This window comes from Streptomyces sp. 6N223 (assembly GCF_052246635.1).
Classification (GTDB): domain Bacteria; phylum Actinomycetota; class Actinomycetes; order Streptomycetales; family Streptomycetaceae; genus Streptomyces.
On record NZ_JBQQCA010000028.1, the window covers coordinates 1 to 55913 of the forward strand.

51 protein-coding genes (1 of these 51 running past the window's edge) are annotated in these 55913 nt (G+C 73.6%); 29 read left to right on the forward strand and 22 right to left on the reverse strand.

Annotated elements, in window-relative coordinates:
* Positions 1-127: 127 nt before the first annotated feature.
* The 3 genes from ACTWQH_RS18335 to ACTWQH_RS18345 all read right to left on the reverse strand — a co-directional run bounded on the left by ACTWQH_RS18335 (position 128) and on the right by ACTWQH_RS18345 (position 3125).
* On the reverse strand, positions 128-1243 hold the full coding sequence (locus ACTWQH_RS18335) for a hypothetical protein (RefSeq protein ID WP_443287681.1): 1116 nt from the start codon (positions 1241-1243) through the stop codon (positions 128-130).
* Between the two features lie 82 nt (positions 1244-1325).
* Complete coding sequence (locus ACTWQH_RS18340) at positions 1326-1868, reverse strand: hypothetical protein (RefSeq protein WP_443287682.1); 543 nt, start codon at positions 1866-1868, stop codon at positions 1326-1328.
* Positions 1869-1952: 84 nt separating this feature from the next.
* Positions 1953-3125, reverse strand: a complete 1173-nt coding sequence (locus tag ACTWQH_RS18345; RefSeq protein WP_443287683.1) for an aminotransferase class I/II-fold pyridoxal phosphate-dependent enzyme — start codon at positions 3123-3125, stop codon at positions 1953-1955.
* 91 nt (positions 3126-3216) lie between these two features.
* Here ACTWQH_RS18345 and ACTWQH_RS18350 point away from each other — a divergent pair, with 91 nt between their 5' ends.
* The 5 genes from ACTWQH_RS18350 (at position 3217) to ACTWQH_RS18370 (ending at position 8237) form a co-directional block, all read left to right on the forward strand.
* On the forward strand, positions 3217-3987 hold the full coding sequence (locus ACTWQH_RS18350) for a DUF5819 family protein (protein ID WP_443287684.1): 771 nt from the start codon (positions 3217-3219) through the stop codon (positions 3985-3987).
* 4 nt (positions 3988-3991) lie between these two features.
* The gene (locus ACTWQH_RS18355) at positions 3992-5317 is read left to right on the forward strand and encodes an HTTM domain-containing protein (protein WP_443287685.1); all 1326 of its coding nucleotides are present in this window, start codon (positions 3992-3994) and stop codon (positions 5315-5317) included.
* A gap of 184 nt (positions 5318-5501) precedes the next feature.
* Positions 5502-6296, forward strand: coding sequence for a TrmH family RNA methyltransferase (locus ACTWQH_RS18360; protein WP_443287686.1), 795 nt, complete (start codon positions 5502-5504; stop codon positions 6294-6296).
* A 403-nt stretch (positions 6297-6699) separates the two neighbouring features.
* Positions 6700-6924, forward strand: a complete 225-nt coding sequence (locus ACTWQH_RS18365) for a hypothetical protein (RefSeq protein WP_443287687.1) — start codon at positions 6700-6702, stop codon at positions 6922-6924.
* A gap of 149 nt (positions 6925-7073) precedes the next feature.
* Positions 7074-8237 (forward strand): nitric oxide synthase oxygenase, encoded by a 1164-nt coding sequence (locus tag ACTWQH_RS18370; protein WP_443287688.1) that lies wholly within the window; start codon positions 7074-7076, stop codon positions 8235-8237.
* A 19-nt stretch (positions 8238-8256) separates the two neighbouring features.
* Here the strand turns inward: ACTWQH_RS18370 and ACTWQH_RS18375 are convergent, their stop codons facing one another.
* Positions 8257-8724 carry an Lrp/AsnC family transcriptional regulator gene (locus ACTWQH_RS18375; RefSeq protein ID WP_443287689.1) on the reverse strand — a complete coding sequence of 156 codons (468 nt, stop codon included), beginning with the start codon at positions 8722-8724 and terminating at the stop codon, positions 8257-8259.
* Between the two features lie 193 nt (positions 8725-8917).
* On the opposite strand from ACTWQH_RS18375, the gene ACTWQH_RS18380 reads away from it, so the two are divergent.
* From ACTWQH_RS18380 to ACTWQH_RS18395, 4 genes are all read left to right on the forward strand, one after another.
* Positions 8918-9847, forward strand: coding sequence for an NTP transferase domain-containing protein (locus ACTWQH_RS18380; protein ID WP_443287690.1), 930 nt, complete (start codon positions 8918-8920; stop codon positions 9845-9847).
* Between the two features lie 7 nt (positions 9848-9854).
* Positions 9855-11123: a molybdopterin molybdotransferase MoeA gene (locus ACTWQH_RS18385; protein WP_443287691.1), complete on the forward strand. Its 1269-nt coding sequence runs from the start codon at positions 9855-9857 to the stop codon at positions 11121-11123.
* A gap of 16 nt (positions 11124-11139) precedes the next feature.
* Positions 11140-12123 (forward strand): phosphotransferase, encoded by a 984-nt coding sequence (locus ACTWQH_RS18390; protein WP_443287692.1) that lies wholly within the window; start codon positions 11140-11142, stop codon positions 12121-12123.
* 68 nt (positions 12124-12191) lie between these two features.
* The gene (locus ACTWQH_RS18395) at positions 12192-12494 is read left to right on the forward strand and encodes a TFIIB-type zinc ribbon-containing protein (protein ID WP_443287693.1); all 303 of its coding nucleotides are present in this window, start codon (positions 12192-12194) and stop codon (positions 12492-12494) included.
* Here the strand turns inward: ACTWQH_RS18395 and ACTWQH_RS18400 are convergent.
* The gene (locus ACTWQH_RS18400) at positions 12449-13321 is read right to left on the reverse strand and encodes a class I SAM-dependent methyltransferase (RefSeq protein WP_443287694.1); all 873 of its coding nucleotides are present in this window, start codon (positions 13319-13321) and stop codon (positions 12449-12451) included. The genes ACTWQH_RS18395 and ACTWQH_RS18400 overlap by 46 nt on opposite strands.
* Before the next feature lie 159 nt (positions 13322-13480).
* Here ACTWQH_RS18400 and ACTWQH_RS18405 point away from each other — a divergent pair, with 159 nt between their 5' ends.
* Entirely contained in the window at positions 13481-13936 is a 456-nt protein-coding gene (locus ACTWQH_RS18405) for a tellurite resistance TerB family protein (protein ID WP_443287695.1), read from the forward strand.
* A 114-nt stretch (positions 13937-14050) separates the two neighbouring features.
* Here the strand turns inward: ACTWQH_RS18405 and aspS are convergent, their stop codons facing one another.
* Positions 14051-15820 (reverse strand): aspartate--tRNA ligase, encoded by a 1770-nt coding sequence (gene aspS / locus ACTWQH_RS18410; RefSeq protein WP_443287754.1) that lies wholly within the window; start codon positions 15818-15820, stop codon positions 14051-14053.
* Positions 15821-15971: 151 nt separating this feature from the next.
* Here aspS and ACTWQH_RS18415 point away from each other — a divergent pair, with 151 nt between their 5' ends.
* A complete protein-coding gene (locus ACTWQH_RS18415) occupies positions 15972-18167 on the forward strand; it encodes a SpoIIE family protein phosphatase (protein ID WP_443287696.1) in 2196 nt (731 codons plus the stop codon).
* 46 nt (positions 18168-18213) lie between these two features.
* Here ACTWQH_RS18415 and ACTWQH_RS18420 read toward each other — a convergent pair whose 3' ends face one another.
* Positions 18214-19395: a tetratricopeptide repeat protein gene (locus ACTWQH_RS18420; protein WP_443287697.1), complete on the reverse strand. Its 1182-nt coding sequence runs from the start codon at positions 19393-19395 to the stop codon at positions 18214-18216.
* Complete coding sequence (locus ACTWQH_RS18425; RefSeq protein ID WP_443287698.1) at positions 19392-20684, reverse strand: tetratricopeptide repeat protein; 1293 nt, start codon at positions 20682-20684, stop codon at positions 19392-19394. Before ACTWQH_RS18425 ends, ACTWQH_RS18420 begins: the two co-directional genes overlap by 4 nt.
* A gap of 192 nt (positions 20685-20876) precedes the next feature.
* Here ACTWQH_RS18425 and ACTWQH_RS18430 point away from each other — a divergent pair, with 192 nt between their 5' ends.
* Entirely contained in the window at positions 20877-21530 is a 654-nt protein-coding gene (locus ACTWQH_RS18430) for a LysE family translocator (protein ID WP_443287700.1), read from the forward strand.
* On the opposite strand, the gene ACTWQH_RS18435 is transcribed toward ACTWQH_RS18430, so the two are convergent.
* The 3 genes from ACTWQH_RS18435 to ACTWQH_RS18445 form a co-directional block, all read right to left on the reverse strand.
* Positions 21531-24722, reverse strand: coding sequence for an AfsR/SARP family transcriptional regulator (locus ACTWQH_RS18435; RefSeq protein WP_443287701.1), 3192 nt, complete (start codon positions 24720-24722; stop codon positions 21531-21533). It lies immediately after the preceding gene.
* 296 nt (positions 24723-25018) lie between these two features.
* Positions 25019-25987, reverse strand: coding sequence for a pirin family protein (locus tag ACTWQH_RS18440; RefSeq protein WP_443287702.1), 969 nt, complete (start codon positions 25985-25987; stop codon positions 25019-25021).
* A gap of 61 nt (positions 25988-26048) precedes the next feature.
* On the reverse strand, positions 26049-26579 hold the full coding sequence (locus ACTWQH_RS18445; RefSeq protein WP_443287703.1) for an SseB family protein: 531 nt from the start codon (positions 26577-26579) through the stop codon (positions 26049-26051).
* 157 nt (positions 26580-26736) lie between these two features.
* Here ACTWQH_RS18445 and ACTWQH_RS18450 point away from each other — a divergent pair, with 157 nt between their 5' ends.
* Positions 26737-28575, forward strand: a complete 1839-nt coding sequence (locus ACTWQH_RS18450) for an acyl-CoA dehydrogenase (protein ID WP_443287704.1) — start codon at positions 26737-26739, stop codon at positions 28573-28575.
* A gap of 31 nt (positions 28576-28606) precedes the next feature.
* Here ACTWQH_RS18450 and ACTWQH_RS18455 read toward each other — a convergent pair whose 3' ends face one another.
* Entirely contained in the window at positions 28607-29776 is a 1170-nt protein-coding gene (locus ACTWQH_RS18455; protein WP_443287705.1) for a S8 family peptidase, read from the reverse strand.
* Positions 29777-30014: 238 nt separating this feature from the next.
* Between ACTWQH_RS18455 and ACTWQH_RS18460 the strand changes: the two genes are divergently transcribed.
* The 6 genes from ACTWQH_RS18460 (at position 30015) to ACTWQH_RS18485 (ending at position 37354) form a co-directional block, all read left to right on the forward strand.
* Entirely contained in the window at positions 30015-30887 is an 873-nt protein-coding gene (locus ACTWQH_RS18460) for a hypothetical protein (protein ID WP_443287706.1), read from the forward strand.
* A gap of 66 nt (positions 30888-30953) precedes the next feature.
* The gene (locus ACTWQH_RS18465; protein ID WP_443287707.1) at positions 30954-32117 is read left to right on the forward strand and encodes an IS21 family transposase; all 1164 of its coding nucleotides are present in this window, start codon (positions 30954-30956) and stop codon (positions 32115-32117) included.
* 268 nt (positions 32118-32385) lie between these two features.
* A complete protein-coding gene (locus ACTWQH_RS18470; protein ID WP_443287708.1) occupies positions 32386-32826 on the forward strand; it encodes a hypothetical protein in 441 nt (146 codons plus the stop codon).
* A gap of 147 nt (positions 32827-32973) precedes the next feature.
* Positions 32974-34281, forward strand: coding sequence for a M18 family aminopeptidase (locus tag ACTWQH_RS18475; RefSeq protein WP_443287709.1), 1308 nt, complete (start codon positions 32974-32976; stop codon positions 34279-34281).
* Positions 34282-34380: 99 nt separating this feature from the next.
* The gene (locus ACTWQH_RS18480) at positions 34381-36222 is read left to right on the forward strand and encodes an RNA polymerase sigma factor (RefSeq protein WP_443287710.1); all 1842 of its coding nucleotides are present in this window, start codon (positions 34381-34383) and stop codon (positions 36220-36222) included.
* Between the two features lie 301 nt (positions 36223-36523).
* Entirely contained in the window at positions 36524-37354 is an 831-nt protein-coding gene (locus ACTWQH_RS18485; protein WP_443287711.1) for a maleylpyruvate isomerase family mycothiol-dependent enzyme, read from the forward strand.
* Between the two features lie 6 nt (positions 37355-37360).
* Here ACTWQH_RS18485 and ACTWQH_RS18490 read toward each other — a convergent pair whose 3' ends face one another.
* Positions 37361-39076 carry a protein kinase domain-containing protein gene (locus ACTWQH_RS18490; protein ID WP_443287712.1) on the reverse strand — a complete coding sequence of 572 codons (1716 nt, stop codon included), beginning with the start codon at positions 39074-39076 and terminating at the stop codon, positions 37361-37363.
* A 239-nt stretch (positions 39077-39315) separates the two neighbouring features.
* On the opposite strand from ACTWQH_RS18490, the gene ACTWQH_RS18495 reads away from it, so the two are divergent.
* Together ACTWQH_RS18495 and ACTWQH_RS18500 are read left to right on the forward strand one after the other, a co-directional pair.
* A complete protein-coding gene (locus ACTWQH_RS18495) occupies positions 39316-41034 on the forward strand; it encodes a protein kinase domain-containing protein (RefSeq protein ID WP_443287713.1) in 1719 nt (572 codons plus the stop codon).
* Between the two features lie 68 nt (positions 41035-41102).
* On the forward strand, positions 41103-42197 hold the full coding sequence (locus ACTWQH_RS18500; RefSeq protein WP_443287714.1) for a phosphotransferase: 1095 nt from the start codon (positions 41103-41105) through the stop codon (positions 42195-42197).
* A gap of 74 nt (positions 42198-42271) precedes the next feature.
* Here ACTWQH_RS18500 and ACTWQH_RS18505 read toward each other — a convergent pair whose 3' ends face one another.
* Together ACTWQH_RS18505 and ACTWQH_RS18510 are read right to left on the reverse strand one after the other, a co-directional pair.
* The gene (locus ACTWQH_RS18505) at positions 42272-42568 is read right to left on the reverse strand and encodes a putative quinol monooxygenase (protein WP_443287715.1); all 297 of its coding nucleotides are present in this window, start codon (positions 42566-42568) and stop codon (positions 42272-42274) included.
* 42 nt (positions 42569-42610) lie between these two features.
* Positions 42611-42772 carry a hypothetical protein gene (locus ACTWQH_RS18510; protein WP_443287716.1) on the reverse strand — a complete coding sequence of 54 codons (162 nt, stop codon included), beginning with the start codon at positions 42770-42772 and terminating at the stop codon, positions 42611-42613.
* 180 nt (positions 42773-42952) lie between these two features.
* Here ACTWQH_RS18510 and ACTWQH_RS18515 point away from each other — a divergent pair, with 180 nt between their 5' ends.
* The gene (locus tag ACTWQH_RS18515) at positions 42953-43834 is read left to right on the forward strand and encodes a helix-turn-helix transcriptional regulator (RefSeq protein ID WP_443287717.1); all 882 of its coding nucleotides are present in this window, start codon (positions 42953-42955) and stop codon (positions 43832-43834) included.
* A 15-nt stretch (positions 43835-43849) separates the two neighbouring features.
* Here ACTWQH_RS18515 and ACTWQH_RS18520 read toward each other — a convergent pair whose 3' ends face one another.
* Complete coding sequence (locus tag ACTWQH_RS18520; protein ID WP_443287718.1) at positions 43850-44506, reverse strand: response regulator; 657 nt, start codon at positions 44504-44506, stop codon at positions 43850-43852.
* A gap of 197 nt (positions 44507-44703) precedes the next feature.
* Here ACTWQH_RS18520 and pdhA point away from each other — a divergent pair, with 197 nt between their 5' ends.
* The 4 genes from pdhA (at position 44704) to ACTWQH_RS18540 (ending at position 49362) form a co-directional block, all read left to right on the forward strand.
* Entirely contained in the window at positions 44704-45936 is a 1233-nt protein-coding gene (pdhA, locus tag ACTWQH_RS18525; protein WP_443287719.1) for a pyruvate dehydrogenase (acetyl-transferring) E1 component subunit alpha, read from the forward strand.
* Positions 45937-46015: 79 nt separating this feature from the next.
* On the forward strand, positions 46016-46981 hold the full coding sequence (locus tag ACTWQH_RS18530; RefSeq protein ID WP_443287755.1) for an alpha-ketoacid dehydrogenase subunit beta: 966 nt from the start codon (positions 46016-46018) through the stop codon (positions 46979-46981).
* Between the two features lie 18 nt (positions 46982-46999).
* A complete protein-coding gene (locus tag ACTWQH_RS18535; RefSeq protein WP_443287720.1) occupies positions 47000-48502 on the forward strand; it encodes a dihydrolipoamide acetyltransferase family protein in 1503 nt (500 codons plus the stop codon).
* 242 nt (positions 48503-48744) lie between these two features.
* Positions 48745-49362: a hypothetical protein gene (locus tag ACTWQH_RS18540; protein ID WP_443287721.1), complete on the forward strand. Its 618-nt coding sequence runs from the start codon at positions 48745-48747 to the stop codon at positions 49360-49362.
* A 119-nt stretch (positions 49363-49481) separates the two neighbouring features.
* On the opposite strand, the gene ACTWQH_RS18545 is transcribed toward ACTWQH_RS18540, so the two are convergent.
* The 6 genes from ACTWQH_RS18545 to ACTWQH_RS18570 all read right to left on the reverse strand — a co-directional run bounded on the left by ACTWQH_RS18545 (position 49482) and on the right by ACTWQH_RS18570 (position 53475).
* Complete coding sequence (locus ACTWQH_RS18545) at positions 49482-49913, reverse strand: effector-associated constant component EACC1 (protein WP_443287722.1); 432 nt, start codon at positions 49911-49913, stop codon at positions 49482-49484.
* A gap of 98 nt (positions 49914-50011) precedes the next feature.
* On the reverse strand, positions 50012-50596 hold the full coding sequence (locus tag ACTWQH_RS18550) for a bacterial proteasome activator family protein (RefSeq protein ID WP_443287723.1): 585 nt from the start codon (positions 50594-50596) through the stop codon (positions 50012-50014).
* A gap of 32 nt (positions 50597-50628) precedes the next feature.
* Positions 50629-51309, reverse strand: coding sequence for an ATP-binding cassette domain-containing protein (locus ACTWQH_RS18555; protein WP_443287724.1), 681 nt, complete (start codon positions 51307-51309; stop codon positions 50629-50631).
* 127 nt (positions 51310-51436) lie between these two features.
* Positions 51437-51964: a PadR family transcriptional regulator gene (locus tag ACTWQH_RS18560; RefSeq protein WP_443287725.1), complete on the reverse strand. Its 528-nt coding sequence runs from the start codon at positions 51962-51964 to the stop codon at positions 51437-51439.
* Between the two features lie 58 nt (positions 51965-52022).
* The gene (locus tag ACTWQH_RS18565; protein ID WP_443287726.1) at positions 52023-52358 is read right to left on the reverse strand and encodes a hypothetical protein; all 336 of its coding nucleotides are present in this window, start codon (positions 52356-52358) and stop codon (positions 52023-52025) included.
* Positions 52359-52491: 133 nt separating this feature from the next.
* On the reverse strand, positions 52492-53475 hold the full coding sequence (locus tag ACTWQH_RS18570; RefSeq protein WP_443287727.1) for an NAD(P)H-quinone oxidoreductase: 984 nt from the start codon (positions 53473-53475) through the stop codon (positions 52492-52494).
* Between the two features lie 195 nt (positions 53476-53670).
* Between ACTWQH_RS18570 and ACTWQH_RS18575 the strand changes: the two genes are divergently transcribed.
* From ACTWQH_RS18575 to ACTWQH_RS18585, 3 genes are all read left to right on the forward strand, one after another.
* Positions 53671-54255, forward strand: a complete 585-nt coding sequence (locus ACTWQH_RS18575; RefSeq protein WP_443287756.1) for an NADPH-dependent FMN reductase — start codon at positions 53671-53673, stop codon at positions 54253-54255.
* Positions 54256-54327: 72 nt separating this feature from the next.
* A complete protein-coding gene (locus tag ACTWQH_RS18580) occupies positions 54328-55359 on the forward strand; it encodes an ATP-binding cassette domain-containing protein (RefSeq protein ID WP_443287728.1) in 1032 nt (343 codons plus the stop codon).
* On the forward strand, positions 55356-55913 hold the 5' portion of the coding sequence (locus tag ACTWQH_RS18585; RefSeq protein WP_443287729.1) for an ABC transporter permease. The gene runs 333 nt beyond the window's last position; the window shows 558 of its 891 coding nt (coding positions 1-558); the start codon lies at positions 55356-55358; its stop codon lies off the right edge, out of view. Before ACTWQH_RS18580 ends, ACTWQH_RS18585 begins: the two co-directional genes overlap by 4 nt.

A 55913-nucleotide genomic window follows, 5' to 3' on the forward strand; every position in this document is an offset into this window, starting at 1 on the left:
CGCCCGGCGCTGTCACTACCACCGCCGCACCCAAGGTCACGAACTCGGCCTCACTGACGGCCCATCAACCGAGTACACTCAGAAACCCACCTCTGACCAGCGCAGATAGCAATCTGCAACTGGAGTACTAGGGCGTAGCGGCGACGGGCCGCGGCGCGACGGGTGACCGCGACGCGCGGTGGTCGGAGAGGCGGTCGGTGAGGTGGACGGAGAGCACCCACATCACGCCCAGGTCGATGGCGAGCTCGCTGACCGCCGCGAACTGGTTCACCGTGAACTTGAACACCTGACCCACGAGGACGTCGACGAGCAGGGCGTACCGGAACAGCCGGAACGCCGTCGCCTGGTCGCGGCGCAGCCTCGCCAGCCCGGCCACGCCGAGGACGGTGGAGACCGCGGCGCACAGCAGGATGCCGACGGCGGCGCCGCGCTGCGGGTCGGCGGCCAGCTCCCCGCTGACGATGTCCACGGGGATCCACACCGTGAGCATCAGCGCCTCCGTCAGCACGCACACCACGGCGAGGGCGGCGGCCACGCGCGTCCGGGCCAGCCGCCGCAGGGCGGCCACGCACCGCGGCCCCCAGGACAGGGCCAGGGAACGCCAGCGCCCGGCGGGGGCGCGCTCGGGCACCGCGGCGAGCAGCCGGACCAGGGCCCGGTCGACGTCGCGCCCGGACGCCTCGACCAGCCGGAGGGCCGCCTGCCGCTGCTCGGCGGTGAGCCCGGACGTGACGCCGGTCAGGGCGAGGTCGGCGGCGTTCGCGGTGCGCTGCTCGGCCGTCAGGCGGGCGGGGTCGGCGGTCCGCCGGCGTATCAGGCGGGACAGGACGAGGAGGAGGGCGAAGGTCGCGTAGATGATGCCGGCGGCCGGCTGGTAGAAGTAGCCCGGCTCGTCCGTGATCTGCTTGCCGATCTCGTCGATGAAGAGCCCGAAGCCGACGCCGCCGACGAGCGCGGCCAGGCCCCGGGCCGCGCGCCCGAGGAGGCAGAGCGCGAGGAGCACGGCCGCCGCCATCAGCAGCCCGCCCCACAGCATGTGGGCGATGTGCAGATTGCTGCCGCCGCCGCCCAGCTTGGGGTATCCGGCCTGGGCCAGGTAGGCGCGGGTGGCCAGGACCGTGGCGATCCCGGACAGCGTGAAGAGGCTGACGTACGCCGCGGCGCCGCCCGTGCCGGGCCGCCTGGATGACGCGGATAGGGCGGACGCGGATAAGGCGGATGCGGATGCGGAGAAGGCCAGCATGGCTTCAGCATCGCGGGGGCGGGCGCCGCACCGCGATCCGGGGGCTCCCGGACCGTACCCCCAACTCTCCCCTTAGGGGGATCTAGTAGCGGCCGGGGCCGTAGTAGGTGTAGGTCTCCGTCTCGTCGCCCCAGTCGACGGCGAGGGTCGAGCCGTTCAGCGTCAGCGTGGCGTCCAGGTGGTAGGGCAGCTGAGACGGATCGAGCGCGTCCGGGCAGTCGAGGGAGATCGTGTCGCCGTCGAGTTCGCCGATGCAGAGCAGGTAGTCCGTCGTGTCCTGGGGGATGTAGGTGACCTCGGCGGACCCGTCGAAGGTGAGCTGGCCGCCCTCACCGGGAACGGGGGCGGTCTGCCACACGCCGTCCAGCTCGTCCATGAGGGAGTGGTCGCGGGTCGGCTCCTCCGTCGGGGCGGCGGTGGTGGGGTCGGGCGGGGGCGGCGTCGTCGGCTCGGCGGTCGTGGGCGTGGGGCTCGAAGCGGGGCTCGAAGCGGTCGAAGTGGGGCCCGGCGTACCGGCGTTGAGGTCGGACAGGCGGCTGGGCAGCTCCGACGGGTCGCCGCCGGCCTCGTCGTCGCCCCCTCCGCCGCCGCACGCGGTGAGCAGCAGCGCCGCTCCCGCCGACAACGCGACCAACGTCGCGGCAGATCTTCGGTAGTTGGCCATCGGGGTCCCCCCATCCGGTCGGCTCTGGGAACGGGTGAGCGAACCCTACCGGTCGGACGGCGCGGCCGCGGCCGCCCCCGCGGCCAGCCGCTTCGCCGCCTCGCGCAGCGACTCCGCGCGGCGGCAGAAGGTGAAGCGGACCAGCCACGGGACCGGGTCGGGCCCGGCATGGCGGAACGCCGAGGTGGGGATGGCGACGACGCCCGCGCGGGCGGGCAGGTCGCGGCAGAAGGCGTGGCCGTCGGCGTAGCCCCAGGGGCGGACGTCGGCCTGGATGAAGTACCCGGACTCGGCGCGGTACGGGCGCAGCCCGGCTCCGGCCAGGCCCTCGGCGAGCAGGTCGCGGTTGGCCCGGAGGGTCGCGCGCAGCGAGGCGGCCCACGGCTCGACGGCGTTCAGCGCGCCGGCGATGGCCGCCTGGTACGGGGTGCCCGAGGCGTAGGTGAGGAACTGCTTGACCGCGGTGACGGCGGCGACGAGCCGCGCCGGGCCGCTGACCCAGCCGACCTTCCACCCGGTGGCGTTGAAGGTCTTCCCGGCCGAGGAGATGGTCAGGGTGCGCTCCCACATGCCGGGCAGGGCGGCGATGGGGGTGTGGGCCAGGCCGTCCTCGTAGGTCAGGTGCTCGTAGACCTCGTCGGTGACGACGGTCAGGTCCCGCTCCCGGCACAGCTCGGCGATGGCCGCCAGCTCGGCGGCGGTGAAGACCTTGCCGGTGGGGTTGTGCGGGGTGTTGAGGACGAGGAGGCGGGTGCGGGGGGTGACGGCGGCGCGCAGCGCGTCCGCGTCGAGCGCGAAGCCCTCCCCCTCCGAGACCAGCGGCACGGCGACCAGGCTGGCGCCGCTCAGCCGCGCCCCGGCCGGGTAGGCGTCGTAGCAGGGGTCGAGCGTGAGGATCTCGTCGCCGGGGCCCGTCAGGGCGAGGAACGCCGAGGCCAGCGCCTCGGTCGCGCCCGTGGTGACCAGCACCTCGCCGTCGGGCTCCGGGCCGAGGCCGTAGTGGCGGCGCTGGTGGGCGGCGACGGCCTCGCGCAGCTCGGGAACGCCGAAGGCGGGCGGGTACTGGTTGTGCCCGGCGAGCACGGCGGCGGAGACGTCGCTCAGCAGCGCCGGCGGCGAGTCCAGCTCGGGAACGCCCTGGCCGAGGTTGATGGCGCCGGTGCGGCGGGCCAACTCCGTCATCTCCGTGAAGATGGAGGTCTCGATCGCGCGGCTCATGGGCTCACCCTAAGCCGTCTACGGGTACGGTGCTCGGGTCAGAGAGAGGAACGAGCGGCAGCCACAGCAGGCGTTGGGGGAGCGGCCGAGCATGATGCGAGAACCGGATCCGGCGGCAGAGCCGTCGGCAGGGCCGGGGAGAGACGGAACCGGACGGGCCGGCGCGGTGGCGCACGCGCACGACCTGGAGCGGACCGAGACGGCGGACGTGCAACTCGGCACGCTGCCGCTGCGCTCGCGGCTGATCATCGCCCTGGCTCTCGGCGTCCTGTCGGTGTACGCGCTGTGGCACATGGCGCTGGTCTTCCTCTTCGTGGCACCCGCGAACACCCTCAGCGAGGAGTACGGCGAGGGGATGCGCGAGTACATCTACCCGGAGTTCGAGCAGACCTGGAAGCTGTTCGCGCCCAACCCGCTCCAGCGCAACATCGCCATCGAGGTCCGTGCCGAGGCAGGCGGGAAGACCACGGACTGGATATCCCTCACCGCCATGGACATCGAGCACATCGAGCACAACCTCTTCCCGAGCCACACCGCCCAGAACGAGCTGCGCCGCGCCTGGGACTTCTACACCGGCTCCCACGCCGAGGACTCCGGCGAGCCGATAGGGCTGCGCGGCGAGGTGTCGGAGATATACGTGCACCGCATCGCGCTATTGCGCCTGGACCAGGCGGGCGATAGCGGCATCGACCTCGATGAGGTGGAGCGCATACAGCTCCGCTCGGCCACCACGCTGCTGCCCGCGCCGGAGTGGAGCGGCGAGGAGATCGACACCACGACCGCCTACTACGAGCTGGACTGGTGGGTGGTCACGACAGAGGACCTGCCCAGCGGCGTTCTCGCGTCGGACGGGGAGGACTGAGCTCATGAGCCAGAGCCAGAGCCAGAGCCAGGGCCAGGGCCAGAGCCAGGAGGTATCCCCGTTCGCGGGCCTGGGCGCCCGCTTCGACGCCGCGCTGGCGCGGAGCGTCGGGCACGTCACGCGCCGCGCCCTCGGCCCGTACCAGACCGCGATCGTCCGCATCGGCTTCGCCGTCACCATGCTGGTGTTCCTGGTCCGCGAGTGGCCGCACCGGCACGAGCTGTACGGGCCCGACAGCCCGTGGGGCTACGACATCGCCACCCGCTTCGTCGCCGACAACCACGCCTTCACCGTGCTGCTGTGGACGGACTCGGTGCTGTGGTTCGAACTCGTCTACCACCTGGCCATCGCCGCCAGCGTCGGGCTGCTGCTGGGCTGGCGCACCCGCGCGATGTCGCTGCTGTTCATGATCGGGGTGCTGTCGCTCCAGAACCGCAGCGTCTTCATGGGCGACGGCGGCGACAACGTCGTCCACCTGATGGCGCTCTACCTCGTCGTCACCCGCTGCGGCCAGGTCTGGTCGCTCGACGCCCGGCGGCGGGCGCGCGGCACCGGGCACTGGGCCGACCCGGTCGGCATCGCGGTGTGGGCGGTGATGGGCCTGGCGCTGCTGGGGTCGGTGGCGAGCGGGAAGCTGGACAGCCCGGTGTGGACGGCGTTCTTCGCGGGGATGTGGCTGGTCTACGCCTACTGGTGGCTGGTGGAGCGGTACGCGGGCGGCGAGCCGCGCATCGTCTCGGACATCGTCGCGAACATCGTGCACAACGCCGCGCTGCTGGTGATCATGTTCCAGGTGTGCGTGATCTACGCCTGCGCGGGCTGGTACAAGATCCAGGGCTCGCGCTGGGGCGACGGCACGGCCGTGTACTACCCGCTCAACCTGGACTACTTCGAGCCGTGGCCGGAGCTGGCGGACGCGCTGAGCAACAGCGGGCTCATCATCATGGCGCTCAGCTACGGAACGGTGGCGGTGCAGGTCGCGTTCCCGTTCGCGCTGCTGAACCGGCGGGCGAAGAACCTGCTGCTGTTCCTGATGATCGGCGAGCACATCGGCATCGCGGTGCTGCTGGGGCTGCCGGCGTTCTCGATGGCGATGATCGCGATGGACAGCGTCTTCCTGCCGACGGCGTTCCTGCTGTGGATGGGCGCGGGGGCGGGGAAGGCCACGGCCCGCCTGCGGCGCCTGCGCGGGGGCGGCGGTGACGCCGCTGGCGCCGGTGACGCCGGTGGCGCCGAGGCGGCGCCGGACACCACCACGGCCGCCGGCGCCGGGCCGGTGCCCGTGCCCGCGCAGAAGCGCCGGCCCCCGGTCTCGGCGGAACGCCCATGAGGCGCCGCCGCCCCGCCGCCCGGCCCTGGGGGGCTCCGCCCCCCAGACCCCTCGTCGCGCAGGTGCGGGCCGTCCCCTCCCGAGGGGTGTGCCCACCCTCCGCCCCTGGCGGAGACTGCCCACACCCCGGGTTGGGGTGCGTGTGCAGGGCCGAGGGCACGGGGGCGGCGCCCCCAGGGCAGCCGTGAGTGGCGCCGCGCTCGCCGCCTGGCGCGCCCGCGCCGACGCGCCGGGCGCGGTGCTGCTCGACGGCTTCCACGCCCTCAAGCACGCCCTGCGCTTCCACGCCGACGTTCCCCTCGCCGTCGCCGCCGACAAGCCCGCCGCGCTGGAGCTGGCCGGCACACTCGCGCCCGAGCTGGGCGACCGCCTCGCCGCGCTGCTGGAGCCGGTCACCCCGGACGAGCTGCGCGCCCTCGTGCCGCGCCCGCACCCCACCGGCGTCGCCGCCCTGGCCGTACGCCGCCCCGCCCGCCTCGCCGAGGCGCGGGCCCCCGTCGTCGTGCTGGACGAGCCCCGCCACCTCGGCAACATCGGCGCCGTGATCCGCGTCGCGGCGGGCGCGGGCGCGGGCGGCGTGATCACCACCGGCACCGCCGACCCCTGGCACCCGAGCGCGCTGCGCGCCGCCGCCGGCCTCCACTTCGCCACCGCCGTCGAACGCCGCGAGCCGGGCGAGCTGCCGCCCTGGCCGCTGTACGCCCTCGACCCGGAGGGGGAGGACATCCGCGCGGTGACCGTTCCCGACCGGGCGCTGCTGGCGTTCGGCTCCGAGCGGGCCGGTCTGTCGGCCGCGCTGCGCGAGCGCGCCGACCGCCTGCTGGCCCTGCCGATGCGGCCGGGCGTCTCCAGCTACAACCTGGCCACCAGCGTGGCCATGACCCTCTTCCACTGGATGTCGGCTGGATCTCGGCGGGATGACGTCGAGGGATGTCGCGGTGACCCATCCCCAAGTCCTCCAGGCGCCTCTATCCTGTGACTCCCCAACGCCGGTCCACGGTCTGAGAGAGCCCATGCGGAAGATCGTTGAAGCGATCAGTTGCAAATGCCAGAACGGGACCCTGGTTCGCGAGGTGAACCTGACGAACGACGGCTTTCTCTTCGATAACCCCGACTGGGCGTGCACCAGTTGCGGACGTGTCGTCCAGGAGAGCAATCCTGAGCGCATCGCGCCCTGGCCGGACTCGCGGCCCAAGCCCTGAAAGGCTCCCGCGCTCCTGGGAATTCGAACGTGCGAGCATTCTCACGCCCGGCGGGGCCCGCCACGGAGATTTCTGTTGCCGGAGAGAGACAGGATGCGTAACGCCCCGTCAAAACAGCGCGCGCACAGTGGTAACAACGAGCGGTTGCGACGGCGGCGAGCCGGGGAAGGAGCCGTCACGATGAGCTGGAGCGTCGACTCGTGCGTGGTGGACACCCGGACCGGCCGGATCGGGCGCGTCCAGGGCCACGCCGGTCCTTATCTGAGGCTGCGTTCGCTGTCGGGCGGTCAGGAGTGGCACTGCCCGCCGGACACCGTGCGCGCGGCGATGGAGTGGGAGCAGCGCAACGCCGACGTGCTGGACGCCAACTGGCGCTTCTGGCGGCGGCGTACAGCCGGGCTGTGAAGCACGGAACAGCGAAGCACCAAGCTGTGAAGCTGTGAAGCTGTGACATGGCTCGCTGCGGGACGTGGGACAAGTGTGAGGGACGGCGGGGTCGTCTAGTCTGGGCGCCCGGGGGCGCCGCACCAGCCGCACGCGACCCGAGGAGCCCCTTGGACACCGGAAGCCACACCGGGCACCCGTACCAACCCCCCACGCCGCCGGTCCCCGCCTGGACCGAGGTCGAGGAGTTCGTCACCCTCTTCCACGCCGAACACCCCGACCAGCCCGTGCCCCTGGGGATGCGGCTGCGCCAGATCCGCGAACGCATCGAGCTGACCGGCACCTACCACCACACCCCCGCCGAGCTGGAGTTCGGCGCGCGCGTCGCCTGGCGCAACTCCAGCCGCTGCATAGGGCGTCTGTACTGGCGCAGCCTGCGCGTCCTCGACCGCCGCGCCGCCACCGCGCCCGCCGAGATATACGGCCACCTCTGCGAGCACCTGCGGCTGGCCACCAACGGCGGCCGCATACGCCCGGTGATCTCCGTCTTCGCCCCCGACGCTCCGCGCCGCCCCGCGCCCGTCGTCTGGAACAGCCAGCTCATCCGCTACGCCGGCTACCAGCACCCGGACGGCATGATCATCGGCGACGCCGGGCACATCGGCTTCACCGAGGCGGTGCGGCGCATGGGCTGGCAGGCGCCCGGCGGCTGGTTCGACATGCTGCCCTGGGTCATCCAGGCGCCCGGCGACAAGCCGCAGCTCTTCGACATCCCCCGCGACCTCATCCTGGAGGTCCCGATCAGCCACCCCGATCTGCCGAGCATCACCGAGCTCGGCCTGCGCTGGCACGCGCTGCCCGTCATCTCCCACATGCGGCTGTCCATCGGCGGCATCGACTACCCGCTCGCGCCCTTCAACGGCTGGTACATGGGCACCGAGATCGGCGCCCGCAACCTCGTCGACCCCGACCGCTACGACCTGCTGCCGTTCGTCGCCGAGCTGCTGGGCCTGGACACCAGCAGCGAGGAGACGATGTGGCGGGACCGGGCCCTGGTGGAGCTGAACGTCGCCGTGCTCCACTCCTTCCGCGCCGCGGGCGTGAAGATCACCGACCACCACACCGAGTCCCGGCGCTTCCTCACCCACCTCGCCCGCGAGGAGAGCGAGGGGCGGATCGTGCCCGCCGACTGGAGCTGGATCGTTCCGCCCGTCTCCGGCGGCATCACCCCCGTCTTCCACCGCTACTACGACGAGGCCGACCAGCGCCCCAACTTCTACCTCGACGACCTCGCCCGGGCCCGCGCCACCGGCCGCTGCCCGGTCGACCACTAGGGCCGACCACCAGGAAGGCCTAGGGCGGCGGCGTCAGCGGCTCGGCCTCCTCGAAGACCAGCAGGGTGCGGGTGCTCCGGACCTCCGGAATCGTCTGGATACACCCCAGCACCAGCTCGCGCAGCGCCCGGTTGTCCGTGGTGTGCACCAGCATCAGCACGTCGAAGTCCCCGCTGACCAGCGAGATGTGCGAGGCCCCCGGCACCTGCTCCAGCTTCTCCCGCACCGTGCGCCAGCTGTCCTGCACGATGGTCATCGCGACGTACGCCGCCGCGCCCTGGCCCGCCCGCTCGTGGTCGACCCGGGCGCTGAAGCCGCGGATCACGCCCTCGTCGACCAGGCGGCTGATCCGGGCGTAGGCGTTGGCCCGCGAGATGTGCACCTGCTCCGCGACCGACCGGATCGAGGCGCGGCCGTCCACCCGCAGCAGCCGCAGTATCGCCAGGTCGATCGAGTCGAGCGGCCTGACACCCTCCTCCTCCCTCATGAGGCCCGTCCTCCCCTCCCGCTTTGGACGTCCTGCACCCATGTCACGCGAACGGAAGCCAGATGTCCACACCGCGTCCACGCGATCGGCCACGTCGTGAGTCATGCGGGGAGCTGCGGCATGCGCCTGTGCGACCCCTCCACGCTTCACGCGCCCCGCATGGCGCCGCGATGCGGCGTAGCGTGGGCGGACGATGACCCCGACCTCAGCGATCTCAGCGACCACTTCAGCGGCATCCGCGATCCCAGCGTTCGACGCCGTCGTGCTCGCCGGGGGCGCCGCCCGGCGGCTGGGGGGCGTGGACAAGCCGGGCGTGCGCGTCGGGGGGCGTTCCCTGCTGGACCGGGTGCTGGCGGCGTGCGCCGAGGCGGACCGGGTCGTGGTCGTGGGGCCGGAGCGGGAGACGGGCGTGGGCCGGCCGGTGGTGTGGGCGCGGGAGGAGCCGCCCGGCGGCGGGCCGCTGGCCGCGCTGGAGGCGGGGCTGCGGCGCACCGAGCGGCCCGTGGTGGCCGTGCTCGCCGCCGACCTGCCCTTCCTCACCGCCGGCAGCCTGCGGCTGCTGCTGGACGTGCCGCCCGGCGCGGACGGCGTGCTGCCGCGCGACGGCGCCGGCCGCGACCAGCCGCTGACCGCCGTCTACCGGGCCGAGCCGCTGCGCCGCGAGCTGGCCGCGCTCGCCGCCGAGCACGGCGGCACCCTCGCCGGGCTGCCGGTGCGGCTCCTGCCGCGCCGCCTCGGCCTCCACCGCGCCGTCGGGGCCATCGCGGAGCGAGCCGCCCTCGACTGCGACACCTGGGAGGACATCGCCGCGGCCCGGGCGCGGATCAGGGACCATGGGAGCGTGCTCGACGAATGGATCGCCGCCGCCCGGGCCGAGCTCGGCATCGACCCCGCCACGGACCCCGCCCTGGACATGGACATCAAGGCGCTGCTGGACGCCGCCCGCGACGCCGCGCACGGCGTCGCCCGCCCGGCCGCGCCGCTGACCACCTTCCTCATCGGCTACGCGGCGGCGCGCCACGGCCTCGCCCCGGCCGACGCGGCCCGCAGGATCTCCGCCCTGGCCGAGCGCTGGTCCCGGGAGCCGGAGCAAGGGCCGCGGCAGGAGAAGGCAGCGGAGTGAGCGACCGGTGATCGACGACTTCGACGACGCGCTCGCCCTGGCGAACGCCCCCCTGGGCGCCGCCACCGAGGCGGAACGCCGCCGCGTGCCGCCGCCCGCCGCCGAGCGGCCGTCCCCCGGCTGGGAGACGGCCCGCGCCGCCGCGTACCGCGCCGTCCGCCCGCTGCGCCCACGCCTGCTGCCGCTGGAGCAGGCCATCGACCACACCCTCGCCGTCGGGCTGAACGCCCTCACCGACCTGCCCGCCTTCGACACCTCCGCCATGGACGGCTGGGCCGTCGCCGGCCCCGGCCCGTGGCGGCTCGCCGGCGACGGCCACGTGCTGGCCGGGGCCTCGGCCGCGCCGCCGCTCGGCGACGGGCAGGCCGTGCCGATCGCCACCGGCGCGCGCATCCCGGAGGGCACGACGGCCGTGCTGCGTTCCGAACGCGGCAGCGTCACCGGCGGCCAGCTCCGCGGCCCGCAGCCCACGCCCGGCGCGGACATCCGCCCGCGCGGCCAGGAGTGCCGCACCGGTACGCCGCTGCTCGTGCCCGGTACGCCGCTGACGCCCGCCGCGCTGGGGCTGGCCGCCGCCGCGGGGTACGACCAGCTGCGGGTGTACCCGCGCCCCCGCGCCGAGGTGCTGGTCCTCGGCGCCGAGCTGCTGCACCGGGGACTGCCGCACGACGGCCGCATCCGCGACGCCCTCGGCCCGATGACCGGCCCGTGGCTGACCGCCCTCGGCGCCCACGTGCTCGTCACCCGCCGCCTGGGCGACGACGCCGACGCGCTGCACGAGGCGATCGGCACCAGCCGCGCCGACCTCGTCGTCACCACCGGCTCGACGGCCGCCGGGCCCGTCGACCACCTCCGCGCCACGCTGCACCGCCTCGGCGCCACGCTCCTCATCGGCGGCGTCGCGGTGCGCCCGGGCCACCCCATGCTGCTGGCGCGCCTGTCCGGCGGCGTTCCCCTGGTGGGCCTGCCCGGGAACCCGCTCGCCGCCGTCTCCGGCCTGCTGACGCTGGCCGCGCCGCTGCTGCGCGGCCTCGGGGGACGGCCGGAGCCGGGCGGGACGGAACGCCACGCCGCCCTCACCGCCGAGGTGCGCGGCCACCCGCGCGACACCCGGCTGGTCCCCGTGGCCTGCCCGGACCCCGACCAGGCCAGCCCGCTGAACTACGCCGGCCCCGCCATGCTGCGCGGCGTCGCCTCGGCCGACGCGCTCGCCGTCATCCCCCCCGGCGGCGCCGAGGCGGGCACCCGGGTCCGGCTCCTGGACCTCCCCCGCTAGCCGGGAGGCACCACCCATGGCGGCACATGCCCACGATCCCCCCAGGACCCCGGCGGCCCACGCCCTGACCCGCCTGCTCTCCGGGCCCGCCGGCGCTGCCGGCGGGCCCGGAGGCTCCGCCAGCGCCGCGGCGGCGGAGCCGGTCGTGCTGGCCGAGCGGCCTGAGGTCACCGTGGTGCGGGTCGGGAGCGTGGTGGCCAAGGCGCATGCGGCCGGGACGGACGCGGAGGCCCTGGGCGTGCGGCTGCGGGTCGCGCGCGATCCGGCGCTGGACGGGATCCTGCTGGCGCCGCTGCCGCCGGGGGACGTGACGCGGATGCGGGACGGGCGTGCCGCCACGATGTGGCCGTACGGAACGCCGGTCGACCCGGACGACGCCGGGGCCGTGCCCTGGGAGGCGGCGGGGCGGCTGCTGGCCGCGCTGCACGCCGTGCCGCTGCCGCTGGCCGGGGCCGGCGCGATCCCGGCGATGGGCGGTGCGGTGCGGACGGCCCGCGTCGTCGGGCGGATCCGCGCCCTCGCGGGCCACGCCGCCGCGCGGCGGGCGGTGGCGGGGGTGTGGGAGGGGCTGCCCGCCTGGTGCCGGGGGGAGGCGGAGGCGACGACGGCCGGGTCGGCGTTGTGCCACGGCGACTTCCACCTGGGGCAGCTCGTGCGGCAGCCGGGTCCGGGCCCGAGCGGGCCGTGGCGGCTGATCGACGTGGACGACCTCGGGCTCGGCGATCCGGTGTGGGACCTGGCCAGGCCCGCCGCCTGGTACGCCGCCGGGCTGCTGCCGGAGGCCGACTGGCGGCGGCTGCTCGGCGCCTACCGCCCCGACTGGGACCCCTGGCCGCGGCTGGACGCCCCCGCGCGCACGCTGACCGCGCACTTCGCGGCGCGCTCCCTGCTGCGGGCCGACGCGGCCGGGCGGGCGCTGACCGGCGAGGAGGAGGCGTTCGTCGACGCCTGTGCCCGGATAATCCGCATACCGGGGACGCCGGAGGGAGGGAGCGTTTAGGGTGGCTCGGACGTTGCCAGGTCATACGACGAGTTTGTTTGTGCGTTTCGAGGAGCCAGGAGCCGACGATGCAGTGTCCAAAATGCCACGCGCCCATGCACACCTTCAGCCGCAGTGGCGTCCAGATCGAGCAGTGCAGCGGCTGCCGCGGCATCTTCCTCGACTACGGGGAGCTGGAGGCGATCACGCGCCTTGAGACCCAGTTCGCCGGCGCCCCGCCGCAGGCCGCTCCCGCGCCGCCTCCGCCGCCGCAGCCCGGTCCCGCCTGGGGCGCGCCGCAGGGCGGCCACTACGGCGGTCACGGCGGCCACCACGGCCACTACGGTCACCGGCGCAAGGGCGGCCTCTCCGGGCTGTTCTTCTCTTCCTGATCTCCCCGGTCTCCCCGGTCTCTCCGGTCTTCCGGGCCATCCGGGCCTTCCGGGGCGCTCACGCGGATCTTGGACTGGCCGTGGGGGAGCTTCTCCCAGTCGTCCATGAAGCGGGCCCGCAGCCCGTGGCGCTCGGCCAGTGAGATCAGCGTCTCGGTGCGGTAGTAGAAGTCCTCGCGCAGCACCTGGTGCTCGGCGCCCTCCGTGCGGTCGAAGGTGAAGTCGAAGAAGCCGCCGGGCGCCAGGATGCGGCCCACGTGTGCCATGCACTCCTCGATGATCCCGATCGGCGAGTGCGAGAAGACGCTGTGCGCGTGCACGACGTCGAAGTGGCCGCTGGGCAGGAAGTCCAGCGTGAGGTCGCGGGTGATGGTCAGGTGCGGCAGCTTCTCCTGGAGCTCATAGGTCACCACCGTCTGCTTGGCGCTGATGAGGATGTCCGGCGAGATGTCGATGCCGTAGTAGTTGCCGGGTTCGAGGTACTGGATGAAGCGCCAGCCCGCGCGGAGGTTGCCGCAGCCGATGTCGAGCATGCGGTGCTCGGGCCGCAGCCCGTGGCTGGTGAGGTAGTCGAACTGCATCTGTCCCAGCGCCAGCCAGCGCTCGTGGCTGCGGCTGCCGACGGCCGCCTTGGGGTCGCGGGCGGCGTCGGAGGCCATCACGGCGCGGTAGTACGCCACGTGGTCGCGATGCTTGAGCCGCAGCCACGCGTCGCGCCCCGTTCGCCTCAGGTAGGGGGTGACGCGACCGGGGTGGCGGAGCGCGTAGCCGATCTTGTGGGCGAGTCGGGCGCGGTTGACGGTCAGGTTGCGGCGGGTCGTCGGCATGTGCGCAGCTTGGTCCAGTTCTGTTCCCCACGCAATTCCTTTGCGTCAGCGTGTTGACGGCCCTCCGACGGACGAGTCGCCCGGAACTCGGGGTGGGGTGGAATCGTTGACGCGGCGACGAATGGACGAGAAGCACACGAGTGGTTGAGGTGACGTGCGATGGCGCTGTGGGACCGCATCAAGGACTCCGCGCAGAAGATGCAGGGCCAGCTCATGGAGAAGAAGACCGAGCTGAAGAGCGGGTCGTTCCGGGACGCGAGCATGGCGATGTGCGCCCTGGTGGCGGCGGCCGACGGCTCGGTCGATCAGGCGGAGCGACAGCGCGTCGCGTCCCTGATCGCGAGCAACCCGGTCCTGCAGAACTTTCCGGCCCACGACCTCCAGCAGCGCTTCAACGGGTACGTGGACCAGCTCACGGCCGACTTCCAGTTCGGCAAGATCAACGTGATGCAGGTCATCGGGACGACGAAGAAGAAGCCGACGGAGGCGCGGGCGGTCATCCAGATCGGCATCGTGATCGGCGGCGCGGACGGGAACTTCGACCCGACGGAGCGGCAGGTCGTGCGCGAGGTGTGCACCACGCTGGAGATCCCGCCGCACGAGTTCGACCTGTGAGGAAAGCTGACCAACGGTAAAAGCTGACGACGACAGCCCGGCCCCCGGGTGGGGTGCCGGGGTGCGGGCGGCAGCGGGGCCGGGGGCTCCGCCCCCAGCCCCGCCGGACAGGCCCTAGTCGCGCTTGCGCAGCGCCAGGTGCAGCTCGCGCAGCCGCGTCTCGTCGACCGGGCTGGGCGCGCCCATCAGCAGGTCCTGCGCGTTCCCGTTGAGCGGGAACGCGATCGTCTCCCGCAGGTTCGGCTCGTCGGCCAGCAGCATCACGATGCGGTCGATGCCGGGTGCGATCCCCCCGTGGGGCGGCGCCCCGTAGCGGAACGCCCGCAGCATGCCGCCGAAGTCGCGCTCCACGTCCTCCGGCGTGTAGCCCGCGATGCCGAACGCCTTGAACATGACCTCCGGCTCGTGGTTCCGGATCGCGCCGGAGGACAGCTCCACCCCGTTGCAGACGATGTCGTACTGCCAGGCCAGCACGTCCAGCGGGTGCCGGGTCTCCAGCGCCTCAAGGCCGCCCTGCGGCATCGAGAACGGGTTGTGGGAGAACTCGATGGCCCCGGTGTCCTCGTTCCGCTCGAACATCGGGAAGTCCACGACCCAGCAGAAGCGGAAGACGCCCTCCTCGAAGTGCCCGGTGCGGCGCGCGGCCTCCACCCGCACCGCGCCCATGATCTTCGACACCTCGTCGTACTCGCCCGCCCCGAAGAAGAGCGCGCTGCCCGGCCCGGCGCCGGTCGCGCCCAGCAGGGCCTTGACGTTCTCCTCCGTCAGGAACTTCGCGATGGGCCCGCTCAGCGCCCCGTCGTCGCCGACCCGCACCCACGCCAGGCCCTTGGCGCCGAGCCCGGTCGCGTAGTCGCCCATCTCGTCGAAGAAGCGGCGCGGCTGCCCGGCCACGTCCGGCACCGGCAGCGCCCGCACGTGCTTGTCGGCGAACGCCCTGAAGCCCGACCCGGCGAAGACGTCCGTGACGTCGACCAGCTCCAGCTTCGCCCGCAGGTCCGGCTTGTCGGAGCCGTACTTCGCCATCGCCTCGCGGAACGGGATCCGCGGGAAGGGCGAGGTGACGTGCCGCCCGCCGCCGAACTCCTCGAACAGCTCGGTCATCACCTTCTCGATGACGGCGAAGACGTCCTCCTGCTCGACGAAGCTCATCTCCATGTCGAGCTGGTAGAACTCGCCGGGCGAGCGGTCGGCGCGGGCGTCCTCGTCGCGGAAGCAGGGCGCGATCTGGAAGTACCGGTCGAAGCCCGCGATCATCAGGAGCTGCTTGAACTGCTGCGGCGCCTGCGGCAGGGCGTAGAAGGTGCCGGGGTGCAGGCGGGAGGGGACGAGGAAGTCGCGGGCGCCCTCGGGCGAGGTGGCCGACAGGATCGGCGTGGCCAGCTCGGTGAAGCCCAGGCCGGTCATCTTCTGGCGGATGGCCGAGATGACCTTCGAGCGCAGCACGATGTTGCGGTGCATCCGCTCCCGGCGCAGGTCGAGGAAGCGGTACTCCAGGCGGCGCTCCTCGCCGACGCCGTCCTCGGCGTTGATGGTGAACGGCACCTGATCGGACGCGCCGAGCACCTCCACCTCGCGGACCTCGACGTCGATCTCACCGGTGGGCAGCTCGGGGTTCACGTTCTCCGCGCCACGGCTGACGACCCGGCCGTCGACGCGGACCACGGTCTCCTTCGCCAGCGAGCCCAGGCGCTCGATGACCGGCTCGATGCCGGGCGTCTCCGGGTGGACGATGAGCTGCGTGATGCCGTAGTGGTCGCGCAGGTCCACGAAGAGGATGCCGCCGAGGTTCCGGCGATTGTGCAGCCAGCCCGAGAGCCGGACATCCGTGCCGATGTTCGCCGAACGCAGCTCGCCGCAGGTGTGGGACCGGTACCGGTGCATCGTCTTCGTCATCCCAGTCATTGGTGGTTTTCGGGTGGCTAACGGGTGGCTTTTCGCGGTCGCAGGAGCCCTTGCAGAGGCCCTTGCAGACTACCGTCCCGGGCTACGCCTGTTCGCCGCCGGTGGACAGATAGGCATAAAGTTGTGCGATATGCATACAGAGGACGTCCTGGCCGCGCTGGACGCCTGCCGTATAGGCGTCTGGCGCTGGGAGGGCGAGGAGGGGATGATCAGCCTCGACGCCGTCGCCGCCGAGCTGATCGGGCTGCCGTCCACGCCGGTCACCGTCCCCGACCACGTCGTCCGCGCCCACTTCCACGTGGCGGACTACGTCCAGGGCTACCGCGGCATGGTCGCCGCCGCGGCCGACGGCCGGGTCGGCGAGGCCGAGCTGCGGGTCGTCGCCGAGGACGGCGGCGTGGTGCGCACCCTGCGCAGCCGCGCCCGCAGCCTCCAGGGCGGCCTGCCGTCCGCACCCGGCGTTCCCCACACGCCCTCCGTCATCGTCGGCATCCTCGCCGAGGCGGCCGAGGAGGAGCCGCCCTCCGCCGCCCGCCCCGCCACGCCGGACGCGGCGGAGTGGCGGCGCGCCCGCGAGGCGTTCCTGCTGGACGTCGGGCAGGCGCTGTCGGAGGCCAGCACCACCCGCGAGGTGCTGCGGATCGCGAGCTCCCTGGCCATGCCCGGCTTCGAGCCCTCCGCCACCGGCGTCTTCAGCCGCGAGGGCGACCACCTGCGGGTGATCGAGTACCACACCCAGCACGGCGACGCCGAGCGGGACAGCGAGCTGATGGAGGCGCTGCACCGTGCCGTGCCCCTCTCCCGCGCGCGGGTGGACTCCGCCGGGCCGCCGGCCGGGGTCATGCGCACCGGGCACGCGGTCTACCTCCCCTCCCCCGCCGACTTCGAGGAGCGCTACCCCGAGGTGTGGAACGAGCTGTGGCCCACGCTCAGGCGATTCGGCCACCAGTCCTGGGGCTTCCTGCCGCTGACGGTGGCCGGGCGCACCATCGGCGTCTGGCTCGTCTGCTTCGACACGCGCCACGCCTTCACCTTCGAGGAGCGGGCGCTGCTGTCCACCATCGCCCGGCAGCTGGCCCAGGCCCTGGCGCGGGCGTTCCTCCACGACACCGAGCGCGAGCTCACCGCCGACCTCCAGCACACCATGCGGCCCGCCCCCAGCCCCACCGTCCCCGGGATGCGGATCGCGGCCCGCTACGTGCCCACGGGCGGCGGGCTGCGGGTCGGCGGCGACTGGTACGACGTGATCCCGCTGCCGTCCGGGCGCGTTGCGCTGATCATCGGTGACGTGCAGGGGCATGACGTGCGGGCCGCGGCGATCATGGCGCAGCTCCGCATCGCGCTGCGCGCCTACGCCTCCGAGGGCCACCACCCGGACGGGGTGCTCTCGCGCGCCTCCCGCTTCCTCGCCACCCTCGCGCCCACCGCCGGGAAGGCGCACGCCGAGCCCGACGACCGCTTCGCCACCTGCCTGTACGTGGAGGTCGACCCGCCCTCCGGCACGCTCGACATCGCCCGCGCGGGCCACCCGGATCCGGCGATGCTGCTCGAGGACGGCACGATGATCAACCGGCCGACCGCCGGCGGGCTGCCGCTGGGCATCGACCCGGCCGGAGACTACCCGACCACCCGGCTGGTGCTGGAGCCCGGCGAGACGCTGCTGCTGTGCACGGACGGGCTGATCGAGGCGGGCCACCTCGACGTGGACGCCGGGTGGGCGCGGCTGCGCAAGGCGCTCGCGGCCATCAGCCCGGCCGCCGACCTGGAGGACGTGGCCGACGCCCTGATCGACACGGCGCGGCGGCCCGGCGGCGTACCCGATGTGGCCGCCGCGGGGGGCCTCGTGCCCGGCTCGGCCGAGGAGGACGACATCGCGCTGCTGCTGCTGGAACGCCCCGAGACGCCCGCGACGGGCGTGCGCGGGCCGGTGCGGCGGGTGGTGCTGACCATCGCCCAGTCCGAGCCCTCCCGCGTCGCCCAGGCGCGCGGCCAGCTCGACGCGCTGCTGCACGACTGGAAGGACTCCGGCCGGGTCTACGGGGCGGCGCTGATGCTCTCGGAGGTCGTGACGAACGTCCTCACCCACACCGACGGCGACGCACTGCTCGTGGCCGAGCTGAGCGGGCAGGCGGGCGACCGGCTGCTGCGGGTGGAGGTCACCGACCCCAGCGACGAGCTTCCCCACCGGCGGGAGCCCGGCGAGCTGGCGTCCTCGGGACGCGGCCTGATGCTGATGGAGTCGCTGGCCGACGCCTGGGGCGTGGCGCCGCGCGGCGAGGGCAAGACGACGTGGTTCGAGCTGCGGGAGGGGCCGCCCGGCCTGTGAGACGGACCTGCGCCCTTGCCCTACGCCCCTTGCCCCCTGCGCCCCCCTATACCCGCGTGCGGCCGGACGCCGGGCCGTACCAGTCGCCCACCCCCAGCTCCCCCCGCGCCGCCCGCGCGACACGCACGCGCCGCCACGAGCGGTCCACGTACGCCGTGACCAGCACCGGAACCGCTCCGGCGAACGCCAGCGCCTGGAGTATCCGGCGCTCTCCCCAGGGAATGAGCAGCATGGCGTACGCGCACAGCAGGCACCACGCGGCGGACAGCAGTGCCATGCGCACCACCCAGGAACGGCGGACCAGGCTGCGCATGCCCCGCCACGCGCTCGCCGGCAGGCGCCGCCGGGCCAGCCACAGGACCACCGCCCAGAGTACGGCGATCAGCGCCCCGCACCAGAGGCGTTCCGGCCACGGCGCGGGCAGGGCGGTGAGGTCGCCCTCGGCCGCGAAGGCGCGCGTCGGCGGCAGCGTGAACCACAGGCAGGGCAGGGCGATCCAGCGGGCGCGGCGCAGCAGCCTGTGCAGCCAGACGTCGACGTTGTGCCGCGTCATCTCGCTCTGCGGGGCCTGAGCCAGGACATCGATCCCGGCCGAGACCAGCTCCGTGACCTTCGCCTTGCCCGTTCGGTACCGCAGGTTGGCTATCCCCGCATGGGCGCTGTCATCCGCCGGGTCGAGCGCGATCGAGCGCTGCCAGGCGGTGACGGCCTCCTCGTAACGCCCCATGCGCTCCAGAATCCGTGCCCTCAGCCGGTGGGGGGCCGGCTCCTCGGGTGCGAGCCGCACCGCCTCCGCCGCCGACACCAGCGCCTGCTCGCAGCGGGCCCGGATCTCCTCCTTGCCGCTCGCCCCCTGGGCGCTCATCAGCACCCGGGCCAGCGTCCAGTGCTCGGCCCACCCCTCGGGCGCCAGCCGCACCGCCTCGTACGCCGCCTGCCGGGCCTCGGGGACGCGCTGCGTGGTCAGCAGGGACTGCGCCAGCAGCCGGTGCGCGTAGGCGCTCTGCGGCATCAGCTCGACCGCCCGCGCCGCCGCCGTGGGCGCCTCCTCCGCTTCCCCCAGGATGATGTTGAACCGCGCGAGGAACGCCCAGGCCCAGGCGTTGTCCGGCTCGCGGGCCACGACACCGGTCAGCATCGCCACCGCCTCTCCCGGCCGCCTGGCCTCGCCCAGTGCCTCGGCGCGACGGACCTCGGCCAGGCCGTCGTCGCCGTCCCCCGTGGTCACACCATCCTCCGGCGCTTCAGATACTCCAGCAGCTCGTCGTACGTCCCGCCCTCGTTCCCGTACAGCGCGACGTTGCGCGCGGTGGCGAACCACGCTCCGGTGGACGGGCGTACCTCCTTCGCCGCCGCCAGCAGGTCGGGCATGCCGATCATGCGGGGCTGGCCGGTGCGGACGGAGTCCAGGAGGGCGCGCTCGGCGGCCGTTTCGCAGATGTGGGCGAGGTCGGCGCCGGAGTAGCCGTCCGTGCGGCGGGCGAGCTTGCCGAGGTCGATCCCGGCGACGGGGCGCTCGCGCAGGTGGTAGTGGAGGATGGCCACGCGCGCCTCCTCGTCGGGCGGCAGCACGAGCAGCGTCCGGTCCAGGCGGCCGGGTCGGCGCAGCGCGGCGTCCACATCCCAGGGGTGGTTGGTGGCGGCGAGCACGAAGATGCCCTCGTTGGCGCTGGCGGAGGCGACACCGTCCAGCTCGGTGAGGAGCTGGTTGACGGTGTTGCGCATGCCGCCGTGATGGATGCGGCTGCGCTTGCCGCCGAGAGCGTCCAGCTCGTCGAGAAAGACGACGCAGGGCGCGTTGCGGCGGGCGGTGGCGAAAATGTCGCTGAGGTTGCGTTCGGAGGCGCCTGTCCACATGTCGAGCACGTCGCTGATCGCGATGTTGATGAACCGCGCGCCCAGCTCGCCGGCGACCGCTCGCGCCAGGAACGTTTTGCCGCTGCCGGGCGGGCCGTAGAGCAGCAGCCCGCCGCGCAGGCTCTTGCCGTACAGCCGCCGCAGCTCGGGATTCCGCATGGGCGCGAGAAACGCCGCCTCCAGCCGCTCCTTCACCTCCCGCATCCCGCCGACGTCCGCCAGCCGCACACTCCCGGCCGCCTCCACATCCCACGCGGCCGCGTCCCCGGCGTCCCCCGCGCCGTCGACGGCCAGCGGCTCCTCGGGCACGTCCGGCTCATCGGGTTCATCGGGCTCCTGGGTGACGAAGCGGGGCGCTACGACATCCGCCACCTCACTCTCGGCCCGCTGCCAGTCGAACTCTTGCGTATGCGGCTGGGGCTGCGGCTGTGGCGCGGGCGCCGGTCCGGGCCCCGTCACCGCCTCGGCCATCAACGCCCGCGCCTCGGCGTTGTCGGGCGCACGCTGCAACGCGACGGCGACCTCGGCGACGGCCTCCGTGCCGCGCCCGGCGTCCAGCAGCAGCCTCGCGAGGTGCAGCCGCAACGGCACGTCGTCGGGCGCGGCCTCAACTGCCCTGCGCAGGCTCGCTATCAGCGGCGATTCGTGTTCCTCCGGCATGCCTGCCAGCCTAAGTGTTGAGGGTGACAGCACTCGCCTGGCGCTCTTGGCGGTCACCGAAACCCAAACCGTCTTACCGACGGCGTGACGGATGACGCCCCAGTCGTCGGCGAGGGCCCGCTACCTTGGCGTTCGTTCGTCGCCATCTCGCATGTCCACCGACCGGCTGAGGGGCCGCGTGTGCTGTCGTCAGTGCTGACTTTCCTTCCCGTGGCCGGGCTGCTCGTCATCACGCCGGGACCGGACATGGCGCTGATCACGAAGAACGCCCTCACCCGGGGCCGTCAGGGGGCGCTGGCCACGGCCCTGGGCATCGAGAGCGGGCTGCTGGTGTGGACGGCGGCCTCGGTGCTGGGCATCACGGCGGTGATCCGGGCGTCGGAAACCGCGTTCACCGTCCTGCGGTACGCGGGTGCCGCGTACCTCGTCTACCTGGGAGTGTCCGCCCTGCTCGCACTGCGCGCGGCCGGGGAACGAGCCGGGAAGGAGAAGGAGAAAGACAAGGAGGGGGAGGGGGAGGGGGAGCCGCCGGCGCCGCGGGGGCTCCCGGCGGCGGGGTCGCCGTTCCGCCAGGGGCTGCTGAGCAACATCTTCAACCCGAAGATCGTGCTCTTCTTCACCAGCCTCATCCCGCAGTTCGTCAGCCCGGACGGCTCCTACGTGGCGCAGACCGCCCTGCTGGCGGGCATCTTCATGGTGATGGGCCTGCTCTGGCTGGTCACCTACGCCTGGTTCACGAGCGCCGCCAGCGCCTTCCTGCGCCGTCCCCGCGTCAACAAGGTCATCGGGGCGGCCACCGGCTGCGTCCTGATCGGCTTCGGCGCCGCCCTCGCGATCGAGCCCTGATCAACGGCGCGGCGGCGCGGCCCGTTCCACCTCGCTGATGTGGCGGCGTATCGCGTCCGCCTCCGGTACGCCGCACTCCTCCGCCAGCTCCAGCGCGCGCCGCCAGTGGTGCAGCGCCAGCTCCGGCCGGCCCTGGGCCGCGGCGACCTTCGCCCGCCCGTCGTGGGCGATCGCCCGCCGGTAGCTCAGCCCGACGCCCTCGGTGGTGCGCAGCGCCCGGTCGAAGCAGGAGCGCGCGGCCGGAAGGTCCCCGAGGGCGTAGTGGATCTGGCCCAGCACGCCCAGCGCGAGGCTCCTGACGTCCGGGCTGTCGATGCCCTCGGCCAGGTCCAGCGCGGCGCGGCACTCGGCCAGCGCCTCCTCGGCGCGGCCCTGCCGCAGCAGGCAGTCGGCCAGGTGCGCCCGGCTGCGGGCCTCCCCCTCCGCGCTGTCGGCCTCGCGGCCCAGGCGCAGCGACTCGCGCATGTACTCCTCCGCCACCTCCAGCTCACCCTTGCGGCTGTGGGCCCAGCCGAGGTTGAACAGGGTCAGGACCCTCGCCCTGTGGCTGTGCGGTTCCAGCGCCAGGACCTCGCGCTGGGCGGCGATCGCCTCGTCATACGCGCCGAGCTGGGTGTAGACGACGCCGAGATTCGCCAGCGCGGCCGCCATGTCCCACGCCGATCCGGCCCGGCGCATGACGTCGACGACGGGCCGCAGGGTCTCCAGCGCCGCGTGGTACTCGCCGAGCCGGTAGTGCGCGCTGCTCATGGTGCGCAGTATGCGCGCGGCACCGACCTCGTCCCCGCGCTCCCGCTCGATGGCCAGGCCCTGGCGGAACGCGCGAAGCGCCTTGGCGAAGCGGCCCGTGGAGACGTGGGCGTAGCCGACGCCCCGGTGGATGGCGGCCTCGACGTCGGCGTCCCTGGTGAGCCGCGCCGCCCGCAGCCCGACGGTGTAGCCCGCGAGGGCCTCCTCCACGTAGCCGTGCCGCAGCAGGCAGGAGCAGAGCACCTCGGCCAGTCGCGTCGCCTGCCGGGACAGGCCGTGGGCGTGGGCGTTCTCGATCGCGGCGACGAACGTGCGGTGCCCGAAGGCGACGGCCGCCTTGGCGTCGGCGATGGTGCGCAGCGTGGGGAACTCGGATCGGCGGCCGGCGTCGCGCGCGGCGAGCGGGCTGCCGGGGTCCACGAGTTCCTCGATGGCGTGGCCGAGGCACAGGTAGTGCTCGGTGAGGCGGAGGGCGGCGGCGCGGCGTTCGGCCTCGGGCTCCTCGGCCTCGGCGAGGGCGCGGGCGTAGCTGGCGAGCAGGTCGTGGACGTGGTAGCGGCCGGCGGCGTGCTCGGTCAGCAGATGGGCGGTGGTCAGCGACTCCAGGAGGCGCTCGGCCTCGTCGACGGGGGCGTCGAGCAGCGCGGCGGCGTCGTAGGCGTCCAGGTCGGGGCCCGGGTGGAGGCCCAGCCGCCGGAAGAGGGTCTGGGCGTCGGGAGCGAGCTGCCGGTGGGAGACGGCGAACGCCGCCCGCACGCCGCGGTCGCCGACGGCCAGCTCGGCCAGGCGCCCCCGCTCGTCGCGCATCCGGTGCGCGAGGTGGGCGACGGTCCAGGCCGGGCGGTGGTGGAGGCGGGAGGCGGCGATGCGGATGGCCAGCGGCAGGTGGCCGCACAGCGCGACGACGGTGTCGACGGCGTCGCTGGCGTCGCCGGCGTCGCCATCGCCTTCGGGGAGCCGGGAGACCTGGCGGAAGAGGGCGACGGCGTCGTGGTGGGGCAGCAGGTCGAGCGACAGGGGACGCGCGCCCTCCAGGGCGGTCAGCCGCAGGCGGCTGGTGACGAGCACGGCGGCGGTGGCCGTGCCGGGCAGCAGCGGGCGTACCTGGGCCTCGTCGGCGGCGTTGTCGAGCACGAGGAGCGCCCGCCTGCCGGCCATCTCCGAACGCCAGCGGGCCACCCGCTCCTCGTGCGCGTCGGGCACGTGCTCGGGCGGCACGCCGAGCTGGCGCAGCAGCAGGCCGAGGGTGGCGTCGGGGGTGAGGGGGGCGCGGTCGGGGCTGTGGCCGTGGAGGTTGACGAAGAGGCGGCCGTCCGGGTAGCGGTCGGCGGCGAGGTGGGCGACGCGCACGGCCAGGGTGGTCTTGCCGATGCCGGGCATGCCGTCGAGCACGGTGATGGACAGGCCCGTGGCGGTGTCGGGGGCGTTCACGGCGCGCAGCACGTCGTCGACCTCGGCGCCGCGCCCGGTGAAGTCGGCGATGTCGTACGGCAGGGTCTGCGGGGGCGCGGGTGCGGATGCGGGTGCGGGTGCCGGCTCGGGACCTGCCGGCGGCGTCGGCGGCGTGGCCGTGTCCCCGCCGGTGGGGCGGCGGGGGCCGGGCAACGCCGTCAGGGCGGGGTCGCCGCGCAGCATCCGGTGGTGCAGGGCGCGCAGGTCGGGGCGCGGGTCGATGCCCAGCTCGTCCGCCAGCGTGGCGCGGGTGCGCTCGTAGACCGCCAGCGCCTTCGGCTGCCGGCCCGACCGGTACAGCGCCAGCATCAGCTGCGCGGCGAAGCCCTCGCGCAGCGGGTGGGCGTCGAACAGCCGGGTCAGCTCCGGCACGAGGGCGGCGGACTCCCCGTCCGCCAGGCGCAGCTGCATCAGCAGCTCGTGGGCGTCGAGCCGCTGCTCCTCCAGCCTCGCCGCGGCCGCCTCGATCGGCCCGCCGGTTCCGGCCGGGCCGCCGCCACCGCCCGTCAGGTCGGCCAGGGCGGGGCCGCGCCACAGCCCGAGGGCGTCCCGCAGCTGGCGGGCGGCGGCCGCCCGCGCGGCGCCGCCGTCCGGGGAGTCTCCCGCGGCGGCGGCGCGGGCGGCGTCGACGGCGCGGGTGAAGCGGTGCGCGTCCACGCGGTCCCCGGGAACGGCGATCCGGTACCCGGGCTCATGGCTGAGGAGGACCGGGCGCAGGGCGGGGAGCCGGCGGCGCAGCGCGGCGATGGCGTTGTGGAGCTGGCGGCGGGCGGTGTCGGGCGGGGCCTCGTCCCACACGGCGTCCACCAGCGCCTCGGACGTGACGACTCGGTCGGGGTCGAGCAGCAGCGCGGCGAGCAGCCGGCGTTGCCTCGGGCCGGGCACGCGCAGCCGCTGCCCGCCGACGCGCAGCTCCATCGGCCCCAGGAGCCGGAACTCCAGGCCGTCGCCGCCCTCGTGGTCCCCCATACGATCGGTCGGATCGTCCATCCCCGCAGTATGCCCCGGGGGGAGGGGGCCGGGGAGGGCGAACGCGTGGGAGCTGGGATGGCGCCGGGCAGGCACCATCCCAGCCCGCGTCCCCCGTGCGCCTCCGCCACAGCATCGGGCCGTGGACCTGGTCCGTGGGGGGGTACGGACCTGCGCCCCAATGCCCCCCGTGGTGCGGCGGAGACGAGGTCACCCGGTCAGCGGACTCGGTGACGGGCTCAGCCTCGCATCGGCCGCTCTCCGTTCACCATCCGCTCACCATCCGCGCCGCACCGGGCGCCGCACCGGCACCGCCGTCAGGCGGCGGGGGCGGCGGGGGCGGTGGGGATGGTGCCGAGGCGGCCGGCCTGGAAGTCGTCGAAGGCCTGGGTGAGCTCGGCGTGGGTGTTCATCACGAAGGGGCCGTACCAGGCCACGGGCTCGCGGATGGGCAGCCCGCCGAGGAGGACGACCTCCAGGTGGGGGGTGTGCGAGTCCTGGGTGGCGTCCGCGCGGAGGGTGAGGGAGTCGCCGGGGCCGAAGACGACGGCCTGGCCCGCGTGGAAGGGACGGCGCTCCTCGCCGGCCGAGCCGCGGCCGGCCAGGGCGTAGGCGAGGGCGTTGAAGTCGGGCCGCCAGGGGAGGGTGAGCTGGGCGCCGGGGCTGAGGGAGGCGTGGAGCATGGTGATGGGGGTGTGGGTGGCCCCCGGGCCCTCGTGGCCGGCGAGGTCGCCGGCTATGAGGCGGATCAGGGCGCCGCCGTCCTCGGAGGCGAGGAGCCTGACGCTGCCGCCGCGGATGTCCTGGTACCTGGGCGGGAGCATCTTGTCGCGGGCGGGGAGGTTGACCCAGAGCTGGAGGCCGTGGAAGAGGCCGCCGCTGACGACCAGCTCATCGGGCGGGGTCTCGATGTGGAGGAGGCCGGAGCCCGCGGTCATCCACTGGGTGTCGCCGTTGGTGATGGTCCCGCCGCCGCCGTGGGAGTCCTGGTGGACGAAGGCGCCGTCGATGATGTAGGTGACGGTCTCGAAGCCGCGGTGGGGGTGCCACGGGGTGCCCTTCGGCTCGCCGGGCGCGTACTCCACCTCGCCCATCTGGTCCATCATGATGAACGGGTCGAGGTGGCGGTGGTGGATCCCGGCGAAGGCGCGGCGGACGGGGAAGCCCTCGCCCTCGACGCCCTCGGGGGCGGTGGTCACCGCACGCACGGGGCGGCGGGCGGGCGCGGGGGCGGGGGCCGCCACGCGGGGCAGGGCGAGGGGGTTCTCGACGGTGACGGCGGGCATGGCGACGGCCTCCCGGGGCGGCGATGACTTGTTCAGTTGAAAGTTGAACTTCTCAGGAAGTTTAGCCGTACATCCGGCGCATCGTGTAGTCGACCATCTCCTCCACCGCGCGCGCGTCCAGCACGATGCGGTGCTCGCCCTCCATGTCCAGCGCGAAGCCGTACCCCGAGGGCAGCAGGTCCAGCACCTCGCCGCCGGTGACCGTGAAGTACCGCGAGTCCTTCCCGGCGTAGCGGCGCAGCTCCTTCAGGGAGGTGAAGAGCGGGATCACCGGCTGCTGGGTGTTGTGCAGCGCCAGGAAGCCGGGGTTCTCGCCGCGCGGGCAGTAGATCTTGGAGGAGAGGAAGACGTCGTGGAACTCCTCGGTGGAGGTCGCGCCCGAGGTGTACGCCCGCAGCGCGTCGGTGAGCGAGGGCGGCGCCGGGGGCGCCGCGGCCGGGGCGGTGGCGGCCTGGGGCTGGGTCTGCGGCTGTGTCTGGGGCGGCGGCGGGGGCTGCTGGTACATCTGCTGGCCCGGGTAGCCCGGCGGGGTCGGCGGCGGCTGCTGGTAGGGCTGCTGGCCGGCGTAGGCGGACTGGTCGTAGCCGTACATGAGTCAGAAGCGTACTTAAGGCGGCGTCAGGACGTATCCGGCCACGAAATCCGGTCCCGGAATCCGGCCGGATCCCGCTTGCCTGTTATTACTGCCGGGTAGCATGATGGTTGTTACCTTAGCTACCTGCCGGTACGAGCCATACGGAGACGTCGCCATGGGGCACTACAAGTCGAACCTCCGCGACATCGAGTTCAACCTGTTCGAGGTCCTGGGCCGTGAGGCCGTCTACGGCAAGGGCCCGTTCGCCGACACCGATCCCGAGACCGCGCGCAGCGTGCTCGCCGAGGTCTGCCGGCTCGCCGAGAACGAGCTGGCCGCGTCCTTCGTCGAGTCCGACCGCAACCCGCCCGTCTTCGACCCCGCCACCCACACCGCGCCCGTACCGGAGGCGTTCAAGCGCAGCTACCGCGCGTACATGGACGCCGAGTGGTGGCGGCTCGGCATCGGCGAGGAGCTCGGCGGCGTCGACGCGCCTCGCTCGCTGATCTGGGCGGCGGCCGAGGCCGTGCTGGGGGCCAACCCCGCCATCTGGATGTACGCCTCGGGCCCGGCGTTCGCCCAGGTGCTGTACGCCGAGGGCACGGAGGAGCAGCGCAGGATCGCCCAGCTCATGATCGACAAGGAGTGGGCGCCGACCATGGTGCTCACCGAGCCCGACGCCGGCTCCGACGTGGGCGCGGGCCGGACCAGGGCGATCCCGCAGGACGGCGGCCACTGGCACATCGAGGGCGTCAAGCGCTTCATCACCTCCGGCGAGCACGACCTCACCGAGAACATCGTCCACTTCGTGCTCGCCCGCCCCGAGGGGCACGGGCCGGGCACCAAGGGCCTGTCGCTGTTCATCGTGCCGAAGTACGACGTCGACTGGGAGACCGGCGAGCTGGGCGAGCGCAACGGCGTCTGGGCCACCAACGTCGAGCACAAGATGGGCCTGAAGGTCTCCAACACCTGCGAGCTGACCTTCGGCGGCGCCGGGGGCGACGGCCGCCCCGCCAAGGGCTGGCTGATGGGCGAGAAGCACGACGGCATCCGGCAGATGTTCAAGGTCATCGAGATGGCGCGGATGATGGTCGGCACGAAGGCGATCGCCACGCTCTCCACGGGCTACCTCAACGCGCTGGAGTACGCCAAGGAGCGGGTGCAGGGCCCGGACCTCACGCAGTTCGCCGACAAGGCGGCCCCGCGCGTCACCATCACCCACCACCCCGACGTGCGGCGTTCGCTGATGACGCAGAAGGCGTACGCCGAGGGGATGCGGGCGCTGGTGCTCTTCACCGCCAGCGTGCAGGACTCGATCCTCGTCAAGGAGCGGGCGGGCGAGGACACCACGGCGGAGGAGGCGCTCAACGACCTGCTGCTGCCGGTCGTCAAGGGCTACGGCTCGGAGCGCTCCTACCAGCAGCTCGCCGAGTCCCTCCAGACGCTGGGCGGCTCGGGCTACCTCCAGGAGTACCCGATCGAGCAGTACATCCGGGACGCGAAGATCGACACCCTCTACGAGGGGACGACCGCGATCCAGGGCATGGACTTCTTCTTCCGCAAGATCGTCCGCAACCAGGGGATCGCGCTGACCGCCCTCGCGGAGGAGATCAAGAAGTTCCTGGCCGAGGCCCCGGGCGGCGAGGAGCTGGCGACGGCGCGGGACCAGCTCACGCGGGCGGTGGGCGAGCTGGAGGGCATGGCCGGCGTGATGCTCACCGACCTGGCCGCCACGGAGAAGGACGTCACCTCGCTGTACAAGGTGGGCCTGAACGCCACGCCCTTCCTGCTCGCCTCGGGCGACGTCATCGTCGGCTACCTGCTGCTGCGCGGTGCGGCCGTGGCGGCGGCCAAGGTGCCGGGCTCAGCGGGCCGGGACGTGCCCTTCTACCAGGGCAAGATCGCCGCGGCGAAGCACTTCGCCGCGACGGTCCTGCCGGCCGTGGCCGTGGCCCGCTCGGTCGCCGAGGGCACCGACCTGTCGCTGATGGAGCTGGACGAGGCCGCGTTCTGAGCCTCTTCCTCCTCGTCGTCGGTCGGCGTCGTCAGAGGCCGTCGGTGAACAGCAGCCGGTTCGGGGAGGTCGGGCCCACCGTCAGCACGCCGGGGGTGGCCTCGGCGATGATCCAGTCCGCGATCTGGCCCGGCGAGGCCGACGGCGCGTAGCTCTTGACGAGCGCGGCGACGCCGGCGACGTGCGGGCTGGCCATCGAGGTGCCGTTCAGCGAGACGCTGCCGCCGCCGAGCCGGGCCGAGACGATGTCCTGGCCGGGCGCGAACAGCTCCAGGCACCGGCCCCAGTTGCTGAAGCTGGTCTGGCGGTCGGCCCGGTCGCTCGCGCCGATCGTCAGCGCCCCGCGGGCGCTCGCCGGGGAGACCTGGCAGGCGTCCTTCGACTCGTTCCCCGCGGCGACGACCGGCAGGACGCCGGCGGCCGCCAGGTTGTCGGCCGCCTCGTTGACGGAGGAGTTGTACGCCCCGCCGAGCGAGGCGTTGGCCACGGCGGGCTGCTGGGCGTTGCGCGCGACCCAGTCGAAGCCCGCGATGACCCCGGCCCAGGAGCCCTGGCCGTCGCAGCCGAGGACCCGGACGCTGACCAGCCTCGTGCCGGGGGCCACGCCGTAGGTCTCGCCGCCGGCGGTGCCCGCGACGTGCGTGCCGTGCCCGTTGCAGTCCTCGCCGTTCCGCCCGTCGTTGACGGCGTCGAAGCCGGGGACGGCGCGGCCGTCGAACTCCTCGTGCCCGTAGTCGATGCCGGTGTCGATCACGTAGACCGTGGTGCCGGCGCCGGCGCTGCGCGTGGTGAACTGCCCGTCCAGCGGCAGGAGTCGCTGGTCGATCCGGTCAAGGCCCCACGAGGCGGCGGCCCTCCCGGGCTCGATGGGCTCCGCGACGGCGTGCGCGTCCTGCTCGACCGCCGAGACGCCCGGCATCGCGCGCAGCGCCTCCAGCTGGTCGGCGGTCAGCTTGGCGGCGAAGCCGTTGAGCACCGTGGTGTAGGTGAACAGCGGCTCCACGCCGGGGGCCGCCGTGCGCAACGCCGCGTCGGGGGTGATGCCCTCGTCGAGCGTGACGATGTACTGGTCGCGGATGGGGTCGGCCGCCTCCACCAGCGGCGCGGGCTCGCCGCCTTCGGCGGCTGTCGGGAGATGAGCGGCTGTGAGGAGGAGGGCGGCGCCCAGGGCGACCGCCATGGCGAGGAGACGACGCAACATCAGGCCACTCCTATGACAGTGAGTATCGGCACAGCTGCTCTAAGTATTTCCTGAGAAGAGCTGTGCAATATCACTCAAAGGAGTGAACTACGGTCGAGAAGCGGGCATTTGCTCTGGTTTCAGGCACGCTCCGGCGCGTTCCGGCGCGCTCAGGCGGGGTTGCGGTGACGGTGATCGCTCGTGTTCGATGCTGTGGTACTTCGCCACTGTGTGAGCCGAACGGGGGAGGGGCCTGACCGTGCCGGTGTGCGCGCTGCCGTCTGCTGCCGCGGGCTGGTGTCGCCGGGCGGCGAGGCGGGTGCTGCTGGGGCTCCTGCTGGCTGGCGGGCTCCTGCTGCTGGGCGCCGTCTTCGCGGACCAGGCGCGCGCCGCCGGGTCCGAGGGGCACGGTGACTCCTCCGACCCCCTGGCCTCGGCGGTCGCCGAGGCGGGCGAGCTGCTGACGGACGAGGCGGACCCTGCCGACGCGGCCGACGCGGGTGAGCCGCAGGTGGCCGAAACGCTCGAGCCGGTGGTGAGCGGGCTGACCGAGCTGACGGAGACGGTCGGGCTGGGCGGGCTCGGCGGGCTGACGGAGCGGGCGCCGGGAGACGACGTCGCGGTCCCCGGTGAGGACCTGGAAGATCTGGAGGGCCTGGGGGACTTGGAGGAGCTCGTCCCCGTCCCGGCGCCGCCGTCCGTGCCGCCGCGGCAGGAGCCCGCTCCCGCCCCTGCCCCGGAGGGCGACGGGGACGGTCACGGAGCGGATGGCCCGGGTGGTCCGCCCGACGCCGGCCCGGCCGGGGCCACCGGCGTTCCCCCCACGACGTCCGCCGCCGCCTCGCCCGCTCCCCCGCCGCCCTCCGCCCCGCCCAGGGCCGCCTCCGACGAAGAAACCGGCGAAACGGACGAGTCCGGTGCGCCTCGGGACGGCGCGCCGCGCCCGCCCGCCCCCGGCGGCCGGTGCGCCGGTCCGGTGGGCGGCGATCCGACGCCGCGCTCCCCCGACCAGTACGCCACGAGCGAGGCGCGCCAGCCGCTGGTGACGCCGCCCGGCGGCGAACGCCGCGTGAGAGACACGGCCACGGCGCTGCGTGGCCGCCCCCAGGACTCCGCCGAACTCCCCGGCTGACGGGACGCGCGCGCCCGGCGCGCTGCCGAGTCCCGTCTGTTCGCGAGAGAGAAACGCGGAGCGACCGTGAAGAAGTCCGAGGAAGAGATCATCGAGATCCTGGTGGCGTACGACGCGACGGAGTCCGTGTCCGCGGCCGCGAAGATCACCGGATGTGATCCGAAGACCGTGCGCCGGTATGTGGCCGTCCGGGACGAGGGCCGGCCCGTCACCGGGCGGGCCCGCCGGGCGCGGCTGGCCGACCCGTACATGGCGAAGATCGAGGAGTGGGTGGACCGCTCCCAGGGCCACATCACGGCGGCCCGGGTCCACGAGCGGCTGGTGAGGCTGGGCTTCACCGGCAGCAGGCGCACCACCCGGCGCATGTTAGGCGAGGCCAGGGACGAGTGGCGGCGCGGGAACCGCCGCCCCGGCCGGGCCTGGCTCCCCGAGCCCGGCCTGTGGATGCAGTTCGGCTGGGGGGAGGGGCCCACGGTGCCGGGACCGGACGGCGCGCCCCGCCGCACCTCGCTGTTCTGTGCCTGGCTGCCGTGGTCGCGCTTCCGGGTCGTGATCCCGTGCTGGGACCGCACGACGCCCACCCTGATCTGCTGCCTCGACGCCGCGCTCCGCGCGATGGGCGGCGTGCCGACGTACGCCCTCACCCGCCCTCGGCCCCGCGGCGGCGTGGAGCTTCGGCACCCGGTCCTGGTCGCCGCCGCCCGGCACTACGGGATCCAGCTGCGCGCCTGCGTCCCGGCGGAGGCGGCGGCCGGCGGGGCCGGCGGGGCCGGTGGGGCCGTCGGCCGGGAGAGCGTGCGGATCGCCGCCGCCGACCTGGTGCCGACCGACGCCGGCCTGCCCGCGGCGTATCCGTCCTTCGCCGAACTCCAGGAGGCCTGCCGGGCACTGGGCGAGCGGGCCGGCGCCCACGGCGGCGCACCCGGAGCCGGGCGCCTGGCGGTGGAGCGGGACTGCCTGCACGCCCTGCCACCCGCGCCGTCCACGCCGGTGCTGGGCCGGGCCGTGACCGTGCGGGCCGACCACACCATCGAGTACGGGTCGCTGCGGTACCCCGTGCTGCCGGGTCTGGCCGGGCGCGAGGTCTGGGTCCGCCCGGTGTGTGGCGACCTCGCCGTCGTCGCCTACCTGGCGGCTCCGGCCGGCCACCCGGCGTGGCCGCCGGGCCGCGCCGGGCTGACCGAGATCGCCCGGCACCGCATCCGGAAAGGGCACGCGGAGAGGACATGAACCGTCCCCCGGCGGTGCCGGAAAGTGTCCCGGTGTGCGGAGTTGAGCTGTCCACGGCCTCGGGCCGGGCCGAAAGGCGACAACCACCGCGCGGTCCAAAGGCGGTGAAGTCCGGCAATCCCGCCCGGCTGCCGGCCGATTCGCGGCGTATTCCCGGATCCTTCCGGGGCCCGGGCTCGTTCCCCGCGTTTCGTTGACACCCGAATTGATGCGCCGTCACCTTGGTCGCCGAGTCCCAGAGGGACCTCAGATGCCGAAAAGGAGAGTCATGCGAATTCAGCGACGTGGGGCAACGATACTCGGCGCCCTGGCACTCGGTGTGCTGCCGCTCACCTTCGCCTCCCAGGCGCAGGCGGCGGAGCCGCACACGGTCAGCCTCACCGTCGGCCCGGTGGTCCTCCCCGGCGTTCCGATCGAAGTCTGTATCGACACCACCTGCACCCCGACCTCTCCCCTCCTCGACGTGACGGCCACCGCGGAGGTGACCACCGAGGCCACGACGGGACTCACGCTGACGCCGGCCTCCTGCCCGGACGGCAGCCTCGGCGTCGCGATCCGCGCGTCCTCCGGCACCGCCGCCGACGCCACCGTCGAACTCACCGTCACCGGCACGGCCCTGGACGGTGAGCGGAAGGAACTCACCGTCGGCCCGGAGAACATCGGCGTGGACGCGCCGGGCGTCGTCATCTCCGTGTGTACCGAGAGCTGAGCAACCGCGCGAAGACTGCCGGGGTCCCGGAACACGAGCGGCCGTTCCGGGACCCCGGTGCGCGTGGGGCCGGCGCGGTGCCCCGGCCCGGAGAGTGTGGCGTTCGCCGCAGCCCGGGATGCCGAGGCGGCGACCGTCCGTACGCTGATGAGCATGAGTGCTCCCTTCGACCGCGCACACACCGATGACCTGATGGGGTTCCTGGCGGCCTCGCCCTCGCCCTACCACGCCGTGGCCAGCGCCGCGGGGCGGCTGGAGAAGGCCGGGTTCCGGCAGGTGGAGGAGGCCGCGGCCTGGGACGGGCTGGCCGGCGGGAAATACGTGGTGCGGGGCGGTGCGCTCGTCGCGTGGTACGTGCCGGAGGGGGCGGGGCCCGCCACGCCGTTCCGGATCGTGGGGGCGCACACCGACTCGCCCAACCTGCGGATCAAGCCCGTGCCGGACACCGGGCGGGAGGGGTGGAAGCAGATCGCCGTGGAGATCTACGGCGGCACGCTGCTCAACACCTGGCTCGACCGGGACCTGGGCCTGTCCGGGCGGCTCAGCCTGCGCAGCGGCGAGACCGTCCTGGTCGACGTCGACCGCCCGCTGCTGCGGGTGCCGCAGCTGGCCATCCACCTCGACCGGGGCGTCAACGACCAGGGGCTCAAGCTCGACCGGCAGCAGCACATGACGCCCGTGTGGGGCATCGGGACGCCGCGCGAGGGCGAGCTGATCGAGTTCGTGGCGGCGGAGGCGGGGCTGGCCTCGCCCGGCGACGTCATCGGCTGGGACCTGATGTGCCACAGCGTCGAGCCACCGGCGTACCTGGGCCGCGACCGGGAGCTGCTGGCCGGGCCGCGGCTGGACAACCTGCTGTCGGTGCACGCCGGGGTGGCGGCGCTCACGGTGGCGGCGGGCGGGGGCGCGGGCCGGGAGCCGTCCCACATCCCGGTGCTGGCGGCGTTCGACCACGAGGAGAACGGCAGCCAGTCCGACACCGGCGCGGAGGGGCCGCTGCTCGGGACCGTGCTCAAGCGCTCCGTCTACGCCCGGGGCGGGGCGTACGAGGACCGGGCACGCGCGTACGCCGGCTCCTGCTGCCTGTCCTCCGACACCGGGCACGCCGTCCACCCCAACTACCCCGAGCGGCACGACCCCGGACACCACCCGCGGCCGGGCGGCGGGCCGCTGCTGAAGACGAACGTCAACCAGCGGTACGCCACCGACAGCGCGGGCCGGGCGGTCTTCGTCGAGGCCTGCGAGCGGGCCGGGGTGCCGTGGCAGGCGTTCGTCTCCAACAACGCCGTGCCCTGCGGCACGACGATCGGGCCGATCACCGCCGCGCGGCACGGGATAGCCACCGTGGATGTGGGCGTCGCCATCCTCTCCATGCACTCCGCGCGCGAGCTGTGCGGGGCGGACGACCCGTTCCTGCTGGCCGCCATGATGGCCGAGTTCCTGTTGGCCGGCTGATCCGGCTGATCCGGCTGATCCGGCTGGTCCCGGCCGATCGCCGGGAAACCGTTATCGGGCCGCCGCCGGGGCGTCGTGGAGGGGAGGAGGTGTGCGCGGGTGCGAGGCAGAGCGAGAGCCGGAGCCAGAGCGAGGGGCGGGCGCGAGGAGGCGCTGCCGGGGGCCGAGGTGGTGCGGGCCGCCCAGCGCGGCGACCGGGAGGCGCTCGACCGGCTCGTCACGGCGTACCTCCCGCTGGTCTACAACATCGTCGGCCGGGCCCTCGACGGCCACCCGGACGTGGACGACCTCGTGCAGGAGACGCTGCTCCGTGCGGTCGGGCGCCTCGGCGAGCTGCGCGACCCGGAGCGGTTCCGCGGCTGGCTGGTGGCGATCGCCATGCACCAGGTGCGCGACCGGTGGCGGGCGCGGCAGGCCGTCGCCCACGAGCCCCATGAACTGGTCGATCCGGACAGCGACTTCGTCGGCGTGACGATTCTGCGGCTCGGTCTTGCCGGGCAGCGCAGGGAGACCGCCGAGGCGACGCGCTGGCTGGAGGACGAGGAGCGCGGCCTGCTGTCGCTGTGGTGGCAGGAGACCGCCGGGCAGCTCAGCCGGGCCGAGCTCGCCGAGGCCGCGGGACTGACCCCGGCCCACGCCGGGGTGCGGGTGCAGCGGATGAAGTCCCGGCTCGACACCGCGCGACGGGTGGTGCGGGTGCTGCGGGCACGCCCCCGGTGCCCCGAGCTGGCGCCGGTGACGGCCGGCTGGAACGGCGCTCCCTCCTCGCTGTGGCGCAAGCGGCTGGCGCGGCACGTGCGCGAGTGCCCGCGCTGCGCCACGCACGCCTCCGGGCTGGCGCCGGCGGAGGGGCTGCTGGCGGGGCTCGCGCTGGTGCCGCTGCCGGTCGGGTACGCGGTGGCGACGCAGCTCCTGGCGGGCGCGGGCGCGGGCGCGGGTGCGGGTGTGGGCGCCGGTGCCGGTGCCGGTGCGGGTGCGGGCGCTTTCGGGAAGCTGGCGGGGGCGTTCGCGGCGAAGCCGGCCCTGGCGGCGGCCACCGGGGCGACGGTGATCGCGGCGGGCATCGGGGCGTACACCATCACCGGGCCGCCGCGCGGCGAGGAGATCAAGCCCCCGCCGCCGTCGATGTCCGAGGTGGCGCCCAGTACGGAGGCTGAGGAAGCTGAGGAGGCCGACGAGGACGACGAGGACGACGAGGCGCCGCCGACGGTCGTGGCCGAGGAGCCGCCCCCGACGCCCGACGGTCCGGTCTACGGCCAGACGGTGGACGCCGCCGACGCCCCGCCGCCCCCGCCCGGAACCCCGCCGGGGCCGCTGCCCGAGCGGCCCGAGGGCACACCCGTCACGGCCGTCGGCGGCAATTGGCTGGAGCCGGTCCACGGCCCGGAGGACGGCTGGCTGATGACCCACCGGGACGAGCACGTGGTGCTCAGCGGCCAGGGCTACTTCGTGGTCAGGTGGCAGATCGGGGGGGTGAAGGGGCCGATGACGATGCCCACGTGGACGGGCCTGGAGGGCAGGCTCTTCCACGTCGCCTCGGGCGGTGGCCGGCGGATGGACGACACCCCGCCGGGGAACCCCGACGGCCACACCTGGATGGGCAACCCGGAGTCCGGCTACACCGTCCTGCCCGAGGGCGCCCAGCAGATGTGGCAGAACGAGTACTTCTACCTCGACGGCACGGTCGTCTTCACCAACCACCAGCGCGCCGACCGCGAGCACCCCGGGGACTACAGCTTCGTCCTCTGGGCGGTCACGCACGAGGAGGTCGTCGCGGACATCAGCACTCCGCCCAACCCGGAGGCGGGGCTGCTGCGGTACGGCATCGTGCGCGACACGACGGGGGACGACGCGGCGCCCGTGCCGCAGTACCTGACGCGCGCCCGCCCCGATGACCCGGCTTCCCAGGTGCCGCAGCGGTCCGAGGTGAGCGACGCGTGAACGTGAACTGAAGCAGGGCTGGCGAGGCGCTGTCACGGAACCGTGAAGCGGAGCTGGGATGCTGGAGCCCATGGGGGCGGGTCGCACCGCACTGCACGGCGGTGCGACCCGCCCCCTCCACCTCCCGGCGGAGTGTCGGCGGAGTCTCGGGCGACGGCTCGAACTTCACGCCCGCGCGCACCTAGGATTTGGGTCCCAGAAGCAAGTCGGAAAGCCAGAAAGCATTCACCGGCTGCCTCAGCGCAGCGTAACGTGTGAACACCCAAGCCAGCGCCAGCACCACTACGCCACGAGGGGTCCCGTGACCGTGCACCCGAGCCTTCAGCCAGCCATCGATGCCTGGACCCAGACCATCGAGGCGATATCCGAGCTCGTCTCGTCGCTGGTGGACGGAGAGTGGAACCGTCCCACCGAGTGCCCCGGCTGGTCGGTCCGCGACGTCGTGTCGCACGTCATCGGTGTCGAGTGCGAGGCGCTTGGCGACCCCCGCCCCATCCACACCCTGCCGCGCGACCTCTTCCACATCACCAGCGAGGCGAGCCGCTACATGGAGGTCCAGGTCGATGTCCGCCGGCACCACACGGGGCCGGAGATGACCGGCGAGCTGGAATACACGATCATCCGCCGCTCCCGCCAGCTGCGCAACGAGCGGCGCAAGCCCGAGGACATCGTCTCCCACCCCATCTACGGCAAGATGCCGCTCGTCGACTTCATCGAGCTGCGCACGTTCGACGTGTGGACGCACGAGCAGGACCTGCGGCGGGCCCTTGACCGGCCGGGGAACCTGGACAGCGCGGCGGCGATGGTCGCGCGCGACCGGCTGATCGCGGCGTTGCCGAAGGTCGTCGCCAAGGACGCGGAGGCGCCGCGGAAGTCGGCGGTGGTCTTCGACGTGAACGGCCCCGTGGAGTTCCTGCGCACGGTCCGCGTGGACGAGAACGGGCGCGGCCGGGTGGACGGCAGCCCTTCGCTCGGGCCGCTGGTGACCTTCACCACCGACTGGGAGACGTACGCCCGGCTGGCGTGCGGGCGCCTCAGGCCGAAGTCGAAGAAGGTGGCGGACCGGCTCAAGATCGAGGGCGACCACGACCTGGCCGAGCGCATCCTGGCCAACTTCTCCGTGACGCCGTGAGCCGGCTCAGGGGGTCGGCTCCAGGCCGGTGGAGACCGTCAGCTCGATGGTGTCCTCCTCCGGGTTGAAGGGCTCCCACGCCTCGGGCGACTGCTCCACCACCATGCCCTCGCCCTTGAGCACCTCGTCCTTGTAGGTCAGCTCCTCCTCGTAGAACCAGCCCGCGGCCTGGATGCACGCCTTCACCGAGTCGATGTGCACGTCGTAGAAGTCCGGCATGGTGACCGCGCCGGGCTCGGCGTCCTGGTCGTACCACTCGTCGGCGTCGGTGCACTCGGAGGCGTCGATGGTCTTGGTCGGGTCGCCGGTCTGGTAGCGCGGGGATTCCTCGCCCGTCGGCGAGGGGGTCGTCTCCCCGGTCTTCTCGCCGGTCGGCTCGCCGGACTGCGTGGTCTCCTCGTCGTCGGCCTGCGCGTTGCCGTCGCCGTTGTTGAGGATGACGACCACGGCGATCGCCGCCACCAGCGCGATCGCCACCACGGAGGCGGCGACCACCATCACCGTGCCGGTGCCGCGCCTGCCCCCCGGCGGGCCGGGCGGCGGCGTGTGCCCGCCGGGGCCGTACGGCAGCGGGGTGGAGGGCGTCTGCGGGCCCGGGTAGCCGTACGCCGCCGGGGGCGCGGGCGTACGCGGCGGCGTGTGCGGTCCGTACGGGCCCGCGGGGCCCGCCGGCCCCGCCAGTCCGGGCGTCTGCGGCGGCGTCTGCGCGCCCACCGCGCCCGCCGCGCCCGCCGCACCCGGCGTTCCGTATTCGGGGAAGACCGCCTGGGCCACGCCCGCCCCGCTGTTGCCCGGCGTGTGCGCGCCCGGCACGATCTGCGGCGTCACGCCGCTCGCCGCGCCCGCCAGCCGCTGCACCTCGCCGCGCAGCACCTCGGCGCTCGGGAACCGGTCGTTGGGATTCTTCGCCAGCATCCGCGCCACCAGCGCGTCGATCGCGGGCGTGAGCGAGGCGTTGATCGAGGAGGGCGTGGGCGGCTCCTCCTGCACGTGGGCGTACGCGATGGCGAGGGGGGTGTCGGCGTCGAACGGCAGCCGGCCGGTGAGGAGCTCGAAGAGCATGACGCCCACCGAGTACAGGTCGGCGCGGGCGTCGACCGCCCGGCCCAGGGCCTGCTCGGGGGAGAGGTACTGCGGGGTGCCGACGACCGCGCCGGTCTGCGTCATGGCGGTCACCCCGGACTGCTGCATCGCCCGCGCGATGCCGAAGTCCATGACCTTCACCACGCCGCGCCGCGTGATCATGACGTTGCCCGGCTTGATGTCTCGGTGGACGAGGCCCATCTCGTGGCTGATGTCGAGCGCGGCCAGCACGTCCGCCGTGATCGCGAGGGCCTTCTCCGGCGGCATGGCGCCGAAGCGGGCCATGTCCTCCTCCAGCACCGTGCGCAGCGGCTTGCCCTCGACGTACTCCATCACGATGTACGGCACGGGCGAGCCGTCCATCAGGTCCTCGCCGGTGTCGAAGACCGAGACGATGTTCGTGTGCGTGAGCTTCGCCACGGCCTGCGCCTCGCGCTTGAACCGCTGCCGGAAGTCGCCCTCGGTGCCGAGCTGCGCGTGCATCGTCTTGACCGCGACCTGCCGCTCCAGCACCGTGTCCCAGGCCAGGTGCACCGACGCCATGCCGCCCCGGCCCAGCAGCTGTCGCAGCACGTAGCGCCCGCCTCCCACTGCGCGGCCCGTGTAATCCGCGGGCGGTGGTGCGGCGTGGTCACTCATCTGTCTGTTCCCCCTCGCGGCGGCTCCGCGCCGGTTGTGTGTGCGTTGCAAGTCTGCCCGAGCGCCTTTTCACGTCAAGCGCGTTGTCCGTTCCGTGACTCCAGCCACTCCAGCCACTCCTGGCCGCAACCGGCCGCTCCTGGCCGCTGAGGTCTCAACTTGTCATCGCGGTCCCGGAGCGGGTTTGATGGCGGGGGCGATTGAGGCTGGGAACAAAGCGCACACAACGGCGAGGACTGATGGCACAGGAGCGAGGCGCCGCGGGCTCGGGCGACCGCGAGCCCGAGGCGGCCGGCGGCCACGTGCCCGACGCGCCCGGGACGCCCCGCACCCCCGGCGTGTCAGGGGCATCCGAAACGCCGGAAGTCCCGGATGCCCCGGAGCTGTTCGGCAACAACGGGCTGGTCGGCGAGGGCCGCTACCGGCTCACCCACCGCCTCGGCCGCGGCGGCATGGCCGAGGTCTTCGCCGCCGAGGACGTCCGCCTCGGCCGGCCCGTCGCCGTGAAGCTGCTGCGCGCCGACCTCGCCGAGGACCCCGTCTCCAAGGCCCGCTTCACCCGCGAGGCCCAGTCCGTCGCCGGCCTCAACCACCACGCCGTCGTCGCCGTATACGACTCCGGCGAGGAGTTCATGCCGCTGCCCGGCGCCGGCCGCGGCAGCATGGTGCCGTACATGGTGATGGAGCTGGTCCACGGCCACACCATCCGCGAGCTGCTGCTCAACGCCGAGGCGCCGCCGCCCGAGCAGGCCCTGATCATCGTCTCCGGCGTGCTGGAGGCCCTCGCCTACAGCCACCAGCACGGCATCGTCCACCGCGACATCAAGCCCGCCAACGTCATCATCACCGAGACCGGCACCGTCAAGGTGATGGACTTCGGCATCGCCCGCGCCCTGCACGGCGCCGCCCAGACCATGACCGCCACCGGCATGGTGATGGGCACCCCGCAGTACCTCTCCCCCGAGCAGGCACTCGGCAAGACCGTCGACACCCGCTCCGACCTGTACGCCGTCGGCTGCCTGCTCTACGAGCTGCTGGCGCTGCGCCCGCCGTTCGTCGGCGAGACCCCGCTGGCCGTCGTCTACCAGCACGTGCAGGACATCGCCCCCCCGCCGTCCGAGGTCAACGCCAGCGTGCCGCCCGAGCTCGACGGGCTGGTGGTGCGTTCCCTCGCCAAGGACCCCGACGACCGCTTCCAGACCGCCGAGGAGATGCGCGGCCTGGTGCAGTACGCGCTGCGGATGCTGGAGGAGCACGGCAGCCACACCGGCGGCCTGTGGAACACCGGACCGGCCGTGCCCGGCGGCACCGGCGCCACCCCGCCGATGGGCAGCCCCGCCGTCACCGCTCCCGGGCGGCGCGGCCCGAGCACGCCGCCCACCGCCATCACCAGCCAGATCCGGCCCCCGATGCTGCTCGGCGACCCGGGCGGCGGCGGGCATGGCGGACACGGCGACCCGGGCCCCGACGGGCGCCGCCGGGGCCGGATGATCCTCGTCGCGCTGCTGGCCGTGGTGGCCATCGGCACCGGTGTGCTGGTCGCCGCCAACCTCGGCGGCGGGCAGGAGGAGGGCGGCCGCAGCACCGACGACACCTCGCAGACCGACGACCCCACCGACGAGAACCCGGACGAGGCCGAGAACCAGGGCCAGGGCCAGGACAGCTCGGACCCGGCGGCGGAGACCACGGACGAGGACAGCGGCGAGGACGACGATGTCTGGACGCCCCCCGAGACCACGCCGGAGGAGACGGAGACGCTGCCCAGCCCGACGGTGACGGAGACGGAGCCGACCGCGCCGGAGACCACCGAGGAGACGACTCCCGAGGCGACCGAGTCGGAGACGGAGCCCACCCCCACCGACGTGGAGACCGAGACCGAGGAGCCGACCGAGGATCCGACGACGGCCGACCCCACCCCCACCGAGGAGGAGGGCACCGTCGACGGCACGGTCCCCTGATCGCTGACGCTCACCGCCGAAGCTCGTCGCCGCATCGCCGAATCGCCGAATCGCCCGTCTGATCCCTGATGCCGCTATCCGCGCGGACCCTCACCGCCCTGCTGCGCCGCTACGGCGCCGGTGAGGCCCTGGCCTGCGAACCGCTCACCGAGGGCCTGCTCAACCGGGGCTACCGGCTCGCGACCACCCGGGGGCGCTTCTTCCTCAAGCACCACCTCGACGACATCGACGGCGACGCGGGCGCGGCCTCCGTTCCCCCGCTGGCGGAGCAGCACCGCGCCACCGCCGCCCTCGCCACCCTCGGCCTGCCGGTGGCGCCGCCGCTGGCCGACCGCGACGGCCACACCGTGGCCTGGCACGCCGGCTGCCGCTACGCCCTCCACCCCTGGGTCGAGGGCCGCCACCGCGTCGGCGGCGAGCTCACCCCGCCCGACTGCCGCCGCCTCGGCGCGCTGCTCGGCCGGGTCCACCGGGGGCTGGAGGACGTGATAGGGCAGATCAGGGGGCACGTCGGGCCCGTGGCGATCCCCTTAGGCCCGTCGGCGGCCGTCACCGTCGCGGCCGCCGCGGCCGGCGCGGCCGACCCGGCCGACACCCAGGCCCTCATCGACCGGCTGCTCGCCCGCGTCCGCTGCCGCCCCCGCAGGAACGCCTTCGACGCCCTCGCCGAGCACCGGCTGCAGGAACGCCGCGCCCTGCTGCGCGCGTACGCCCACCGCCGCCCAGGGCCCTCGCAGACCCCCGCCTCCGGCTGGGTGCACGGCGACTTCCACCCGCTGAACCTGCTCTACCGCGACGAGCGCTCCGGCGCGGAGCCGGAGCCCGCGGCGATCATCGACTGGGACCGGCTGGGCATACGCCCCCGCGCGGAGGAGGTCGTCCGCGCCGCCGCGATCTTCTTCCTGTGCCCGGACGGGAGCCTGGAGCTGCCGAAGGTACGCGCGTACGCCCGGGCGTACCGCCACGGCACGTGCACCGACCCGGCCGAGATGGCGGCGGCGGTGAACCGGGTGTGGTGGGAGCGGCTGAACGACTTCTGGATGCTGCGCTGGCACTACGAGCGGGGCGACCACCGCGCGGACCCCCAGTTCCCGGCGGCGTCCGCGCTGGTGGGCTGGTGGACGACGCACGGCACGGCGGTGCGTGACGCCTTCTGCGACTGAACGGGGGCGGGGACTGCCGAAGCCTGCCCAAGCCTGCCGGAGCCCGCGTTGGGAGCGTCGCACGGCAGCGCGCGTCAGTCGGCGGGAGCGGCGACCAGCTTGCGGATGGCCATCGGCTCGGCCAGGACACGTTCCAGCACCTGCTTCGCGTGGCGGAAGTGAGGAGTGGTGAAGTGCTCGGCGAGGGCCTGCGGGCCGGTCCATTCCTCGATGATCGCCATGCGCGCCGAGTTGTTGGGGTCGGTGTAGGGGCGGTAGGCGAGGCAGCCGGGTTCTTCCAGGGACGGCTCGATCATCGCCTCCAGGGCGGTGCGGAGCCGGTCCTCCTGTCCGGGCGCGGCCAGGCACTCGGCGACGATGGTGAGGGACATCCTTGACATGCTGGCGTGATCTCCGTGCGCGGTGGTGGATGGTTACGGGCGGGCGGGGCCAGTGCCCGCGCCGGGCGTGATCGGTGAGGGCCCGGCCGATGACGCCGAGCCGGATCCGGACACCGCCCAGGAGCCGAACCCGAGGCGGGTGACGTCCATATCGGCGCGGCCGAGGGGACGGGTGGGGAGGTCAGTGGCGGTCATGACGCAATGCTCCCTTCGTGGGTGTCAGGCACTACGGGCGGCGCCTTTGGGCCGGAACCGTTCCGGTGCCCCTCACTCTGGTCGTCCGGCGGCGGTCCACCCAGTGGCACCCGGTGCCTGGGCACGGCATGACCAGGCTGGAGCGGCGCGAGGGGGGAGCGCGACAGGGATACTTGTCGCATGGCACTCGACAGGCGCGCGGAACTGGGTGAGTTCCTCCGATCCCGGCGTGCCAGGTTGCGGCCCGAAGAGCTGGGGCTGCCGGACTACGGCGGCCAGCGGCGTGTTCCTGGTCTGCGCAGGGAGGAGCTGGCCCGGTTGGCCGGGGTGAGCGTGGATCACTACGTTCGCCTGGAGCAGGGACGCACCCTGCACTTTTCCGAGGCCGTGCTGGACTCCGTCGCCCGTGCACTGCGCTTGAACGCGGTGGAACGCGAGCATCTGTACCGGCTGGCGCGGCCGTGGTCGGACTCGGACCGCCAGGACGGGCCGGCGCCATCGCAGCGGGTGCGGCCGGGGCTGCGCCGGCTGCTGGACGCCGCGGCCGACGTGCCGGCGTACATCGTCGGCCGTAACACCGACGTCCTGGCGTGGAACCGGCTCGCGGCGGCACTGATCACGGACTTCGGCGCGCTGCCGCCCCGGCAGCGGAACCTGGCCCGCCTGGTGTTCCGGGACGAGGGGATGCGCAGCCTGTACGCCGACTGGCGCGGCAAGGCGAGCGACGTGGCCGCCTACCTCCGGCTCGACGCCGGACGCCACCCGGACGACCCGCAGACGGCGGCGCTGCTCGACGAGCTCTCCGCCGCCAGCCCGGAGTTCCGCGAAGCATGGGCAGAACATCAGCTCAAGGACAAGACCCACGGACGGTACGTCTACCGGCACCCAGTAGTCGGCGAACTCGACCTTGCGTTCGAAACGCTGCGGCTCCCCGACGACCCGGACCAAGCGCTGATCGCTCACACGGTGGAGGAAGGCTCACCGTCTCAGACCGCGCTGCGGCTGCTGGCGACGTGGGCCCAGGAGAGTCTGCCGGTGAGTGCCCCGTCCGATGGGACCTAGTGGGACCCGGTCGCGCTAGCGGCGCTTCTCGGCCTGGCGGCGGGCCACGAAGGCCGCCGCCTGGCTGCGGCGTTCCATGCCGAGCTTGGCCAGCAGGCTGGAGACGTAGTTCTTGATCGTCTTCTCGGCCAGGTGCATCTCCTCGCCGATCGCGCGGTTGGTCAGCCCGTCCCCGATCAGGTCCAGGATGCGCCGCTCCTGGTCGGTCAGCCGCCCCAGCCGGTCGTCGCCCTCCCCGCCGCCGCGCAGCCGCTCCAGCACCCGCTGCGTGGCCACGGGGTCCAGCAGCGACTTCCCGGCCGCCACGTCCCGCACCGCCGACAGCAGCTCGGAGCCGCCGATCGCCTTCAGCACGTACCCGGAGGCGCCGGCCATGATCGCGTCGAAGAGCGCCTCGTCGTCGGCGTAGGAGGTCAGCATCAGGCAGCGGATCGACTCGTCCCGGGCGCGCACGTCCCGGCACACCTCGACGCCGCTGCCGTCGGGCAGCCGGACGTCCAGCACGGCCACGTCCGGCCGTGCCGTGGGGATGCGCGCGGTCGCGTCCGCCGCCGTGCCCGCCTCCCCGACGACGTCGATGTCGGGCTCCATCGACAGCAGCTCGTGCAGGCCACGGCGCACCACCTCGTGATCATCGACGAGGAATACGGTGATTTTTCCGTCTTGCCGCACACTGCCAGTGTCACACAGCCTTCCCGAGCCCGCGTGGCCGGGTTAACGTGCAAGAGTCCTGGTGCCCTGCGAGGCTTGGACCAGCGTCGTTCCACGGCCCACCGGAGCACCTGCGGGCCAGATACTTGGACTTCCAGGTAAAACCGCAGGTCAGAGGTGCTTTTGCGGGTTGTGGTCCCGCTGGAAACCGTGCTCTCATGGGGCGCGTAGAACGGGACACGAACGGGAAGCATCAACCGCTCGGTTCGATCGCGCCGCGCCCACCCGAAGCGCGCCGCCCGAGCCGAACGGACCGCACTGGCCGCCCGGCGGATCCCGGGGGCCGGAATGACGGAGGAGCACGAGTGACCGTGAACGCCGCACAACCCGCCGAGATGGTGCAACTGCTCACCCCGGAAGGCGAACGGGTCGAGCATCCGGACTACGCCATCGACATCACGCCCGAGGAGCTGCGCGGCCTCTACCGCGACATGGTCCTCACCCGCCGCTTCGACGCCGAGGCGACCACCCTGCAACGCCAGGGCGAGCTCAGCCTCTGGCCCTCCCTGCTCGGCCAGGAGGCCGCCCAGATCGGCTCCGGCCGCGCGCTGCGCGAGGGCGACTACGTCTTCCCCACCTACCGCGAGCACGGCGTCGCCTGGTGCCGCGACGTGGACCCCACGAGCCTGCTGGGCATGTTCCGGGGCGTCAACCACGGCGGCTGGGACCCCAACGCCCACAACTTCCACCTCTACACCATCGTCATCGGCGCGCAGACCCTGCACGCCACCGGCTACGCCATGGGCGCGGCCAAGGACGGCGCCGAGATCGCGGTCGTGGCGTACTTCGGCGACGGCGCCTCCAGCCAGGGCGACGTGGCCGAGTCCTTCACCTTCGCGGCCGTCTACAACGCCCCCGTGCTGTTCTTCTGCCAGAACAACCAGTGGGCGATCTCCGAGCCGACCGAGCGGCAGACCCGTGTCCCGCTCTACCGCCGCGCCGCGGGCTTCGGCTTCCCCGGCGTCCGCGTCGACGGCAACGACGTGCTCGCCGTCCTCGCCGTGACCCGCGCCGCCGCCGAGCACGTGCGCACCGGCCAGGGCCCGATGCTGGTCGAGGCGTTCACGTACCGCATGGGCGCCCACACCACGAACGACGATCCGAGCCGGTACCGCCCCAAGGAGGAAGAGGAGGCGTGGCAGGGCAGGGACCCGATCCTGCGGCTGCGCCGCCACCTGGACCTTCAGGGCGCGGCCGACGAGGCGTTCTTCGCCGGCCTGGACGAGGAGAGCGACGCCCTGGCGCGGCGCGTGCGGGAGGCGATCCGCACCATGCCCAACCCCGACAACATGGCGATCTTCGAGCACGTGTACGCCGACGGCCACTCCCTGGTCGACGAGGAGCGCGCGCAGTACGCGGCGTACGCGGCCTCGTTCGAGGAGGCGCGCTGAGATGACCGGGAACGAGACGACCAGGGAGCAGGCCGTGGAGAACGTCGCGAGCGTCGAGAACGTCGAGAACGTCGAGACGATGCCGATCGCGAAGGCGGTCAACAACGCGCTGCGCGCCGCCCTGGAGAGCGACCCGAAGGTGCTGGTCATGGGCGAGGACGTCGGCAAGCTGGGCGGCGTCTTCCGGGTGACCGACGGCCTGCAGAAGGACTTCGGGGAGGAGCGGGTGATCGACACCCCGCTCGCCGAGTCCGGCATCATCGGCACCGCCATCGGGCTGGCGCTTCGCGGCTACCGGCCGGTGGCGGAGATCCAGTTCGACGGCTTCGTCTTCCCCGCGTACGACCAGATAGTGACGCAGCTGGCGAAGATGCACGCGCGCGCCCTGGGCATGGTCAGGCTGCCCGTCGTCATCCGCATCCCCTTCGCGGGCGGCATCGGCGCCGTCGAGCACCACAGCGAGTGTCCGGAGGCGCTCTTCGCCCACGTGCCGGGCCTGAAGATCGTCACGCCCGCGAACTCCTCCGACGCCTACTGGATGCTGCGGCAGGCCATCGAGTGCGACGACCCGGTGATCTTCTTCGAGCCGAAGTCCCGCTACTGGGACAAGGGCGAGGTGAACCGGGCGGCGATCCCCGGGCCGCTGCACGCGGCGCGGGTGGTGCGGCCCGGCACGGACCTCACGCTCGCGGCGTACGGTCCGACCGTGAAGACGGCGTTGCAGGCGGCGGCAGCGGCCGAGGAGGAGGGGCGTTCGCTGGAGGTGGTCGACCTGCGGTCGATCTCCCCGATCGACTTCGACACGCTGACGGCGTCCGTGGCGAAGACCGGGCGCCTGGTCGTCGCGCACGAGGCCCCCGTCTTCTTCGGCGCTGGGGCGGAGGTGGCGGCCCGCGTCACGGAGCGCTGCTTCTACCAGCTCGAGGCCCCGGTGCTGCGCGTCGGCGGCTTCCACGCGCCGTATCCCCCGGCCCGGCTGGAGGAGGAGTTCCTGCCCGGCCTGGACCGCATCCTGGACGGCGTCGATCGCGCGCTGGCGTACTGAGTTGAGGAGACCGTGAGGATGGCTGCTGCTGCGGGGCGCTTCCGCGAGTTCACGATGCCGGATGTGGGGGAGGGCCTGACCGAGGCCGAGATTCTCAGGTGGCTGGTCCAGCCGGGTGACGCGGTGACGGACGGCCAGATGGTGGTGGAGGTCGAGACCGCCAAGGCGGCGGTCGAGCTGCCGATCCCGTACGACGGCCAGGTCCACGAGATCCACTTCGCGGAGGGCGCGACGGTGGACGTGGGAACGCCGATCATCACCGTCGACACGGACCCCGGCGCGGGCCCGGCGGAGGGCGGCGAGGCGGCCCCCGAGGCCGCCGCCCCCGGGACGGAGGAGGCGGCGGAGACCCGCCGCCAGCCCGTCCTCGTCGGATACGGCGTGGCCAACGGCACGCCGAAACGCCGCAAGCGGAAGGCGCGGGGCGGCGCGCCGCAGGCGGAGGCGGCGGAGGTGGGGGCCCCGGCCCCCGAGGAGGCCGCGGCGGGGGGCGCCGTTCCCGGCGGCCCTGCCACGCGGCCCGCGGAGGCTCGCCGCCCCGTCGGGGCCGCCGTGGCGGGTGTGGAGGTGCCGGGGGCCGTCGCCCCCGGGATGCCCGGGGTGACGCCGACGGCGCGGGGCGTCGCGCGGCCGCTGGCCAAGCCGCCCGTGCGGAAGTTGGCCAAGGATCTCGGGGTGGACCTCGCCGGCGTCGCGCCGAGTGGGCCCGGTGGGGTCGTCACGCGGGAGGACGTGCACGCCGCCGCCGCGGCGCCGCAGGCTCCCGCGCCGCAGGCTCCCGCCGCGCGGGCCCCGGCGGAGCCTGCCGCGCCCCCCGCCGAGCGGGAGCGGCGCGTGCCGATCAAGGGGGTGCGCAAGGCGACCGCGCAGGCCGTCGCGGGGAGTGCGTTCACCGCGCCGCACGTCACGGAGTTCGTGACGGTCGACGTCACCCGCACCGTGCGGCTCGTGGAGCGGCTGAAGACGGACCCCGACATGGCCGGCCTGCGCGTGACGTCGCTCCTCCTCGTCGCCAAGGCGCTGCTCCTCGCCATCCGCCGCAACCCGGAGGTCAACGCCTCCTGGGACGAGGAGAACCAGGAGATCGTCTACAAGGACTACGTCAACCTCGGCATCGCCGCCGCCACGCCGCGCGGTCTCATCGTCCCCAACATCAAGGACGCGGGCGCCAAGTCCCTCCCCGAACTGGCCCGCGCGCTCAGCGCGCTGGTCACCACCGCGCGGGAGGGGCGTACGACCCCGGCCGACATGTCCGGCGGCACGGTCACCATCACCAACATCGGCGTCTTCGGCATCGACACCGGCACGCCCATCCTCAACCCCGGCGAGTCCGCGATCCTCGCGTTCGGCGCGATCAGGCTCCAGCCGTGGGTGCACAAGGGCAAGGTCAGGCCGCGCCACGTCACGACGCTCGCGCTCTCCTTCGATCACCGCCTGGTCGACGGCGAGCTGGGCTCGCGCTTGCTGGCCGACGTGGCGGCCGTGCTGGAGCAGCCGAGGCGGCTGCTCACCTGGGGCTGAGGGGTCGGGGCCGGGGGCGGGGGCGCGAGGGCTGGGGGTAGGCTGATGCCGCGTCACGGCCGTTGCGCCGGCGCCGCGAGGCCGCGGCCGCACCCCCCTTCCGGTCCCCGTCCACTCGGTGATTACATTCGTGCCAGTTCGACGTTCAATGACACGGGGGCGTAACCATTTTCTCTACCCCCTCGTGCGAGCAGATAATCTGCGCGGACTGGCTCGATGAGTTCTGCAACGAGGGGAACCCCATGCGCAAGGCGATACGTACACGGACGCGGCGGCGGCTGAGGCTGGCGCTGCCCGCCGTGGCGGCTGCGGCGGCGTTCGCGCTCACCGGCTGCGGCGAGGAAGGAGACGCGCCGTTCGGCGCCGAGGGCGGCAGCCTGCCGGGCCTGTCGGGCGGAAACGGCGGCGAGCAGACTCCGAACCCGGATGACCTGGAGGGTCTGGAGGACATCGAGATCCCCGGCCCGGAGGAGACGACGGGGGGCGGGGAAGAGCCGCCGGTTGACGACAGCAGCGGCGGCGGCTCCGGTGGCGGCACCACCGGCGGTGGCGGCACCACGGGCGGTGGCGGCGGTGCCGTCCCCACGGTCGCGGACCTCGAGGGCTCCTGGTACACCGGCTACGAGTCGGCGGACAGCTCGCTGTCGGTCAGCTCCGGCACCGTGTCCTTCATCGAGAACACCGAGCCCGAGGGCGACGTGTGCTCCGGCACCGCGACCGACGGCGCGATCACGCTGGACTACTGCACGAAGTTCGGCTCGGTGGCGTGGGAGGCGATGAGCGCGACGCTGGAGATGAGCGGCTCCACGCTGATCGTCACCTGGGTGGACGGCACCGTTCAGGAGTACACCGCCCTCTGAGCGACCCCTGAGCGACCTCTGACCGACCCCACAGAACACATCGCGCACGCGGCGCCCACGGAGGCAGGGCGCCGCGCGTGCGCGGCGTCATTACGCGGCGCCGACCCGTCCGCGGCCGCTCAGTCCAGCGCCTTGCGGATGAGCTCCTCGGCGTCCCCGCGCCGCACGTTGTCGGCCGTGACGCGGATGGTCTCGCCGCTGTCCTTCTTCAGCACGATCTCGACGCGCGAACGCCGCTGCTTCAGCCAGATCGGCAGGGAACGCACGAGCGCGGCGGAGACGCCGGTCGCCAGGGTGACGGCCAACGCCTCGACGAGGCCGCCGCTCATCTCCCCGGCCCTGGGCGCGGCCCGCAGCGGCCTGACGCGGCCGCGCAGCTCCGGCTCGTCCCGCAGCCAGCTCTCCAGCGCGAGCATGGCGTCCGCGGCCTCGCCCGCCGCCCCGCGTACGCCGCGCGCCGCCCCGTCTCGCCCGTCTCGACCATCTCGTCCGTCGCCCCCGCCGCCTCCCTCGTCGGCGTGCACGCTGATCCGGACGTCCGTCGTCGCCATCGCTCTCCCCCGATCCGTTCGACGCAGCGTCATCCCCCGTAATCGATGCTACGCGAACGGCAGTTGAGACACGACGGGCACGGGTGGGGCGTTGTGCGTCACAGGTAGGGGCCGGAGGCGCGCGGCCCGCGTGCCTCCTCGCCCAGCTGCTCGCCCTCGCCGCCGCCCATCACGCCGGGCGGCAGGGCGCGGCGCATCTGTTCGAGCTGCGCGCGGGCGGCCATCTGCTGCGCGAAGAGCGCCGTCTGGATGCCGTGGAAGAGTCCCTCCAGCCAGCCGACGAGCTGGGCCTGGGCGATCCGCAGCTCCGCGTCGGTCGGGACGGTGCCCTCGGTGAAGGGGAGGGAGAGCCGGTCGAGCTCCTCGACGAGTTCCGGCGCCAGGCCCTCCTCCAGCTCCTTGACGGAGCTGGCGTGGATCTCCTTCAGCCGCGCCCGGCTGGCCTCGTCAAGCGGCGCGGCCTTCACCTCCTCCAGCAGCTGCTTGATCATGCTGCCGATCCGCATGACCTTCGCCGGCTGTTCCACCATCTCGGTCAGGGGGGTCTCGGTGCGTTCCTCCCCCTCGCCGGCCTCGCCGCTGCCGTGGCCCTTGGGGGCGACGTTGCTCAACGCCATCCCGTCCGGCCCCACGACCAGCACCTGGGGGCTGTCCTGCGGTGGTTCGTTCCTCGGCTGAGTCATGCCTCCATGATGCATCGCCGGGCCGGCGCGCCTCATCCCGCCTGGCGGGTAGGGGTCAGTTCGCGGAGCAGGACGATCCGGTCCGCCCAGGCCGCCCGGTCCGGGTCGCTGGTGGTCATGAGCACGGCGGCTCCGGCGGGGCGGCGCATGCGCAGGAGGGCGAGGAGGGTGTCCGCGATCTCGCCGTCGAGGCCGTCGGTGGGCTCGTCGGCCAGCACCAGGCGGCGTTCCCCGGCCAGGGCGCGGGCCACGGTCACGGCCTTGCGGTGGGCGCCGGAGATCTCGGCGGGGCGGCGTTCGGCGATCTCGCCCAGCTCCATCTCGAAGAGGATCGTCAGCGCCCGCTGCCGGGCGGTGCGGGCGCCCTCGCCGGACAGCTCCAGGGGAAGGGCGATGTTCTCGGCGGCGGTGAGGTGCGGGTCGAGGGCGGTGTCGGCGTCCTGGGGGACGCGGGCGACGCGATCGAGCCAGATCCTGACGAGCTCGGCGCGGGGGAGGGTGGCGAGGGCGGCGCCGTCGATGGCGATGTGGCCGGTGGCGGGGGCGGACAGGCCGGCGGCGAGGGAGAGGAGGGTGGACTTGCCGGAGCCGGGGGTGCCGAGGACGGCGACGAATTCGCCGGGGTGGACGGTGAGGTCGAGGGGGGTGGGCAGCGCGGGCGGCTGGGTGACGCCGGTGAGGTGCAGCACGGGCGGTACGGGAGCGGTGGCCATCGGTTTTCCTATCGCTTCGGTAGGAGAGTAGATGACGATCGTCGCCTGTGATCGTGACGTGGTTGTTGACTGGCGTGACGAGGTTTGGCGGAAACGGGCGCGCGCGGGCGCTTGGGCGCTCGGGCGCTCAGGAGGCGGTGAGGCGGGAGGCGCAGTGGTCCAGCCAGCGGAGCTCGGCCTCGGCGTCGGCGACGAGGCGTTCCAGCACCAGCAGCCAGGCGGTCTCGTCGGCGGACTCGGGCGGGGCGGCCAGCGCGCGGGCCCTGAGGCGGGTGTGGTGCCGCAGGGCCCGGGTGGTGTGGCGGCGCTGCTCCCGGATGACGGCGGCGGCGTCCACGCCCGGGGTGGCGACGGCCATCGCCAGCTTGATGGCCAGCTCGTCCCGGGCGGGACGGGTGCGGTCGACGGGCCGGGCGAACCACGCGGCGAGCTCGCGCCGGCCCGCGTCGGTGAGGGCGTACGGCCGCTGCTTGGGGTCGCCGCCGGGGGCGGGCGCGATCAGTCCGTCGCGTTCCAGGCGGCCGAGTGTGGTGTACACCTGGCCGATGTTGAGGGGCCAGGCGGTTCCGGTGCGGGACTCGAAGGCGGCGTGGAGCTGCGAGCCGTAGCGGGGTCCGGCGTCCAGGAGGGCGAGGAGTCCGTAACGGATGGACATACCGCGTATGTATACCCGAGCGTATGTACGGCGGGCGGGCCGGCGTATACGCAGAGGGTCAGCCGTTGCGTATCCGCAGGCCGATGATGGCTATGCCCACGCCGAGGCAGGTCAGGCCGGCGCCGAGCGGCAGCACCGGGACGACGGGCTCGCTGTAGCGGACGGTGGCGGCCCGCGAGCCGGGCGCGGGATATGCGGACGTCTCCTCGCGCGCCGCCTCGCGCGGCCGCGGGCGTTGCTCGGGGTCCCGTTGCTCGGGTTCCCGGTCGGTGTCCGTCTGGGCCTGGGCGTACTGCGCCTGGGCGTGGGTGCGGGCGTGGATGGGCACGCGCGCGCGTCCGTCGTCCTCCCCGCCCGCCGTGGTGGGTGCCAGGGTGGCCGCGGCCGCCGCCATGGCCACTGCGATACCCGCCCACGCCCTCACGGTTCCCGGTCCTCCGTCGTAGCCTCCGCCCAACGATGCAACAAGCGTCACATATCAGAGACAAAACGGCATCTCGGACACCCGGCGCGGCGCGGCGCGGGAACTAGCGCGTCAGGATGATCTTCCCGGTGTGGTCCCCGGTCTCCATCACGCGGTGCGCCTCCGCGGCCTCCGGCAGCGGCAGCAGCCGGTCAACGACCGGGCGCACGCGCCCGTCCGCCACCATCGGCCACACGTGCTCGCGCACCGCCGCCACCACGCTCGCCTTCTCGGCCACCGGCCGCGCGCGCAGCGAGGAGGCGTGGACGCTGCCGCGCTTGGCGAGCAGGGCGCGCAGCGGCAACTCGCCCTTGGCGCCGCCCTGGAGGCCGATCACGGCGAGACGCCCGCCGGTCGCCAGCGCGCGGACGTTCGCCGCCAGGTACGCCGCGCCGATGATGTCCAGGATGACGTCCGCGCCGTGGCCGTCGGTGGCGCTCTCCAGCTCCGAGACGAAGTCCTGCTCCACGTAGTTGATGAGGATGTCCGCGCCCAGCTCGCGGCAGCGCGCCAGCTTCGCCGCGCTGCCCGCCGTGACCGCGACGCGGGCACCGATGGCCTTGCCGAGCTGCACCGCCATGGTGCCGATGCCGCTGCCGCCGCCGTGCACCAGCAGCGTCTCGCCGGGGCGCAGGCCGGCGGTGGTGACGACGTTGGCCCACACCGTGCAGGTGACCTCCGGCAGCCCGGCGGCGGAGACCAGGTCGACCCGGCCGCCCTCCGGCAGCGGCAGCACCTGCCCGGCGGGCACGGCGACGCGCTCGGCGTATCCGCCGCCCGCGAGCAGCGCGCACACCTCGTCGCCGACGGACCAGTCGGCGACGTTCGGCCCGAGCGCGGCGATCCGGCCCGAGCATTCGAGGCCGGGGTGGGGCGAGGCGCCCGGCGGCGGGTCGTAGAACCCCTGCCGTTGCAGCACGTCCGCCCGGTTCACGCCGGCGGCGACGACGTCGATGAGCACCTCGCCGGGCCCGGGGACGGGGTCGGGCACCTCGTCCCAGACCAGCGCCTCGGGGCCTCCGGGTTGGGGAATCGTGATCGCACGCATGCGGTCGAAGCTACCGGTCGGCGGCGTCCCGGGGAGCCGGACGGCGCATCGCGAACGCCTCACGTCTGGCGGTCGTCGACTGGGCGTCGTCGTCTGGCGGTGGACGCGGCTCCGCTAGATCGGATCTAGCGGACGCCTGGCGGCCCGTCTCGCGCCTAGGAGGTGAGCGCGGAACGCGAGGAGGTGAGCGGCGTGATGGCGGGGGACACGGCGGCCGAGGCGGCGGCGCTGCGGCTGGCGGTGCTCGTCGGGAGCACCCGGGAGGGGAGGGCCGGGGGCCGCATCGGGACGTGGTTCGCGGAGCGGGCGCGGCGGCGGGGAGGCGTCGCGGTCGAGGTCCTGGACCTGGCCGAGTTCCGCTTCCCGGTGCGGCTCCCGAGGGAGCCGACGCCCGAGATGGTGCGGTTCACCGAGGCCGTGGCGCGCGCCGAGGCGTTCGCCGTGGTCACGCCCGAGTACAACCGCAGCTTCCCGGCCTCGCTCAAGCAGGCCATCGACTACGCCTACGAGGAGTGGCATGCCAAGCCCGTGGGCTTCGTGTCGTACGGCAGCCGGTCCCACGGGCTGTACGCCGTGGAGGCGCTCAGGTGCGTCTTCGCCGAGCTGCACACCGTGACGATGCGGGACGGGGTGAGCCTCGACCTGCTGGCGGGGGGCGGCGTGGCGACGGGCGAGCCGCTGAGCGAGCTGGAGCGCGAGGCGAGCGTGCTGCTGGACGAACTGGCCTGGTGGGGGCTGGCGTTGCGGGAAGCGCGAATACGCCGGCCGTACGTCGCTTAGTTCCGGGCGCGGCGGCGGTCTACCCAATGACCCGAGCGGAGAACAGTGAGAACGCACAGAGGAGATGAGGAGATGAGTGGCGACAACGGCGGGCTGGCGATCGAGACGTCCGGGCTCGTCAAGGTGTTCGGCGAGAATCGGGCGGTCGACGGCGTCGACCTGGCCGTTCCCGCCGGGACCGTGTACGGCGTGCTCGGGCCCAACGGCGCGGGCAAGACGACGACGGTGAGGATGCTGGCCACGCTGCTGCGCCCGGACGGCGGCGAGGCGCGCGTCTTCGGGCTCGACGTGGTGCGCGAGGCGGACGCCGTGCGCTCGCGGGTGAGTCTGACCGGGCAGTACGCCTCGCTCGACGAGGACCTGACAGGCACGGAGAACCTGGTGCTGATAGGCAGGCTGCTCGGCCACCGCAAGCCCGGCGCGCTGGCGCGCGCCGCGGAGCTGCTGGAGGCGTTCGGGCTGACGGAGGCCGCCGGGCGGCAGGTGAAGAACTACTCGGGAGGCATGCGCCGCAGGCTCGACATCGCCGCGAGCATCCTCAACACGCCCGACCTGCTGTTCCTCGACGAGCCGACGACCGGGCTCGACCCCCGCGCCCGCAACCAGGTGTGGGACATCATCCGGGCCGTGGTGCAGCGGGGCACGACCGTGCTGCTCACCACGCAGTACCTGGACGAGGCCGACCACCTGGCGAGCCGGATCGCGGTGATCGACTCCGGCAAGGTGATAGCCGAGGGCACGCCGGGGCAGCTGAAGTCGTCGGTCGGCGCGGGCGCGGTGCACGTGCGGCTGCGCGACCCGGGGCAGAGGGCCGAGGCGCAGCGGCTGATGAGCCAGGCGCTGGGCACGCAGGTGCAGCTCGACGGCGACCCGGTGGCGCTGACCGCCCGGGTGATGGCCAACGGCGGGGGTGACGCCGGGGCGGCGGACCGGGCCTCGCGGGCGCTGGCGGAGCTGGCGCACCACGGCATCACGGTCGACGACTTCTCGCTGGGGCAGCCCAGCCTCGACGAGGTCTTCCTCGCGCTGACGGACAAGAGCGGCAAGAGCGGCAAGAGCGACAAGAGCAAGGATCTTGAGGAGCAGAAGGAGGTGGCGGCGTGAGCACCGCGACGACGACGAAGGAAAAGCCGTCGAAGGAGAACGAGCAGGAGGCGGCCGAAGAGGCGTACGTGCCGGCCGCCGAGGCGATTCAGGCCGTGCTCGCCACGGGGGAGCGCCCGCCAAGGCCCAGCGCGCTCGCGGCCTCCGCCGCGTTCGGGTGGCGGGCGATGCTGAAGATCAAGCACGTGCCGGAGCAGCTCTTCGACGTCACTGTCTTCCCGGTCATGATGACGCTGATGTTCACCTACCTCTTCGGGGGCGCGATCGCCGGTTCGACCAGCGAGTACCTGCAGTTCCTGCTGCCGGGGATCATGGTGATGAGCGTGGTGATGACGACGATGTACACCGGAGTCGCCGTCAACAACGACATAGCCAAGGGTGTCTTCGACCGCTTCCGCACCCTGCCGGTGTGGCGGCCCTCGGCGATGGTGGGGTACCTGCTGGGCGACGCGTTCCGCTACACCATGGCCTCGCTGGTGATCTTCATCGTCGGCCTGATCATGGGGTACCGGCCGGACGGCGGGCCGCTCGGCGTGGCCGCCGGGATCCTGCTC

What these genes read in the sequence shown, in the direction of transcription:
- ACTWQH_RS18335 (WP_443287681.1), bottom strand. Translation starts at nt 1,243, where the DNA reads ATGCTGGCCTTCTCCGCATCCGCATCCGCCTTATCCGCGTCCGCCCTA.
- ACTWQH_RS18345 (WP_443287683.1), bottom strand. Translation starts at nt 3,125, where the DNA reads ATGAGCCGCGCGATCGAGACCTCCATCTTCACGGAGATGACGGAGTTG.
- ACTWQH_RS18350 (WP_443287684.1), top strand. Translation starts at nt 3,217, where the DNA reads ATGATGCGAGAACCGGATCCGGCGGCAGAGCCGTCGGCAGGGCCGGGG.
- ACTWQH_RS18355 (WP_443287685.1), top strand. Translation starts at nt 3,992, where the DNA reads ATGAGCCAGAGCCAGAGCCAGAGCCAGGGCCAGGGCCAGAGCCAGGAG.
- ACTWQH_RS18365 (WP_443287687.1), top strand. Translation starts at nt 6,700, where the DNA reads ATGAGCTGGAGCGTCGACTCGTGCGTGGTGGACACCCGGACCGGCCGG.
- ACTWQH_RS18375 (WP_443287689.1), bottom strand. Translation starts at nt 8,724, where the DNA reads ATGAGGGAGGAGGAGGGTGTCAGGCCGCTCGACTCGATCGACCTGGCG.
- ACTWQH_RS18380 (WP_443287690.1), top strand. Translation starts at nt 8,918, where the DNA reads ATGACCCCGACCTCAGCGATCTCAGCGACCACTTCAGCGGCATCCGCG.
- ACTWQH_RS18390 (WP_443287692.1), top strand. Translation starts at nt 11,140, where the DNA reads ATGGCGGCACATGCCCACGATCCCCCCAGGACCCCGGCGGCCCACGCC.
- ACTWQH_RS18395 (WP_443287693.1), top strand. Translation starts at nt 12,192, where the DNA reads ATGCAGTGTCCAAAATGCCACGCGCCCATGCACACCTTCAGCCGCAGT.
- ACTWQH_RS18400 (WP_443287694.1), bottom strand. Translation starts at nt 13,321, where the DNA reads ATGCCGACGACCCGCCGCAACCTGACCGTCAACCGCGCCCGACTCGCC.
- ACTWQH_RS18405 (WP_443287695.1), top strand. Translation starts at nt 13,481, where the DNA reads ATGGCGCTGTGGGACCGCATCAAGGACTCCGCGCAGAAGATGCAGGGC.
- aspS (WP_443287754.1), bottom strand. Translation starts at nt 15,820, where the DNA reads ATGCACCGGTACCGGTCCCACACCTGCGGCGAGCTGCGTTCGGCGAAC.
- ACTWQH_RS18415 (WP_443287696.1), top strand. Translation starts at nt 15,972, where the DNA reads ATGCATACAGAGGACGTCCTGGCCGCGCTGGACGCCTGCCGTATAGGC.
- ACTWQH_RS18425 (WP_443287698.1), bottom strand. Translation starts at nt 20,684, where the DNA reads ATGCCGGAGGAACACGAATCGCCGCTGATAGCGAGCCTGCGCAGGGCA.
- ACTWQH_RS18435 (WP_443287701.1), bottom strand. Translation starts at nt 24,722, where the DNA reads ATGGACGATCCGACCGATCGTATGGGGGACCACGAGGGCGGCGACGGC.
- ACTWQH_RS18440 (WP_443287702.1), bottom strand. Translation starts at nt 25,987, where the DNA reads ATGCCCGCCGTCACCGTCGAGAACCCCCTCGCCCTGCCCCGCGTGGCG.
- ACTWQH_RS18445 (WP_443287703.1), bottom strand. Translation starts at nt 26,579, where the DNA reads ATGTACGGCTACGACCAGTCCGCCTACGCCGGCCAGCAGCCCTACCAG.
- ACTWQH_RS18450 (WP_443287704.1), top strand. Translation starts at nt 26,737, where the DNA reads ATGGGGCACTACAAGTCGAACCTCCGCGACATCGAGTTCAACCTGTTC.
- ACTWQH_RS18455 (WP_443287705.1), bottom strand. Translation starts at nt 29,776, where the DNA reads ATGTTGCGTCGTCTCCTCGCCATGGCGGTCGCCCTGGGCGCCGCCCTC.
- ACTWQH_RS18470 (WP_443287708.1), top strand. Translation starts at nt 32,386, where the DNA reads ATGCGAATTCAGCGACGTGGGGCAACGATACTCGGCGCCCTGGCACTC.
- ACTWQH_RS18475 (WP_443287709.1), top strand. Translation starts at nt 32,974, where the DNA reads ATGAGCATGAGTGCTCCCTTCGACCGCGCACACACCGATGACCTGATG.
- ACTWQH_RS18490 (WP_443287712.1), bottom strand. Translation starts at nt 39,076, where the DNA reads ATGAGTGACCACGCCGCACCACCGCCCGCGGATTACACGGGCCGCGCA.
- ACTWQH_RS18495 (WP_443287713.1), top strand. Translation starts at nt 39,316, where the DNA reads ATGGCACAGGAGCGAGGCGCCGCGGGCTCGGGCGACCGCGAGCCCGAG.
- ACTWQH_RS18500 (WP_443287714.1), top strand. Translation starts at nt 41,103, where the DNA reads ATGCCGCTATCCGCGCGGACCCTCACCGCCCTGCTGCGCCGCTACGGC.
- ACTWQH_RS18505 (WP_443287715.1), bottom strand. Translation starts at nt 42,568, where the DNA reads ATGTCCCTCACCATCGTCGCCGAGTGCCTGGCCGCGCCCGGACAGGAG.
- ACTWQH_RS18510 (WP_443287716.1), bottom strand. Translation starts at nt 42,772, where the DNA reads ATGACCGCCACTGACCTCCCCACCCGTCCCCTCGGCCGCGCCGATATG.
- ACTWQH_RS18515 (WP_443287717.1), top strand. Translation starts at nt 42,953, where the DNA reads ATGGCACTCGACAGGCGCGCGGAACTGGGTGAGTTCCTCCGATCCCGG.
- pdhA (WP_443287719.1), top strand. Translation starts at nt 44,704, where the DNA reads ATGGGGCGCGTAGAACGGGACACGAACGGGAAGCATCAACCGCTCGGT.
- ACTWQH_RS18530 (WP_443287755.1), top strand. Translation starts at nt 46,016, where the DNA reads ATGCCGATCGCGAAGGCGGTCAACAACGCGCTGCGCGCCGCCCTGGAG.
- ACTWQH_RS18535 (WP_443287720.1), top strand. Translation starts at nt 47,000, where the DNA reads ATGGCTGCTGCTGCGGGGCGCTTCCGCGAGTTCACGATGCCGGATGTG.
- ACTWQH_RS18540 (WP_443287721.1), top strand. Translation starts at nt 48,745, where the DNA reads ATGCGCAAGGCGATACGTACACGGACGCGGCGGCGGCTGAGGCTGGCG.
- ACTWQH_RS18545 (WP_443287722.1), bottom strand. Translation starts at nt 49,913, where the DNA reads ATGGCGACGACGGACGTCCGGATCAGCGTGCACGCCGACGAGGGAGGC.
- ACTWQH_RS18550 (WP_443287723.1), bottom strand. Translation starts at nt 50,596, where the DNA reads ATGACTCAGCCGAGGAACGAACCACCGCAGGACAGCCCCCAGGTGCTG.
- ACTWQH_RS18555 (WP_443287724.1), bottom strand. Translation starts at nt 51,309, where the DNA reads ATGGCCACCGCTCCCGTACCGCCCGTGCTGCACCTCACCGGCGTCACC.
- ACTWQH_RS18560 (WP_443287725.1), bottom strand. Translation starts at nt 51,964, where the DNA reads ATGTCCATCCGTTACGGACTCCTCGCCCTCCTGGACGCCGGACCCCGC.
- ACTWQH_RS18565 (WP_443287726.1), bottom strand. Translation starts at nt 52,358, where the DNA reads ATGGCGGCGGCCGCGGCCACCCTGGCACCCACCACGGCGGGCGGGGAG.
- ACTWQH_RS18570 (WP_443287727.1), bottom strand. Translation starts at nt 53,475, where the DNA reads ATGCGTGCGATCACGATTCCCCAACCCGGAGGCCCCGAGGCGCTGGTC.
- ACTWQH_RS18575 (WP_443287756.1), top strand. Translation starts at nt 53,671, where the DNA reads ATGGCGGGGGACACGGCGGCCGAGGCGGCGGCGCTGCGGCTGGCGGTG.
- ACTWQH_RS18580 (WP_443287728.1), top strand. Translation starts at nt 54,328, where the DNA reads ATGAGTGGCGACAACGGCGGGCTGGCGATCGAGACGTCCGGGCTCGTC.